At 70.2% G+C, this 57312-nt stretch carries 50 protein-coding genes (1 of these 50 running past the window's edge); 27 read left to right on the top strand and 23 right to left on the bottom strand.

What is annotated here, in order from left to right; all coding sequences use genetic code 11:
* The 4 genes from ACFWXQ_RS18790 to ACFWXQ_RS18775 all read right to left on the bottom strand — a co-directional run.
* Positions 1-203 carry the 5' portion of a hypothetical protein gene (locus tag ACFWXQ_RS18790; RefSeq protein ID WP_383953274.1) on the bottom strand. 250 nt of this gene lie to the left of the window's left edge, so the window shows 203 of its 453 coding nt (coding positions 1-203); its start codon is at positions 201-203; its stop codon lies off the left edge, out of view.
* Positions 204-282: 79 nt separating this feature from the next.
* Positions 283-816, bottom strand: a complete 534-nt coding sequence (locus tag ACFWXQ_RS18785) for a GNAT family N-acetyltransferase (RefSeq protein WP_383953259.1) — start codon at positions 814-816, stop codon at positions 283-285.
* Positions 817-823: 7 nt separating this feature from the next.
* Complete coding sequence (locus tag ACFWXQ_RS18780; RefSeq protein WP_383953257.1) at positions 824-1750, bottom strand: SRPBCC family protein; 927 nt, start codon at positions 1748-1750, stop codon at positions 824-826.
* Between the two features lie 115 nt (positions 1751-1865).
* Entirely contained in the window at positions 1866-2825 is a 960-nt protein-coding gene (locus tag ACFWXQ_RS18775) for a LysR family transcriptional regulator (RefSeq protein WP_200400848.1), read from the bottom strand.
* A gap of 216 nt (positions 2826-3041) precedes the next feature.
* On the opposite strand from ACFWXQ_RS18775, the gene ACFWXQ_RS18770 reads away from it, so the two are divergent.
* From ACFWXQ_RS18770 to ACFWXQ_RS18740, 7 genes are all read left to right on the top strand, one after another.
* Positions 3042-3935 (top strand): FAD binding domain-containing protein, encoded by an 894-nt coding sequence (locus ACFWXQ_RS18770; RefSeq protein WP_383953255.1) that lies wholly within the window; start codon positions 3042-3044, stop codon positions 3933-3935.
* 5 nt (positions 3936-3940) lie between these two features.
* Entirely contained in the window at positions 3941-4423 is a 483-nt protein-coding gene (locus tag ACFWXQ_RS18765; protein ID WP_383953253.1) for a (2Fe-2S)-binding protein, read from the top strand.
* Entirely contained in the window at positions 4420-6795 is a 2376-nt protein-coding gene (locus ACFWXQ_RS18760; protein ID WP_386268617.1) for an aerobic carbon-monoxide dehydrogenase large subunit, read from the top strand. Before ACFWXQ_RS18765 ends, ACFWXQ_RS18760 begins: the two co-directional genes overlap by 4 nt.
* Positions 6792-7778, top strand: a complete 987-nt coding sequence (locus tag ACFWXQ_RS18755; protein ID WP_383950472.1) for an XdhC family protein — start codon at positions 6792-6794, stop codon at positions 7776-7778. Before ACFWXQ_RS18760 ends, ACFWXQ_RS18755 begins: the two co-directional genes overlap by 4 nt.
* Positions 7775-8674 (top strand): AAA family ATPase, encoded by a 900-nt coding sequence (locus ACFWXQ_RS18750; protein WP_383950470.1) that lies wholly within the window; start codon positions 7775-7777, stop codon positions 8672-8674. Before ACFWXQ_RS18755 ends, ACFWXQ_RS18750 begins: the two co-directional genes overlap by 4 nt.
* Positions 8671-9909 carry a VWA domain-containing protein gene (locus ACFWXQ_RS18745; protein WP_386268615.1) on the top strand — a complete coding sequence of 413 codons (1239 nt, stop codon included), beginning with the start codon at positions 8671-8673 and terminating at the stop codon, positions 9907-9909. Before ACFWXQ_RS18750 ends, ACFWXQ_RS18745 begins: the two co-directional genes overlap by 4 nt.
* A 103-nt stretch (positions 9910-10012) precedes the next feature.
* Complete coding sequence (locus ACFWXQ_RS18740) at positions 10013-10828, top strand: DUF427 domain-containing protein (protein ID WP_383950464.1); 816 nt, start codon at positions 10013-10015, stop codon at positions 10826-10828.
* Between the two features lie 45 nt (positions 10829-10873).
* On the opposite strand, the gene ACFWXQ_RS18735 is transcribed toward ACFWXQ_RS18740, so the two are convergent.
* Positions 10874-11566 carry a response regulator gene (locus ACFWXQ_RS18735; RefSeq protein ID WP_373466865.1) on the bottom strand — a complete coding sequence of 231 codons (693 nt, stop codon included), beginning with the start codon at positions 11564-11566 and terminating at the stop codon, positions 10874-10876.
* Complete coding sequence (locus ACFWXQ_RS18730; protein ID WP_383950459.1) at positions 11563-12942, bottom strand: sensor histidine kinase; 1380 nt, start codon at positions 12940-12942, stop codon at positions 11563-11565. The genes ACFWXQ_RS18735 and ACFWXQ_RS18730 overlap by 4 nt, the downstream gene beginning before the upstream one ends.
* Before the next feature lie 227 nt (positions 12943-13169).
* Here ACFWXQ_RS18730 and ACFWXQ_RS18725 point away from each other — a divergent pair, with 227 nt between their 5' ends.
* Together ACFWXQ_RS18725 and ACFWXQ_RS18720 are read left to right on the top strand one after the other, a co-directional pair.
* Positions 13170-13862, top strand: a complete 693-nt coding sequence (locus ACFWXQ_RS18725) for an ABC transporter ATP-binding protein (RefSeq protein ID WP_383950457.1) — start codon at positions 13170-13172, stop codon at positions 13860-13862.
* Positions 13859-16240 (top strand): FtsX-like permease family protein, encoded by a 2382-nt coding sequence (locus ACFWXQ_RS18720; protein ID WP_383950454.1) that lies wholly within the window; start codon positions 13859-13861, stop codon positions 16238-16240. The genes ACFWXQ_RS18725 and ACFWXQ_RS18720 overlap by 4 nt, the downstream gene beginning before the upstream one ends.
* A 70-nt stretch (positions 16241-16310) precedes the next feature.
* Here ACFWXQ_RS18720 and ACFWXQ_RS18715 read toward each other — a convergent pair whose 3' ends face one another.
* The 3 genes from ACFWXQ_RS18715 to ACFWXQ_RS18705 form a co-directional block, all read right to left on the bottom strand.
* Entirely contained in the window at positions 16311-16499 is a 189-nt protein-coding gene (locus ACFWXQ_RS18715; RefSeq protein ID WP_055610320.1) for a YbdD/YjiX family protein, read from the bottom strand.
* Positions 16496-18664, bottom strand: a complete 2169-nt coding sequence (locus tag ACFWXQ_RS18710; protein ID WP_383950450.1) for a carbon starvation CstA family protein — start codon at positions 18662-18664, stop codon at positions 16496-16498. Before ACFWXQ_RS18710 ends, ACFWXQ_RS18715 begins: the two co-directional genes overlap by 4 nt.
* A gap of 81 nt (positions 18665-18745) precedes the next feature.
* The gene (locus tag ACFWXQ_RS18705; protein WP_383950447.1) at positions 18746-18967 is read right to left on the bottom strand and encodes a DUF3311 domain-containing protein; all 222 of its coding nucleotides are present in this window, start codon (positions 18965-18967) and stop codon (positions 18746-18748) included.
* A gap of 168 nt (positions 18968-19135) precedes the next feature.
* Here ACFWXQ_RS18705 and ACFWXQ_RS18700 point away from each other — a divergent pair, with 168 nt between their 5' ends.
* The 6 genes from ACFWXQ_RS18700 (at position 19136) to ACFWXQ_RS18675 (ending at position 25335) form a co-directional block, all read left to right on the top strand.
* Positions 19136-20698: a sodium:solute symporter gene (locus ACFWXQ_RS18700; protein ID WP_383950444.1), complete on the top strand. Its 1563-nt coding sequence runs from the start codon at positions 19136-19138 to the stop codon at positions 20696-20698.
* On the top strand, positions 20695-21387 hold the full coding sequence (locus tag ACFWXQ_RS18695) for a sigma-70 family RNA polymerase sigma factor (protein WP_383950440.1): 693 nt from the start codon (positions 20695-20697) through the stop codon (positions 21385-21387). The genes ACFWXQ_RS18700 and ACFWXQ_RS18695 overlap by 4 nt, the downstream gene beginning before the upstream one ends.
* A complete protein-coding gene (locus tag ACFWXQ_RS18690) occupies positions 21384-21695 on the top strand; it encodes a hypothetical protein (protein ID WP_383950437.1) in 312 nt (103 codons plus the stop codon). The genes ACFWXQ_RS18695 and ACFWXQ_RS18690 overlap by 4 nt, the downstream gene beginning before the upstream one ends.
* A gap of 70 nt (positions 21696-21765) precedes the next feature.
* Complete coding sequence (locus ACFWXQ_RS18685; protein ID WP_383950434.1) at positions 21766-22806, top strand: alpha/beta hydrolase family protein; 1041 nt, start codon at positions 21766-21768, stop codon at positions 22804-22806.
* 134 nt (positions 22807-22940) lie between these two features.
* A complete protein-coding gene (locus tag ACFWXQ_RS18680) occupies positions 22941-23672 on the top strand; it encodes an SDR family oxidoreductase (RefSeq protein ID WP_383950431.1) in 732 nt (243 codons plus the stop codon).
* Positions 23673-23844: 172 nt separating this feature from the next.
* Entirely contained in the window at positions 23845-25335 is a 1491-nt protein-coding gene (locus ACFWXQ_RS18675; protein ID WP_383950429.1) for a hypothetical protein, read from the top strand.
* Positions 25336-25450: 115 nt separating this feature from the next.
* Here the strand turns inward: ACFWXQ_RS18675 and ACFWXQ_RS18670 are convergent, their stop codons facing one another.
* Positions 25451-26293: a hypothetical protein gene (locus tag ACFWXQ_RS18670; protein WP_384087171.1), complete on the bottom strand. Its 843-nt coding sequence runs from the start codon at positions 26291-26293 to the stop codon at positions 25451-25453.
* 561 nt (positions 26294-26854) lie between these two features.
* On the opposite strand from ACFWXQ_RS18670, the gene ACFWXQ_RS18665 reads away from it, so the two are divergent.
* Positions 26855-27946, top strand: coding sequence for a non-reducing end alpha-L-arabinofuranosidase family hydrolase (locus ACFWXQ_RS18665; RefSeq protein ID WP_383956208.1), 1092 nt, complete (start codon positions 26855-26857; stop codon positions 27944-27946).
* A 60-nt stretch (positions 27947-28006) separates the two neighbouring features.
* Here ACFWXQ_RS18665 and ACFWXQ_RS18660 read toward each other — a convergent pair whose 3' ends face one another.
* Both ACFWXQ_RS18660 and ACFWXQ_RS18655 read right to left on the bottom strand, forming a co-directional pair.
* A complete protein-coding gene (locus ACFWXQ_RS18660; protein WP_383956205.1) occupies positions 28007-30259 on the bottom strand; it encodes an MMPL family transporter in 2253 nt (750 codons plus the stop codon).
* Between the two features lie 110 nt (positions 30260-30369).
* Positions 30370-30942, bottom strand: coding sequence for an HAD domain-containing protein (locus ACFWXQ_RS18655; RefSeq protein WP_383956203.1), 573 nt, complete (start codon positions 30940-30942; stop codon positions 30370-30372).
* 93 nt (positions 30943-31035) lie between these two features.
* Here ACFWXQ_RS18655 and ACFWXQ_RS18650 point away from each other — a divergent pair, with 93 nt between their 5' ends.
* Positions 31036-31527 carry a carboxymuconolactone decarboxylase family protein gene (locus ACFWXQ_RS18650; RefSeq protein WP_386268605.1) on the top strand — a complete coding sequence of 164 codons (492 nt, stop codon included), beginning with the start codon at positions 31036-31038 and terminating at the stop codon, positions 31525-31527.
* A 113-nt stretch (positions 31528-31640) separates the two neighbouring features.
* Here ACFWXQ_RS18650 and ACFWXQ_RS18645 read toward each other — a convergent pair whose 3' ends face one another.
* The 6 genes from ACFWXQ_RS18645 to ACFWXQ_RS18620 all read right to left on the bottom strand — a co-directional run bounded on the left by ACFWXQ_RS18645 (position 31641) and on the right by ACFWXQ_RS18620 (position 39684).
* Positions 31641-32435, bottom strand: coding sequence for an aminotransferase class IV (locus ACFWXQ_RS18645; protein WP_383956560.1), 795 nt, complete (start codon positions 32433-32435; stop codon positions 31641-31643).
* A 92-nt stretch (positions 32436-32527) separates the two neighbouring features.
* Positions 32528-33706: an FAD-dependent monooxygenase gene (locus ACFWXQ_RS18640; RefSeq protein ID WP_383956563.1), complete on the bottom strand. Its 1179-nt coding sequence runs from the start codon at positions 33704-33706 to the stop codon at positions 32528-32530.
* 1 nt (position 33707) lies between these two features.
* Complete coding sequence (locus tag ACFWXQ_RS18635; RefSeq protein ID WP_383956565.1) at positions 33708-35306, bottom strand: class I adenylate-forming enzyme family protein; 1599 nt, start codon at positions 35304-35306, stop codon at positions 33708-33710.
* 41 nt (positions 35307-35347) lie between these two features.
* A complete protein-coding gene (locus ACFWXQ_RS18630; RefSeq protein ID WP_384087152.1) occupies positions 35348-36919 on the bottom strand; it encodes an AMP-binding protein in 1572 nt (523 codons plus the stop codon).
* Positions 36916-39063: an aminodeoxychorismate synthase component I gene (pabB, locus tag ACFWXQ_RS18625; protein WP_383950580.1), complete on the bottom strand. Its 2148-nt coding sequence runs from the start codon at positions 39061-39063 to the stop codon at positions 36916-36918. Before pabB ends, ACFWXQ_RS18630 begins: the two co-directional genes overlap by 4 nt.
* 24 nt (positions 39064-39087) lie before the next feature.
* Entirely contained in the window at positions 39088-39684 is a 597-nt protein-coding gene (locus tag ACFWXQ_RS18620) for an antibiotic biosynthesis monooxygenase (protein ID WP_383950577.1), read from the bottom strand.
* Between the two features lie 281 nt (positions 39685-39965).
* Here ACFWXQ_RS18620 and ACFWXQ_RS18615 point away from each other — a divergent pair, with 281 nt between their 5' ends.
* A complete protein-coding gene (locus ACFWXQ_RS18615) occupies positions 39966-40757 on the top strand; it encodes a DUF3050 domain-containing protein (protein ID WP_383950574.1) in 792 nt (263 codons plus the stop codon).
* 105 nt (positions 40758-40862) lie between these two features.
* Here ACFWXQ_RS18615 and ACFWXQ_RS18610 read toward each other — a convergent pair whose 3' ends face one another.
* Positions 40863-41936 (bottom strand): LacI family DNA-binding transcriptional regulator, encoded by a 1074-nt coding sequence (locus ACFWXQ_RS18610; RefSeq protein ID WP_383950571.1) that lies wholly within the window; start codon positions 41934-41936, stop codon positions 40863-40865.
* 193 nt (positions 41937-42129) lie between these two features.
* On the opposite strand from ACFWXQ_RS18610, the gene ACFWXQ_RS18605 reads away from it, so the two are divergent.
* The 8 genes from ACFWXQ_RS18605 (at position 42130) to ACFWXQ_RS18570 (ending at position 53892) form a co-directional block, all read left to right on the top strand.
* Positions 42130-43056 (top strand): carbohydrate ABC transporter permease, encoded by a 927-nt coding sequence (locus ACFWXQ_RS18605; protein ID WP_383950568.1) that lies wholly within the window; start codon positions 42130-42132, stop codon positions 43054-43056.
* 2 nt (positions 43057-43058) lie between these two features.
* Positions 43059-44006 carry a carbohydrate ABC transporter permease gene (locus ACFWXQ_RS18600; protein WP_383950565.1) on the top strand — a complete coding sequence of 316 codons (948 nt, stop codon included), beginning with the start codon at positions 43059-43061 and terminating at the stop codon, positions 44004-44006.
* A 91-nt stretch (positions 44007-44097) separates the two neighbouring features.
* Positions 44098-45435 (top strand): ABC transporter substrate-binding protein, encoded by a 1338-nt coding sequence (locus ACFWXQ_RS18595; protein WP_383950562.1) that lies wholly within the window; start codon positions 44098-44100, stop codon positions 45433-45435.
* A 53-nt stretch (positions 45436-45488) separates the two neighbouring features.
* Positions 45489-47531 carry a beta-galactosidase gene (locus tag ACFWXQ_RS18590; protein WP_383950559.1) on the top strand — a complete coding sequence of 681 codons (2043 nt, stop codon included), beginning with the start codon at positions 45489-45491 and terminating at the stop codon, positions 47529-47531.
* A 119-nt stretch (positions 47532-47650) separates the two neighbouring features.
* The gene (locus tag ACFWXQ_RS18585; RefSeq protein WP_383950556.1) at positions 47651-49696 is read left to right on the top strand and encodes a glycoside hydrolase; all 2046 of its coding nucleotides are present in this window, start codon (positions 47651-47653) and stop codon (positions 49694-49696) included.
* A gap of 198 nt (positions 49697-49894) precedes the next feature.
* Complete coding sequence (locus tag ACFWXQ_RS18580) at positions 49895-50758, top strand: LysR family transcriptional regulator (RefSeq protein ID WP_383950553.1); 864 nt, start codon at positions 49895-49897, stop codon at positions 50756-50758.
* A 210-nt stretch (positions 50759-50968) separates the two neighbouring features.
* On the top strand, positions 50969-52141 hold the full coding sequence (locus ACFWXQ_RS18575) for an MFS transporter (RefSeq protein WP_383950588.1): 1173 nt from the start codon (positions 50969-50971) through the stop codon (positions 52139-52141).
* Between the two features lie 29 nt (positions 52142-52170).
* On the top strand, positions 52171-53892 hold the full coding sequence (locus tag ACFWXQ_RS18570; RefSeq protein WP_383950550.1) for a dolichyl-phosphate-mannose--protein mannosyltransferase: 1722 nt from the start codon (positions 52171-52173) through the stop codon (positions 53890-53892).
* Positions 53893-53917: 25 nt separating this feature from the next.
* Here ACFWXQ_RS18570 and ACFWXQ_RS18565 read toward each other — a convergent pair whose 3' ends face one another.
* Complete coding sequence (locus tag ACFWXQ_RS18565; protein WP_383950547.1) at positions 53918-54094, bottom strand: hypothetical protein; 177 nt, start codon at positions 54092-54094, stop codon at positions 53918-53920.
* Positions 54095-54363: 269 nt separating this feature from the next.
* Between ACFWXQ_RS18565 and ACFWXQ_RS18560 the strand changes: the two genes are divergently transcribed.
* Entirely contained in the window at positions 54364-54798 is a 435-nt protein-coding gene (locus ACFWXQ_RS18560) for an ATP-binding protein (RefSeq protein ID WP_383950544.1), read from the top strand.
* A gap of 54 nt (positions 54799-54852) precedes the next feature.
* Here the strand turns inward: ACFWXQ_RS18560 and ACFWXQ_RS18555 are convergent, their stop codons facing one another.
* From ACFWXQ_RS18555 to ACFWXQ_RS18545, 3 genes are all read right to left on the bottom strand, one after another.
* Complete coding sequence (locus ACFWXQ_RS18555) at positions 54853-55314, bottom strand: ATP-binding protein (RefSeq protein WP_383950541.1); 462 nt, start codon at positions 55312-55314, stop codon at positions 54853-54855.
* A 119-nt stretch (positions 55315-55433) separates the two neighbouring features.
* On the bottom strand, positions 55434-55805 hold the full coding sequence (locus ACFWXQ_RS18550; RefSeq protein WP_383950538.1) for a PRC-barrel domain containing protein: 372 nt from the start codon (positions 55803-55805) through the stop codon (positions 55434-55436).
* A 205-nt stretch (positions 55806-56010) separates the two neighbouring features.
* Complete coding sequence (locus ACFWXQ_RS18545) at positions 56011-56946, bottom strand: anti-sigma factor RsbA family regulatory protein (protein ID WP_383950585.1); 936 nt, start codon at positions 56944-56946, stop codon at positions 56011-56013.
* Between the last annotated feature and the right edge of the window lie 366 nt (positions 56947-57312).

The following is a 57312-nucleotide window of genomic DNA, read 5'->3' as shown; positions in this document are numbered from 1 at the left end:
CCGGGAAACGTCGAGCCCTCGGCAAGCGGCCGCGGACCCGACGCCGTGCGGTCCGCGCATCCGACCAGCCGCGCGTAGCCGCTCGCACCGGAACGTGAGAAGGACCGGTCCAGTGTGTCGCCCAGACTGCGCCACACGTCATCGGCTCCCGCCGCGACGACGGTGGTGTGCTCATCGCGATACGGCAACGAAGGGATCTGCATCATGGCCTCCATGGCGGTCCGGTCATGGTCGGCCGCCCGGTCGGTCGCCAGGTCGGTCGGGGCACCACCGAGGGGCCGGTCAGCCCTCGAACTCCGTCAGGTCGATCCCGTACAGCCGCACGTCGTGCCCGTAGGCCGGGTCCACTGTCGCGCCTTCCGCCTGCATGCCGAGCTTGTCCAGCACGTTCGACGACGCGGTGTCGGCCGTTCGGCACACGGCGACGATCCGGTCGAGACCGCGGTCCTGCAGAGCGAATTCGAGTGTGGCGTGGGCCGCCTCCGAGGCATAGCCCTGACCCCAGAAGACGCGCGCCATCCGCCAGGTAATGGCCACCTGCCCCTCGACCTCGGGCGGGGAACCAGGAACGAAGAGTCCGACCGCCCCGGCCAGCTCCCCCGATCCGAGGAGTTCGACGGCGAAGACCCCGAAGCCCTCCTCGTCCCACTCCTCCTCCCAGGCCTCGATGTCCTCGGCGGTCTGTTCCAGGGAGCGGAGTGTGCCGTCGCCGATCCATCGCATCACCGTCGGGTCGGCGTGGATCTCGGAGAGGGGCACGAGGTCGTCGTCCTGCCAGCGGCGCAGCAGAAGACGGGGGGTACGGATATCGGTCATGCCCCCATCATCGCGTGAGCCAGACGACAAGAACGACCACGACCACGGCCAGGACGATCACCGCCGGAAGAGCGCGCTTGAGCACGGCACCGCGAGCGACGCTCATCAGGTCCAGGGGCTCCGGTGCGGCCGCGGCCGGCGTACGGGAAACGGCGGGCGTCTCCACGGGCCGGACGCCGTTCGAGGCTGGAGCGGCTGGAGCGGCTGGAGCGGCTGGAGCAGTCTTACTCGGGGTTTCGGCTATGGGGGCGCTGTCCACGGTGGCCCCTCCCGTGGAGGCGGATTCCGGCGTGCCGCTCGGTACGACCCCGGCGCCGGCGCCGCCCTCGGGCCCGGCTCCGGCTCCGGCTCCGGCTCCGGCTCCGGCTCCGGCTCCGGCTCCGGCCAAAGTCTCAGCCCCCGCTCCCGCTCCCGCCCCGGCCGCGGCCTCCGCGCCGGGCTCTGGCGTCGGTGCGACCGGTTCCTGGGCCTGCTCCCGCGCCTGCGCCTTCTCCGTCGCGAGTTGCCGCTCCAGGTTGTCGACGAACTGGGCCAGCAGTTTCCCGCTGACCTCCTCGATCACGCCTCGGCCGAACTGCGCGATCCTGCCGGTGATGGTGAGGTGGGTGTCCACCGTCACCCGCGTCCCGTCGCCGTCCGGGACGAGCCGGGCGGTGACGCGGGCGTCGGCGTTTCCCTGGCCGCGGGTGTCGCGGCCACGCGCGTGGAGTACCGCCGTACGCGCTTCGTCGTCCTTCTCCTCGAAGGAGACGACACCCTTGTACTGGACGGTCATGGGGCCGACCTTCACCTTGACGACCCCGTTGTAGGTGTCGCCGTCCACGCCGGTGAGCTGGGCCCCGGGCATGCAGGGAGCGATCCGCTCCACGTCGGTCAGCAGGGACCAGGCCTGGTCGGGCGGCAGGTTCACTCGGAACTCGTTCGTGAAGTCCATGACGGACACACGATGCGCGCGGGCCGCCGGGCCGTCAATGAGCTCTTCAGGGTTTACTTAAGACGCCGCGCCCAGGAGCCCGGAACCCGTGATCCGCCGGCTCCCCCGAGTCCCGTCAGCTCCAGATCGTGACATGGACCGGTGGTCGGAACTCGTTCATCGGAACGCCCTTGGACCGGGTCAGCACGGCCTGCGTGGCGGCCGGTGTCGTCACGAACCGGCACAGCGCGGCGGCGGTCGTCGAGCGCCTTTCGCCGGTGAGCGCGCTCGCGTACAGCATGCCGCCGAGCCGGGCGCCTGAGACGTCGAGCACGGCCAGTGACCCGCGGCGCAGTTCGTCGCGTACGACGTGGAGGAAGGCGATGGACAGCCCGGCCCCACCGGCCACCGCGTTGAGAGAGGCCGTGACGCTGGGGAACGCCTTGGCCTTGGCGGCTTCGACTCCTATGTGGGAGAGGAAGGTGCCGGACACGGTGTCCGGGTCCAGTCCCGCCGGGCCCAACAGCCATGATTCATGGGCCAGTTGTGCGGGCGCGAGCCGCTTCCGGTGCCTGAGCGGATGGTCCGGCGCCGCGACGACGACCAGTTGGAAGCGCAGGAAGGGGATCGACTCGATACCCGGTTCCGGGCGCGGCGACGGGCCGATCGTGACATCGGCGCGCCGGTCGCGAAGCAGGTCGCCGAAGACCGCCACCGGCACGGCGAGGGTGTCGACGTCCAGGTCGGGCTGTCGCCGCCCGAAGGCCGCGAGCAGCGCGGGGAGGACCTGTTCGGCGCCGGCTTCCGTGGACGCCACCCGCAGTTGGGCGGTGCCCGAGCCGGCCTGGCGGACCCGGTGGCGGGTCTCCTCGGCGAGGCCGACGATCTCGGCGGCTCCCGCGGCGAGACGTCTGCCGCCCGGCGTGAGACTGATCCCGCCGGCGGCCCGGATGAAGAGCAGGTCGCCGAGTTCGCGGCGGAGCGCGGCGACCGCGCCGGAGACCGCGGCCTCGGTGACGCCGAGCGACTCCGCGGCGCCCTTGACCGAGCCCAGACGGGCCACCGTGACGAATGCGCGGAGCTGAGTCAACGTCATGTCCGCCATTACAACGGCTGTTCGACCGGTAGGACCCCCTCCGTTGCCCAGGTCTCTTAAGCATTCGCTTGAGTCGCCGTTGACCGCCCCATCCCTTCGCGCAATTGTTCCCCCGGACCGCCGGAAACCGGCCAGGTCCTCAATCGACGGACGGCTCCCGCGCGCGCTGCCTCGCCCGGGCGTGCCGGGCGGGCCCGGTCCGGGAGGGAGCGTGCCGTGCAGGTACCCGCTTCGTTCGACTACCAGCGCGCCGAGAGCGTGGACGAGGCGCTGGAACTGCTGCGGCGCTATGGCGAGGAGGCCCGGGTCGTGGCCGGCGGACACAGTCTGCTGCCGATGATGAAACTGCGGCTCGCCGCCCCCGAGGTCCTCGTCGACATCAACGACCTGCACGAACTCGACCACATCGTCCTGGTCGGCGACGAGTTGCGCGTCGGCGCCCTCACCCGGCACCGCACACTGCTGGAGTCGGAGCTGGTCGGCCGGTACTTTCCCATCGTCCACGACGCGGAGAAGGTGATCGCCGACCCGCCGGTCCGCAACCGCGGCACGATCGGCGGCTCCCTCTGCCAGGCCGACCCGTCGGAGGACCTCTCGGCGGTGTGCGGAGCGCTGCACGCCCATGCCGTCATCCGCGGGGCGGGCGGCGAACGGATCGTCTCCATGGCCGACTTCCACCAGGGCCCGTACGAAACAGCCGTGGGCGTCGGCGAGATGCTGACCGAGGTGCGGCTGCCGGTCCTGCCGGGTGCGGGCAGCGCGTACGAGAAGGTCGAGCGCAAGGCCGGGGACTGGGCCGTCGCCGCGGCCGGGGTCGCCCTGACGCTGCGCGACGGTCGGATCGCCGACGCGGGCGTGGGTCTGGCGGCTGTCGGCGCCGGGGCGCTGAACCTCCACGCGGTCCAGGCACTGCTGAACGGCAGCGAACCGTCCGAGGCGCTGTACGAGGAGGCGGGCCGGGTGGCGTCGGACAGCTGTTCGCCGGTCACCGACGGGCGGGGCAGCGCCGAGTACAAGCGGCATCTGGCCGGCGAGCTCACCCGGCGGGCGCTGCGGCGGGCGGTCGCCCGGGCCGGGCGGCCCATCGGGTCCACGGCAAGGGAGGCGTGAGGCGCATGCGGATCACCGTCAACGTCAACGGCGACGACCACACCCGGGAGGTCGAGCCCCGGCATCTGCTCGTGCGCTTCCTCCGCGACGACCTGGAACTGACCGGCACCCACTGGGGCTGCGACACCAGCAACTGCGGCACGTGCGTGGTGCTGATGGACGGGGAGCCCGTCAAGAGCTGTACGGTCCTCGCGGTCATGGCTGCCGGTCACGAGATCCGTACGGTCGAGGACCTGGCGGAGGGCGACCAACTCGACCCCGTTCAGCAGGGGTTCATCGAGCAGCACGGTCTGCAGTGCGGGTTCTGCACCCCGGGAATGATGCTCACCGGCCGGGCGCTCCTGGACCGCAACCCGGATCCGTCCGAGCAGGAGATCCGGGAGGCCATCTCCGGCCAGCTGTGCCGGTGCACCGGCTATCTGAACATCGTCAAGTCCATCCAGTGGGCGGCGAGGAACGGCCACGAGGCAGCGGGGAGTCAGACATGACCACCGTCGAGGAACCGGCCGCAACGTCTCAGGAACGGCCCATCGGCTTCGGCCGGATGAAGCGCAAGGAGGACCCCCGCTTCGTACGCGGCAAGGGCCGCTACGTCGACGACATCCACCTGCCCGGCATGCTGCACGGAGCCGTGCTGCGCAGCCCGTTCGCGCACGCCCGCATCGTGTCCATCGACACCTCGGCCGCCGAGGCCCACCCCAAGGTCAAGGCCGTGATCACCGGCGAGACCCTGGCTGGCCTCGGCCTCGCCTGGATGCCGACGCTGTCGATGGACACGCAGGCCGTCCTCGCCACCGACAAGGTGCGCTTCCAGGGGCAGGAGGTCGCATTCGTCGTCGCCGAGGACCACTACGCGGCCCGCGACGCGATCGAGTTGATCGACGTCGAGTACGAGCCGCTGGACCCGGTGGTCAATGCCCGCCGCGCCCTCGACGCGGACGCGCCCGTCATCCGGGACGACCTGGAAGGCCGTACGGACAACCACATCTTCGACTGGGAGGCAGGCGACAGCGCGGCCACCGACGAGGTGTTCGCGCGGGCCGACGTGGTGGTCGAGCAGACCATGCTCTACCCGCGAGTCCACCCGGCCCCGCTGGAGACCTGCGGGGCGGTCGCCGCCATGGACCCGGTCGACGGCAAGCTCACCCTCTACTGCACCACCCAGGCCCCGCACGCGCACCGCACGCTCTACGCGATGGTGGCCGGCATCCCCGAACACAAGATCCGGGTCGTCTCCCCCGACATCGGCGGCGGTTTCGGCAACAAGGTCGGCATCTATCCGGGTTACGTGTGCGCGGTCGTCGGCTCGATCGTCACTGGGCGGCCCGTGAAATGGATGGAGGACCGCTCCGAGAACCTGATGAGCACCTCCTTCGCCCGCGACTACCACATGACCGGCGAGATCGCGGCGACCCGGGACGGGAAGATCCTGGGCGTACGGGTCAAGGTCCTCGCCGACCACGGCGCCTTCAACTCCACGGCGCAGCCCACGAAATACCCGGCCGGCTTCTTCCACATCTTCACCGGCTCGTACGACATCGAGGCCGCCCACTGCTCGGTGACCGGCGTCTACACCAACAAGGCGCCGGGCGGGGTCGCGTACGCCTGCTCCTTCCGGGTCACCGAGGCGGTGTATCTGATCGAGCGGATGGTCGACTGCCTTGCGGCCGAACTCCACGCCGATCCGGCCGAGTTGAGGATGCGCAACCTGCTGCGGCCGGAGCAGTTCCCGTACGAGAACAAGACCGGCTGGACGTATGACTCCGGCGACTATCCGGCCTGTCTGCGCAAGGCACTGGACGTGGCCGGGTACGAGGAGCTGCGCAAGGAGCAGAGCGAGAAGCGGGCCCGGGGCGAACTCATGGGCATCGGCCTGTCGTTCTTCACCGAGACGGTCGGCGCCGGGCCGCGCAAGCACATGGACATCCTCGGTCTCGGCATGGCCGACGGCTGCGAGCTGCGCGTCCACCCCACCGGCAAGGCGGTGGTGCGGCTGAGCGTGCAGACACAGGGACAGGGCCACGAGACGACGTTCGCGCAGATCGTCGCCGAGGAACTGGGCATCCCGCCCGAGGACATCGACGTCGTGCACGGCGACACCGACCAGACGCCGTTCGGGCTGGGTACGTACGGAAGCCGGTCGACTCCCGTGTCAGGAGCGGCCGCTGCCGTGGTCGCGCGCAAGGTGCGGGACAAGGCGCGGATCATCGCCGGGGCCATGCTGGAGGTCTCTCCCGACGACCTCGAATGGACCAAGGGCCGCTGGTCGGTCGCGGGCGACCCGGCGATGACGAAGACGATCCAGGAGATCGCGCTCGCCGCGCACGGCTCGCTGGAACTGCCGGAGGGGGTGGAGGGTCACCTGGAGGCGACGACCGTCTACAACCCGCCCAATCTCACATACCCGTTCGGCGCGTACGTCTGCGTGGTCGACGTCGATTCCGGCACGGGCACGGTGAAGGTGCGGCGCTTCATCGCGGTGGACGACTGCGGGACCCGTATCAACCCGATGATCATCGAGGGGCAGGTGCACGGCGGGCTGGCCGACGGTGTCGGCATGGCACTGATGGAGTTGATCAGCTTCGACGAGGACGGCAACTGCCTGTCCGGCTCCTTCATGGACTATCTGCTGCCGACCGCGCTGGAGGTCCCCGCCTGGGAGCTGGACCACACCGTCACGCCCTCCCCGCACCATCCGATCGGCGCGAAGGGCATCGGCGAGTCGGCGACGGTCGGTTCGCCGCCGGCCGTCGTCAACGCGGTGCTCGACGCGATCGGCGTACGCCACGCCGACATGCCGCTGACCCCGAGCCGGGTGTGGCAGGCACTGCACCAGGGCGAGGTGGAGGCACCGCAATGAGCCCCGCCGCACCCCCACTTGAGGCACGCATGGCCGAACTGACGGGACGCCACGTGCCGTTCGTGAAGGCCACCGTCGTGCGCGCCCGCCGTCCCGCGAGCGCGCGGCCGGGCGACACCGCGCTGGTCCTCGCGGACGGCCGCGTCGAGGGCTTCGTCGGAGGTGCCTGCGCGGAGGCCACCGTACGAGTGCAGGCGCTGCGGACGCTCCGCAGCGGGGAGTCGCTGCTCCTGAGAATCTCGCCGGAGGAGACGGCGGACGGCACCGGGGAACCCGCCGTCGAGGAGGGCGCGGTGAGCGTCGCCAATCCGTGCCTGTCCGGCGGCGAGCTGGAGATCTTCCTGGAGCCACTGCGGCCCGTGCCGCGCGTGGTGGTCCTGGGCGAGTCCCCCATCGCCCGCGCGTTGCTGGCCTTCGGGCCCACGCTCGGCTACGAGATCACGGAGGCGTCCGGCGCCGACGGGATCACGCCGGAGGACCTGGCCGGCACTCAGGCTCTCGTCATCGCCTCCCACGGCCGGGACGAGGAACCGGTGCTCGTCGCGGCCGAGCGCGCCGGGGTGCCGTACATCGGGCTCGTGGCCAGCCCCAGGCGCGGGGCGGCCGTACTGGACGGGTTGACGCTCGATGCCGGGCAGCGGGCGCGGATCCACACACCGGCGGGGCTGTGGATCGGCGCCCGCACGCCCGGGGAAATCGCGGTGTCGATCCTCGCGGAGGTGATTCAGGCGGTGCGCGGTCGATCCGTGGAGGTGGAAGCGGCTCCGGAGACCGGCCCGGTGACCGCCGTCGACCCGGTGTGCGGGATGACGGTCTCCGTCGGGGACAGCACCCCGTACTCCGACGAGGGCGGCGCGTACTCCGACGAGGGCGGCGCGTACTCCGACGAGGGCGGCGACGAGCGCCACTGGTTCTGCTGTGCCGGCTGTCGTGCCGCGTACGAGAAGGATCCCGCCCGCTACGCGAAGGCCGACGCCTCGTGAGCGAGTACGTCGAGCGCTGTCTGCCGGGCGTGGAGAGTCTGCGCGCCGCGCTGGACTCGCTGGGCTATCTCGCCGACGACGGTCTGGCCACCGCGCTCTTCCTCGCCCTGCGCCTGCCCCAGCCGCTGCTCCTGGAGGGCGAGGCGGGCGTCGGCAAGACCGAGGCGGCCAAGGCGGTGGCCGCGATCCTGGGCAGCCCGCTGATCCGGCTGCAGTGCTACGACGGCCTGGACGCGGCCGAGGCACTGTACGAGTGGAACTATCCGCGCCAGCTGCTCGGCATCCGGCTGGCCGAGTCCCGGCACGAGCAACTCGGTGAGGCGGATCTGTTCAGCGAGGAATACCTGCTACGGAGGCCCGTGCTGGCGGCGCTCACGCACCCCGGCCCGGCCCCCGCCGTACTGCTCATCGACGAGATCGACCGCGCCGACGACGACTTCGAGGCGTTCCTGCTCGAAGTGCTGGCGGAGGCGGCGGTGACCATCCCGGAGATCGGCACCATCAGGGCCGCCGTGCCACCCGTCGTGCTGCTCACCTCCAACCGCACCCGTGACCTCCATGACGCGCTCAAACGCCGGTGCCTCTACCACTGGATCGACTATCCGGACACGGAACGGATCGTCGAGATCGTGCGCCGCCGGGTCCCCGGGACGTCGAGGGAGTTGGCGGTCGCGGTGTCGGCGGCCGTACGGCGGCTGCGGGCCCTGGACGTGCAGAAGGCACCGGGCGTCGCCGAGACCATCGACTGGATCTCCGCGCTGAACCTGCTCGGCGTGCCCCGTCTCGACGCCGGGATCGCCGGGCGCACGCTCGGCTCCCTGCTGAAGTACCGGGAGGACCAGGAGCTGGTGCGTGAGCGCGGCCTGGACTGGCTGGTCGCGGGCCGACAGCCGTGACCGCGGCGGCGGTTCCGCTCTTCGACCGGGCCGAGTTCGCGGGCCGGCTCGGCGCGGAACTGCGGCGAGCCGGGGTGGCGGTGACTCCGGAGCGGTCGATGCGTTTCCTTCAGGCGCTGGTGCTGCTGCCGCCGGTGGACCGTACGGCGCTGTACTGGGCGGCACGGCTGGCGTTCGTGACGGATCGCGAGCAGATCGAACCGTTCGAGAGGGTCTTCGATGCGGTCTTCGCGGGTGGGCCGCGTTCGATGGCAGTCCGCAGAGCCGAATCCGAGCCTGCGCCAGGCACCGCCTCCGAACCCGGTCGGCCCCCGCCGCTCTCCGGCATCGGCCCGGATCCCACCCGCGCTCCCCTGCCGGGCGGCGCCTTCGGCGAGGCATCGGACCGCGACCGTACACAGGTCCCGGACAAGGACAGCGACCGGCGGACCTTTCAACTGCCGACGGCGGGCAGCGCGGCCGAAGTCCTCTCCCACAAGGACTTCGCCGCCCTCGACCCCGGCGAACTGGCCGAACTCAACCGGCTCCTCGCCCTGTTGACGCTCAAGGCACCGCTGCGCCGCGGCCGCCGCCAGGAGATCGACCGTCGGGGCCGCCGCATCGACCTGCGCCGTACCCTGCGCACCGGCCAGCGCACCGGCGGCGAGGCGGTAGTGCTGGCCCGCAGCCGCCACCGTCTGCGGCGACGACGGCTCGTGCTGCTGTGCGACATCTCCCGCTCCATGGAGCCGTACACCCGCGCCTACCTCCGCCTCTTCCCACGAGCGGCGGCCGGTGCGGCGGCCGAGGCGTTCGTCTTCGCCACCCGCCTCACCCGGCTGACGCCTGTGCTGCGGCACACCGGCCCGTCCGGCGTGGACGCGGCGCTGCGCCGGGCGGGTGCCGCCGCGCCCGACTGGTCGGGCGGCACCCGCATCGGCCACGCGCTGGCCGAGTTCAACAACCGCTTCGGCCGCCGGGGAATGGCACGCGGCGCTGTCGTGGTGATCTTCTCCGACGGCTGGGAGGGCGAGGACCCCACCGCCGTAGGCCGCGAAATGGCCCGCCTCGCCCGCCTCACCCACCGCATCATCTGGGTCAACCCCCGCAAAGCGGCACCCGGCTACACCCCACGCACCGCCGGCATGACCGCCGCGCTCCCCCACTGCGACGCATTCGTGAGCGGCCACAGCCTGGCGGCCCTCATGGAGGTGGTGGAGGCGATCGCGGGCGAGGAGACAGTTCCCGGTGTGTAGGGCGGGCCGGTCTTCGGGGTGGGACCTACGCTGGCGTTTCAAGGTGTCAGATGTCAGATGTCAGGTGTCAGGCCCGAGTCGCGCGTTCGACGAGGAGGTACTCATGGAGTCACCCGGCGAAAGCCCACGATCCGTTCCGGTTCTGCGTCGTCCGTCCGACAGCATCGACGGACTCTTCTGGGAGCCCAGCGAGCGTTGGGTGCGCGGGACGAAGGGTGATGTCACCGTCGTCGACAGCCGGCGGCCGGTCCTCGTCTGGGAGCCCGGTCGGCCCGTTCCGTTGTACGCGTTTCCGCGTGAGGACGTGCGTACGGATCTGTTGCGGGAGACGGAGAAGTCCGCCGGGCGGCCGCACGCCGGGACGACGCTCTTCTACGATCTCGACATCGGCGGTGAGACCATCGCCGGCGCGGCCTGGACGTACCCCGGCGAGGAGTTGGGCTCGTACATCTCGTTCGAGTGGTTCGGGCGGGAGGTGCTCGACCACTGGTACGAGGAGGACGAGGAGATCTTCGTCCATCCGCGCGACCCGCACAAACGGGTGGACGCGCTGCCCAGTTCTCGGCATGTCCGGGTCGAGATCGACGGCACGGTGGTCGCGGACACCCGCGCGCCGGTCCTCCTCTTCGAGACCGGTCTGCCCGTTAGGTACTACATCCCGCGCGAGGACGTACGCCTCGATCTGTTCACGCCCAGCGACCTCTCGACCCGCTGCCCCTACAAGGGCGTGGCGACCGAGTACTGGTCGTGGCCCGGCGAGGACGTCCCGCCGAACATCGCGTGGAGCTATCCCGACCCGCTCTCGGCGGTGAGTGTGGTCAAGGACCGGGTGGCCTTCTTCAACGAGGCCGTCGACATCACGGTCGACGGGGAGCGGCTCGAACGCCCGGTCACCGAATTCATCAAGCCTCGGGAGTGATCGAACCTCGGGAGCGACGAGGACGGCTTGAGGGCCGAGTCGTTGTCAGCCCGTGTCGGGTGTCGGGTCTCCTGGAGCGATCAGGCCGGTCTCGTAGGCGAGCACGACCGCCTGGACGCGGTCTCGGAGGTCCAGCTTCGACAGGATGCGGCCGATGTGTGTCTTGACCGTGGTGGGACTCAGGAACAGGCGGTCCGCGAGTTCGGCGTTGCTGAGGCCGGTCGCGAGCAGCCGGAGCACCTCCAGTTCGCGTGGGGTGAGGCCGGACAGGTCGCGGTGGAGGGTCGGCGGCCGGGGCTCCTCGCGGTGGGCGAAGCGTTCGATCAGCCGGCGGGTGATGGTGGGCGCGAGGAGCGCGTCGCCGGACCGCACCAGCCGGACGGCGGCCACCAGGTGCTCGGGGGTGACGTCCTTGAGCAGGAAGCCGCTGGCGCCGGCGGTGAGGGCCGCGTAGACGTAGTGGTCGAGGTCGTACGTGGTGAGGATGATGACCCGGGTGTCGCCCGGGCCTTCGTCTCCGAGGATCCGCCTGGTCGCCTCGATGCCGTCCATCCGCGGCATCCGGATGTCCATGAGCACGACGTCGGGCCGGGTACGCCGGACGGCGGCGACCGCCTCGGCCCCGTCCGCCGCCTCCGCCGTCACCTCGATGCCGTCGGCGGCGAGGATCATCCCGAACCCCGTACGGACCAGAGCCTGGTCGTCGGCGATGACGGCGCGCAGGGAGGGCCCGTTCACGCGGTCCGCCACGGGACTCGGGCTCTGATCCGGTATCCGCCGGCGAGGGTCGGCCCGGCCGTCAGCTCGCCGCCGTAGACCGTCAGCCGCTCGCGCAGGCCGATCAGCCCGCGGCCGTTGCCAGTACCCGCGGCTGTGCCTGTGCCGTTGGCTCCCGTCGACGGGGCGTCGTGGGCGGCTCCGGTGTCGGTGACCTCGATCTCCAGACAGTCGTCGGTGTGGCCGATCGTGACGGAGGCGTCGGCGCCGGGCGCGTGTTTGATCGTGTTGGTCAGTGCCTCCTGCACGACGCGGTACGCCGCGAGGTCAACCCCGGGCGGGAGCGGCTCCGGCGGCAGGGACAGCGCGACGGCGACCGGTGTCCCTGCGGCGCGTACGCGTTCGGTCAACGCGTCGAGGTGCCCGAGACCGGGCTGCGGTTCGAGTCCGTCGGCGGGGCTGTCGGGGCGGCCGGTGTCCGGGGCGGCGAGCAGCCCCATCACATGCCGGAGTTCGGACATGGCGGCCCGGCCCCCGGCCTCGACCGCCAGCAGTGCCTCTTTCGACCGCTCGGGCGCCGTGTCCATCACCTTGCGGGCCGCGCCCGCCTGGATCACCATCACGCTGACATTGTGGGTCACGACGTCGTGCAACTCCGCCGCTATGCGGGCCCGTTCCTCCTCGACGGCCCGGCGCATGGCCTCCTCCTGGGCCCGCTGCAGCCGGGTGAACCGGTCCCGGCTGGCGGTCAGCCGCCGGCCACCGACGCGGACCAGCCCGGCCAGCACCCCGGCGACCAGCAGGACGACCGCGGGGCTCGACCAGCCGGGGAGCACGGGATCCGTCTCCCGGAAGGCGAACCCGGCGAGCACGGCCGCCACCACCATTCCCGCCAACGCCCGCACCTGATAACGGCTGTACATGACGGCGCTGTAGGCACCGATGACGCAGGTCAGCACGTTGATCCAGGAGGCGTCGTCGCCGATGGGCAGCGCCGCGCCCATCACGACACCGAACGCGACCAGTGGATATCGCCGCCTGGCCGCCAGCGGCAGCGCCGACAGGACGACCAGGGGCCACGGCACGGTGGCGGGCTCCGGCTCCACAACTCCCACGCCAGGCACGGGCGGTAGTGGCGGGACCGGCGGTGGCACCGGCATCCGCACCTCGGGCAGGCGGTCGGTCCGCTGCTCGGTCCGCTGCTCCGACTTGGCCGAGACGCGGGCCGGCCCGTCGCCGGGAAATTGCGCCGCCACGATCAACGCGACGACGGTCAGCACGATCGCCAGCACCACGTCGGCCCATATCGCCCGCCGCGACAGCGGGGCGCGTTTCTCCTCCGGCCGTAGCGCGTCGCGCAGTTGCCGGAGCCTGTCGCGGCGGTCCTCCGTCTCCATCGGCTCATTGTGTGGCTCCCCGCCCCGGTCCGCGTCCGTCTGGGCGACCAGGGTCCCGTCCCGCAGGTGTACGTCGCAGGGATGACCTCGCGGCCGGGTCCTTCGCGGGGAGGTCCCGATGTCGGTGCCGCGGCCGACGCGCCCCGACACCCCGCGCTCCTAGGTTCGCTGAGCCCGACCAACCCAACCGAAGCCGAACGACGCCATCCGAAGGACGGTCGACTCCCATGACTCAGGTGATCCAACTGGAGGGCGTGGCCAAGCGCTACGACAGCGTCGGCACGCCCGCGCTGGGACCTCTCACGCTCTCCGTCGAGAAGGGCGAGGCCCTGGCCGTGACGGGCCCGTCCGGCAGCGGCAAGTCCACGCTGCTGAACCTCGTCGCGGGCCTGGACAAGCCGACCGATGGCACCGTGACCGTGGGCGGCCGGCAGCTGAACGCCCTCAGCGAGCACGCGCTGGCCCGGTTCCGCCGCGAGCAGATCGGCATGGTGTTCCAGTTCTTCAATCTGCTGGACGACCTCACCGTCGCCGACAACATCCAGCTGCCCGCCCAACTGACGGGCACCGCACGGCGCAAGACTGCGGCCCGCGCCGAGGAGCTCATGGAGGTGCTCGGCATCCAGAAGCACGCCCGCGCCTACCCGGGCCGGCTCTCCGGCGGCGAACGCCAACGCGTCGCGGTCGCCCGGGCGTTGGTCAACCGGCCCGCGCTGCTGCTCGCCGACGAACCGACCGGCGCCCTCGACACCGCCTCGGGCCAGGACGTACGGGAACTCCTGGTGGAGCTGCACCGCGGCGGCCAGACCATCGTGCTGGTCACGCACGACCTCGCGCTCGCCGAGGCGTGTGCGAGCCGGACGATCCATCTGGTCGACGGTCATCTCGCCCTCGACACGCGGGCGGGGGCCGTCCGATGACCCGCTTCGGCGGCGGTGCGCTCGGCCGGGTCATACGTTCCGGTGTGGGGCGGCGCCGGGTGCAGACCGTGGTGATCGCCGTGGCCACGATGATGGCCGTGGCCTCGGCGGTGGTCGCCGGGTCGCTCATCGTCGCCGCGAACGCGCCCTTCGACCACGCCTTCGCGAAGCAGCAAGGCGCCCATCTTGCCGCCCAGTTCGATCCGGCCAAGGTGACCGCGGCGCAGCTCAAGGCGACCCGAGAACAGACGGGCGTCACCGCGAGCGCGGGACCGTACCCCTCCACGACGATCCAGCCGGAGGACTCGGCGGGCCTGCCCATGCCGGCGCTGACGCTCGTCGGACGGTCCGGTCCGAAGGCCGACGTGGACGATCTGGACCTCAAGTCCGGCCGGTGGCCGACGAAAGCGGGCGAGATCGTGCTCAGCACGTCGTTCGCGGGCCCGGCCTTCAAGCTCGGCTCCACTCTCAAGACCTCGGACAAGGAGGGCGGTTCGACCCTGGCCGTCGTCGGTCTCGCGCTGTCGGTCAGCAAGACCGCCGGCGCCTGGGCGACCCCCGCCCAGACAAGGGCTCTTGCGTCGGCGGACAACCCGCTCACGAGTCAGATGCTGTACCGCTTCGACTCGGCCGGGACGGAAAAACAGATCACGGACGGCCGGAAGAAGCTCGCCGCGGCCGTGCCGTCCGGTGCGCTGCTGGGCAGCCAGTCCTATCTGGAGACCAAGCGCGCCGCCGACCAGGGCGCCGCCCCGACCATCCCCTTCCTCATCGCCTTCGGCGTCCTCGGCATCGTCATGTCGGTGATCATCGTCGGCAGTGTGACCAGCGGCGCGGTCGGCTCCAGTCTGCGCAGGATCGGCATCCTCAAGGCCATCGGCTTCACGCCGCGTGAGGTCGTACGGGCCTATGTGGCCCAGGCGCTGATCCCGGCAGCCGTCGGTATCGCGCTGGGCGTCGTGCTGGGGAACCTGCTGGCCGTGCCGCTCCTCGACGACACCGAGCAGGTGTACGGCACCGCCTCGCTGACGGTGGCGTGGTGGGTGGACGTCGTGGTGCCGGTTGCCGCGCTGGTGGTCGTCGGGGTCGCCGCGCTGGTTCCGGCGCTGCGGGCCGGGCGGCTGCGTACGGTCGAGGCCATCGCGGTGGGCCGGGCCCCGCGCACCGGTCGCGGCCAGTGGGCGCACCGGATGGCGGGGCGGCTGCCGCTGCCGAGGGCGGTGACGTACGGCCTCGCGAGCCCCTTCGCGCATCCGGTCCGCACGGTCGCAATGCTGCTCGCGGTGGCCTTCGGCACGGTTGCGGCGACCTTCGCGGTGGGCCTCACCGCGTCCCTCACCGCAGTCGGTGAGGCGCAGGATCCCGAGGACCGCGCCGCGGTCACGGTGTTCGCCGACGGACCCGGACCCCAGCCGATCGAGGTCAGGCCCGAAGCGTCGGCCGGGGGCGAGTCCGAGGCCCCGCCCGCCGATCCGGCACGGATACGCGCGGCCGTCGAGGCCCAGGAAGGCACTGCTTCGTACTACGGCACGACCCAGGAGGACGCCACCGTGGCCGGGGGCACCGGCGCGGTCACGATCAGCCTCTACGAGGGTGATTCCCGCTCGGGCGGCTACGAGATGATCTCCGGGAACTGGATCGACGGTGCGGGTCAGGTCGTGGTGGCCACGGCCTTCCTGGAACGGACGGGCTCCAAGGTCGGTGACACCGTCCGCGTGACCCACGAGGGAGACACCCGGACCCTGCGGATCGTCGGCGAGGCCTTCGACACGGAGGACGACGGCATGCGACTCCACGCCGGTATGGCCGACTTCCCCAAGGCAGAACCCCGGACGTTCGTCGTCGAGGTGGATCCGGGTGTCTCTCCCGCCGAGTACGCCGAGAAGCTCGCCGAGGTGGTGCGGCCGCTGGGCGGCGACGCCATGGCCAACTCCCCTTCGGAACAGGACAACTTCGTCCTCATCCTGAAGTCGATGGCGGCCCTGCTCACCCTCATGCTGGTCTCCGTGGCCGGCCTCGGTGTGCTCAACTCCGTTGTCATCGACACCCGGGAGCGCGTCCACGACCTCGGCGTCTGCAAGGCGCTCGGCATGTCGCCGCGGCAGACCGTGGGCCTCGTACTCTCCTCGGTGGCCGGGATCGGTGTGCTCGGCGGTCTGGTCGGCGTGCCGGCCGGGTTCGCGCTGCACGGCATCGTGCTGCCGGTGATGGGGCGGGCGGCCGGCACCAACCTCCCGCCCTCGGTCCTCGATGTGTACGTGCCCTGGCAGTTGGTGCTGCTGGGCCTGGCCGGTATCGCGATCGCGATGCTGGGTGCCATGCTCCCGGCGGGCTGGGCGGCCAAGGCCCGTACGGCTGTGGCTCTGCGCACGGAGTAGCGGCCCTCGGAGGCCCGGCGCCCTTGCCACGCCGGGCCTCCGCAGCCCCCTCCGCACTCCGCACTCCGAGTCAGCAGCAGCGGCTCTGCGGATGGTCCTCCCGGTGCCGGGCTCGCAGTGCCTGGTACTCACGTGGTGTCGGCACCGGGGCGAGCGGGTGGTGACGCAGATGACGCTCGCAGTAGCGGTCGTACTCCGCCTCCCCGGTCAGCTCGCGCAGGTACCAGCGCACGGCCCGTGCCCATCGCCGGACGCTCATGTCCGGGCTCCCGCCAGCGGTTCGGCGGACTGCTCCGGGAGGTCGATGCGGGACTCGACGTACGGGGTCTCGGTCGTCGGCAGCGGGACGGGGGAACGTACGGCGCGTACGCACACGACGGCCGCGTTGACGATCACCACGGCGACCAGGAGCAGGAACAGGGCGATCAGCACGCCGTCAACCGTGGAGTTGGTGACCACCGTGTGCATGTCGTCGAGGGTCTTGGCGGGTGGCAGGACCTGGCCGGCGTCGATGCCGTCGGCGTACCGCTCGCGCTGGGCGAAGAAGCCGACGCGCGGGTCGGCGGAGAAGATCTTCTGCCAGCCGGCGGTGAAGGTGATCGCGACCACCCAGGCCAGCGGCACCCCGGTGACCCAGGCCCAGCGCAGCCGCCCGGACTTGACGAGGACGGTCGTGCAGACGGTGAGGGCGATGGCGGCGAGGAGCTGGTTGGCGATGCCGAAGAGCGGGAAGAGCTGGTTGATTCCGCCCAGGGGGTCGGTGGCGCCGGAGTGGAGGAAGTAGCCCCAGGCCGCCACGACGAGCGCGCTGCACAGCCAGATGCCCGGCTTCCAGTTGACCCGGCCGATCGGCTTCCAGACGTTGCCGAGCATGTCCTGGAGCATGAAGCGACCGACACGGGTGCCGGCGTCGACCGTGGTCAGGATGAACAGCGCCTCGAACATGATCGCGAAGTGGTACCAGAAGGCCTTCATCGAGCTGCCGCCGAAGACTCCGGAGAAGATCTCCGACATGCCGACCGCGAGGGTCGGTGCGCCGCCCGAGCGGGCGATGAGCGTCTGCTCCTCCACCGCCTTGGCCGCCTGCGTCAGTTGGTCGGGGGTGATGGTGAAGCCGAGGCCCGCCACCGCCTGGGAGGCGGACTCGGCCGTCGTGCCGAGCAGCCCGGCGGGCGCGTTCATCGCGTAGTAAAGGCCCGGTTCCAAGGTGGCGGCCGCGATCAGCGCCATGATCGCGACGAACGACTCCATCAGCATGGCGCCGTAGCCGATCATGCGGACCTGGGACTCCTTCTGGATCAGCTTCGGCGTGGTCCCGGAGGCGACCAGCGCGTGGAAGCCGGAGAGCGCGCCGCACGCGATGGTGATGAAGAGGAACGGGAAGAGGGATCCGGCGAAGACCGGGCCCGTGCCCGAGGAGGCGAAGTCGCTGACCGCGTCGGTTCGCAGCACGGGCGCGGCCACGATCACACCGACCGCGAGCAGCGCGATGGTGCCGATCTTCATGAAGGTGGAGAGATAGTCGCGCGGCGCGAGCAGCATCCACACGGGCAGCACGGACGCGACGAAGCCGTAGCCGACGAGACAGAGGACGAGGGTCGTCGGGCTGAGGGTGAAGGTGTCGGCGAGCGAGGACTCCTGGACCCAGCTGCCGCCGACGATGGCGAGAAGCAGCAGCGCCACACCGATCAGGCTGGTCTCGACGACCCGGCCCGGCCGGATGCGGTGCAGCCAGAAGCCCATGAACAGGGCGATGGGGACGGTCATGGCGACCGAGAAGGTGCCCCACGGGGAGTGGGCGAGCGCGTTGACCACGACCAGGGCCAGCACCCCGAGCAGGATGATCATGATGGCGAAGACGGCGATCAGGGCCGCGGCCCCGCCCGCCCTGCCGATCTCCTCACGGGCCATCTGCCCGAGCGATTTGCCGTCCCGCCGCATCGACAGGAACAGCACCACCATGTCCTGCACCGCCCCGGCGAAGATCACTCCGGCGACGATCCACAGGGTGCCCGGCAGATACCCCATCTGGGCCGCGAGCACCGGCCCGACCAGCGGCCCGGCCCCGGCGATCGCCGCGAAGTGATGGCCGAGCAGCACCCGGCGGTCGGTCGGCTGGAAGTCGACACCGTCCTCCAGGCGTTCGGCGGGGGTGGCCCGCCGGTCGTCGGGCTTCAGCACGCGCCGTGCGACGAAGCGGGAGTAGAAGCGGTAGGCGATGGCGTACGAGCCGAGGGCGGCCACCACCAGCCAGACCGCGGAGATCTCCTCGCCGCGGGCCAGCGCGAGGACACCCCAGCCGATCGCGCCGAGCAGGGCGACCGCGGCCCACAGCAGCATCGACCGCGGTGTCATCCGGGAACGTGCGGGCGGCGGCTCTTCCGGCGCCGGGCGACCGGATTCGGGCATGACTGACGTGGGCATGGCGGCTCCTCACCTCTACGGTGATGTGTGGTGGTACGGATGCGTACGGGTCGGCGGTGCGGGATACGGAACGCGTACGAGCTAGGGGTCGTGGCGGTCGTGCCTGGTCAGCGCGTACGCGGCCAGGAGGCACAGGGCGCAGCCCGGCACCCAGGCGAGCTGGTACCAGTAGAAGAACGGCGTCCCGGCGAGCCGGGGGCTCTCGCCGGCGTACCAGGGCACCCAGAGCAGACCCGCGGCGGGCGCGAGGAGCAGTACGGCGATCGCGACGCGCCGTAGCCGGTGATGACCCGTGGGTGCCATGACCTGCGCTCCTCTCCCCGTGCTTGTCGGTCTGTGCAAGAGTTGCCCACCGGCCGGAACTGGTTGACAGCGAATTTCCAGAAGATTTCCCGCCGGTTCCCTGTCATCCGAATGGGGTGCCCGCGCAACTCTCCGGCAAGGGCACAGGCACACCAAGGACGGTGACCCATGGCGGATGTCGCCATGACCGCGACGTTTCTCGCCGTGATCGGCGGAGCGTCGCTGCTCGCCGTCACGGCGCGGCGGCTGCGCCCCACCGACCGGCTGCCGTCCCTGGAGGGCTGGGCGCTGGCCGACCGGAGCCTGGGCCCGGTGTGGACCTGGCTGCTGCTGGGCGGCACGATCTTCACCGCGTACACCTTCACGGCCGTCCCCGGCCTGGCGTACGGCAACGGGGCGCCCGCCTTCTTCGCCGTCCCGTACACGGTGATCGTCTGTCCGCTCGCCTTCGTCCTGCTGACGCGGCTCTGGGCGGTGGCCCGCCGCCACGGCTATGTGACCGTCGGCGACTTCGTCCGTGGACGGTACGGTTCGCCGCCGCTGGCCCTGGTCGTCGCGCTCACCGGGATCCTCGCGACGATGCCGTATCTGGCCTTGCAGTTGCTGGGCATCCGCGCGGTGCTCACGGCCGGGGGCATCTATCCGCGCGGCGCGGCCGGCGACCTGGTGATGGTGGCGCTCTTCGCGGGTCTCGCGGTGGCCACGTACCGGCACGGGCTGCGCGCACCGGCGGTCATCTCCGCTCTCAAGGCGGTGGCGGTCTTCGTCTCGCTCACCGCGGTCTGCTGGCTGGTCCTCGACCGGCTCGGCGGCCCCGGCCCGCTCTTCGACCGGGCCGCGCAACGGCTCGGCGGTACGGACACGGCCCACTCCGCCCTGCTCCTCTCCCCCGAGCAGCAGCCCGCCTACGCCACCCTCGCCCTGGGCTCGGCGCTGGCCCTGCTGATGTACCCGCACGTGCTCACCGCCGGATTCGCCGCCGACAGCCCGCGCACCCTGCGCAAGGTCGCCGTGGCACTGCCCGCCTGGACGGGCCTGCTCGCGCTCTTCGGCTTCCTCGGCGTCGCGGCCCTCGCGGCGGGCGTGGACGCCCCGGAGGGAGGCGCCGAGGCGGCCGTGCCGATGCTGGTCGACCGGTTGATGCCGGGACCGCTCGCCGGGCTGGTGTTCGGCGCGATCGTCGTGGGGGCGCTCGTCCCGGCCGCCGTGATGTCGATCGCCGCCGCGACCTGCTTCGTACGCAATGTGTACGTCGAGTACGTGCAGCCGACCGCCACGCCCAAACGGCAGGTGCGCATCGCCAAGGCGGTGTCGCTCACCGCGAAGGTGGGGGCGGTGGCCTTCGTGTTCGGGCTGCGCGACCAGGACGCCATCAATCTCCAACTGCTCGGCGGCGTATGGATTCTGCAGATCTTCCCCGCCGTGGCCGTCGGGCTGTTCACCGGCCGGCTGCATCCGCGGGCGCTGCTCGCCGGGTGGGCCGTGGGCATGACGGCCGGCACGTTCCTGGTGGTGCGCGAGGGGTTCTCCTCCATCGTGGCCTTCGGTTCCGCGGAGCAGCCGCTGGAGATCTACGCCGGGCTCGCGGCCCTGGTGCTCAACCTGGCCGTCGCCCTGGTCGGCACCGCGGCCCTCGAACGGCTCGGCGTCCCGCGCGGCGCCGATGTCACCGACCTACCGTCACGCCTGACCGTCAGGCGCCGGCCCGAGACGGGAGCCACCAACCCGTGAGACGCAGACACCACACCCATGCGACGGTGGCGCAGGCCGCATCGGCAGCCCTCCCCGAGCCACGCGTTCCCCGCGCGGCGAGGGCCCGGCCACCGGTCGCGGACCGCCCCGGCCTCGACGAGGAGTCCCGCCCCGGCGGCGTACGCGAAGGGGCGGCGGAGGATGTGTCCCTCTCCCCGGCGGTCGGCGATCCCGTCGACCTGGAGCGGGAAGCCGCTCTGGCCCGGCTCTTCGAGGTGCACTACTCGTCGATGCTGCGCCTGGCCGTGCTGCTCGGCGCCGACGATCCGGAGAACGTCGTGGCCGAGGCGTACTACCAGATCTACCGGAAGTGGCGCCGGCTGCGGGACGCCGAGGCCGCGGAGGCCTATCTGCGGTCCACGGTCTGCAATCTGACCCGGATGCGGATACGCCACCTCCAGGTCGCGCGCAAGCACGTCGAGAACCCGCCGAGCGATGTCGTGGCCTCCGCGGAGAGCACCGCGCTGCTCCACGACGACCAGCGCGTACTCATCGACGCGCTGCAGCAACTGCCCGCGCGGCAGCGCGAAGCGCTCGTGCTGCGCCACTGGCTCGGCCTGAAGGAGAGCGAGATAGCCGCCGCGATGGGCATCTCCTGCGGCTCGGTCAAGACACACACCGCACGCGGCATCGCCGCCCTGACCCAGGCGATGGAGGCCCGGCGATGAACGACACCTCTCCGGACCGTACGGAACACGAGCCGGACCGTACGGAACAAGAGCTGCGCGAGGCCCTGGAGGCGCTGGCAGGCGGGGTGCACCCGGCCCCGGACGCCTACCGCACGGCCCGCGGCGACTGGGTGCGCCGCGAGCGGCGCCGCCGGCTGGTGCTCGCGGTCCTGATCGCGGTCGTCTTCACGCTCGCCACCCTGATCGGCCTGTGGGTCCTCAACCAGGCGCCCTCCGAACCCGGGGTCATCTTCTCCGGCGCGGGGAACGAGGTGACGTCCAGCGGTGCGGCCGCGGTCCCGGGCTGATGGACGGGCTCGGGGTCGTGGATCTCGTACGGCACCCCTCCTGGCGGCGGATCCGGGGGATACTGGCCCCATGCGGTTTCGGAGCATGGCCTGTGGTGCCGCGGGGCTGGTACTGGTGGCCGCTGTCGGCTGCACCGGGGACGGCGACGGGGACGGCGAGCCCACGAGTCCGCCGGCCTCGGCCCGGGCTTCCGCCAAGACCCCCAGCGCGACGCCCACCCCCACGCCCACCCCGGCTCCGGCCAACCCCGTGTCGATCCCGGGGCTGATCGAGCGTGAGCACCGCGGCTCCGACCTCAAGCTCGGGAACGTACGCGTGCGGACCGACGCCTACACCCAGTACGCGGTCACGTACGAGGCCAACGGGCTGACGATCTCGGGAATCATGAACATTCCCAGGGGCAAGGGGCCCTTCCCGGCCCTGGTCCTGGCGCACGGGTACATCGACCCGGCCGTCTACACCAGCGGCCGCGGACTGGCCCGGGAGCAGGAGCTGCTGGCCCGCAACGGCTATGTCGTCCTGCACACCGACTACCGCAACCACGCGGGCTCCGACGACGACCCGGACAATGACGTCAATCTGCGCCTCGGCTACACCGAGGACACCATCGGTGCCGTCATGGCACTGCGCTCGTCGGGGCGTCCGGAGATCGACGGCGAGCGGATCGGTCTGCTGGGGCGGTCGATGGGCGGCGGCGTCGTGTACAACACGCTGGTGGTCGCGCCCGGTCTGGTCGACGCCGCCGTGGTGTTCGCCCCGGTGAGCTCGCGTCCGGACGAGAACATCGACCACTTCCAGCGCGGTGACGGCGACCCGGTCGTCGCCGAGATCGACAAGACGCACGGCACCCCCGAGGAGAACCCGAAGTTCTGGAGGGAAGCCGCTCCGATCACCTACGTCGACCGGGTGACCGAACCGCTGCTCATCCATCACGGCACCGCCGACGAAAGCTGCCCCATCGTCTGGTCGGAGCGGACCACCGCCGCGTTCGAGAAGGCGGGCAAGGACGTCGAGCTGGTGAAGTACAAGGGCGAGCACCACACGTTCGCCCCGCAGTGGCCGGCCTCGATGGAGACGACGATGGACTTCTTCGAGAAGCATCTGCGCTGACCCGACGCGTCGGTTGCCGGCACTCACCGGATGCCGAGCGGCCGCGCGCACCTTCCTCTACCGTTTGTACGGTCCCTCCCGAATCGGGAGCGATTGGTATGCCAAGCGACGGACCTAGACGGAAAGGCCGTGTCATGAAGTTCGCAGTGATCGGCGGTACCGGACTGATCGGTTCGCAGGTCGTCACGAAACTGAACGACGCCGGGCACGACGCGGTGCCCCACTCCCAGACCACCGGAGTCGACGTCATCACGGGCAAGGGCCTGGAGCAGGCCGTGGAGGGCGTCGACACCGTCATCAACCTGACGAACTCCCCGACCTTCGACGAGGCCTCCCCGGCGTTCTTCCAGACCTCGATGGACAACCTCCTCGCGGCCGCCGGGAAGGGTGGCGTCCAGCACTTCGTCATCCTCTCGATCGTCGGCGTGGACCAGGTGCCCGAGCTGGACTACTACCGGGCCAAGGCCCTCCAGGAGGACATCCTCAGGGCCGGGCCGGTCCCCTACTCGATCGTCCGGGCGACCCAGTTCATGGAGTTCGTCGACGCGGTCCTGTCCTGGACCACCGACGGCGACACCGTCCGCCTGCCCGCCACACCGATCCAGCCGATCGCGGCCAAGGACGTCGCCGCCGCGGTCGCCGAGGTCGCCGCGGGTTCACCCCTGCGGGGCATCCACAACGTCGGCGGCCCCGACGTCTTCCACCTCGACGAGCTCGGCCGGATCACGCTGGCCGCCCACCCGGACGGCCGCACGGTCACGACCGACGACAGCGCGGGCATGTTCGCCGCCGTCAAGGGTGACGTCCTCGTCGCCCCGAAGGACGCGCACATCGCGCCCACCCGCTACACCGACTGGCTCTCCTGAACCCGTTGGGCGGCCCCGACCGCGGGTGAGCCACGACGGCCCGGCTTGCCCGCGGTCACCGCCGAATGAACACTATGAACGCAAATGATCAAGCCATGGGTTTTCAGCCTGCCTCTCCTTAGCATCGGCCGCGTCGCGCAACGGTGCGCCGATGAGGAGAAGGAGTACGCCCATGGACCGGCCGAGACTCGGAACGTCGGGTACCCGTGACATCCGCTATGGGGCCAAAGGACTTCGACGCCGCCGTGCCGCGATGGCCGCGGGCCTTGCGGGAATTCTCGTCGGCACACTCGCCGGAACGACATCGGCCTCCTCCGCCCCCTCCTCAACCGCGGGCGGACCTGCTTCCGTGGAGTGCCCAACCACTCTGACCGGAAAGGCCACTTGTTACACGGGGCGGGATTCCAACGGCGCCTATTACGCGATCGCCGTCCCGAAGGATTGGAACGGCTCGCTCGTGATGCACGCGCACGGAGGGCCCGACCTCGGCGCGGACTCCGACCCGGACCGCAGCATCGGCGATCTGGAACGCTGGTCGGTGATGGTCGACGAAGGCTATGCGTGGGCCGGTTCGTCGTATCGCCGGGGCGGTTACGGAACGCGGATGGCCGCCGCCGACACGGAGAATCTGCGCCGCCTGTTCGTCGAGGAGTTCGACAGGCCGAGGCGGACGTACGTGCACGGTCAGTCCTGGGGCGGCAACGTCGCCGCGAAGGTCGTGGAGACGTACGGCGCGAAGAAGTACGGCCCCTACGACGGCGCCCTGCTCACCAACGGCGTGCTCGGCGGCGGCTCACGCGGCTACGACTACCGCGTGGACCTGCGGGTGGTCTACCAGTACTACTGCCAGAACCACCCTCGCCCCACCGAGCCCCAGTACCCGCTGTGGGAGGGGCTGCGGGCGACCTCGACCATGACGAGCGCGGGACTGCGCGCCCGCCTGGAGGAGTGCACGGGATTCGCCTCCCCCGCCGAGCAGCGGACCGCTCTGCAGCAGCGCAATCTGGACGACATCCTCGCGGTCACGGGCATTCCGGAGCGCACCCTGGAATCGCATCTGCGCTTCGCGACGTTCACGTTCCGCGACATCGTGCACAACCGGCTCGGCGGGCGTAATCCCTTCAGCAACAAGGGAGTTCGCTATTCCGGGTCCCATGACGACAAGGCGCTCAACGCGGGTGTCGAACGGTTCGCCGCGGATCCGACCGCCGTTCGCGACCTGTCGTACGACAGTGACCTCACGGGCAAGGTCTCGATTCCCGTGCTCACGCTCCACGCCATCGACGATCCGACGGCTTTCGTCGAGCACGAGGCGGCCTATCGCGACAGCCTTCGGGGCGCGCACCGGGAGAAGAGGCTCGTGCAGTCCTTCACCCGGGAAAGCGAGCACAGCGGGCTGAGCAATTCCGAGTACGCCAACTCGATCTCGGCTCTGGCCACTTGGGTACGCACCGGAGAGAAGCCGACTCCGAAGTCGCTCGCGGCGTCCTGCGGCGCGTTCGACAAGAGGTACGGCAGCGGCTGTTTCTACGACCCGGGTTTCTACCCCCGTTCGTACGCCACGCGGGTCAACCCCCGTCCGGGCGGGCTGCGTTGGCCTGCCATGAGCGCCGCCCAGGAGAAGTCCTGGAGCCGGATCAACGGCGTGGGCATCGCTCCCTGAACGTGCAAGTCGCCCTCGGGCAAAAGCTCCGCCTCCCGGCGGCACGGAGGGTGCCGGCCGGGAAGCGGAGCCGCAGGTGTGCGCTACGGCACGAGGACGATTCCGCGCGCGTCCGTCAGGAGCGACGCGAGCGGGCCGCGAACACCGCACCGGCGCCCAGGGCGATCACCACGGCAGCTCCACCGGCGATCAGGCCGACCGGCGCGCCGGCGCCCGTCTCCGCCAGCGGCGGCGTGCTGTCGCTGGGCGACGGCTCCGGGGTGGTGGGCGGCTTCGACGACAGCGGCGGCACGTCCGGTGTCGTGGGAGGCGTCGCGGAGGGCTTGGGGGTGGTCGGCGGAGTCGTCTCCTCCGCGGGCGGGGTGCTGCCCGCGGGGGTCGACGGGGTGGGCTCCGACGGGGTCGGTGTCGGGCTGGGCGAGTCGGACGGGGCATCGGCACACGCCTTCTCGCCGCCGTTCCACGCCGCTATGAGGTGGTAGGGAGTGTTGACACCGTCGGGCTGGTAGGGGGCGGGGCCATGACCCTCCCCGGTCTTGCCGTCGTAGGCGATGTCGTCGCCGTACAGGTCGATCTGGCCGTAGCAGTCGGGCAGCTTCACGGCCAGCTTCTGCCAGGTCCGCTTCGCGTCGTCGTCGCCGGCCACGTCCGCGGCGGTGAGGTAGACGGTTGCCTTGTCCACCATGGTCTGGCGACCGGAAGTCGCCCAGTTCGGTCCCTCGGTGGTGTATTCGGCAAGGGAGACGGGGTACTTGCAGCCGTCCGCGACCTTCTGGCCGGGGGCCAGCCGGACCTCGACGGGCCCGGGGACGGTGTCCCAGGAACGGAATCCGCCCTGCGAGGTCCAGTCCGCGCCCACGACACCTCCGTCGGCGCCGACGATGCGGTACTGGACGGTCGCCGACTGGCACGTCCCGCCGGGCGTGGCGCTTGCGACGCCTGCCCCGAACACGGGCACGGCGGCGACTGCGAGGAATGCGGACGCTGCGAGGGCAGCCGGAATCCTGGGTTGTTGCGAACGCGACAAGATGGGCCTCTGTGGATCGAAATGTGTGGGAGGTGGCTGAGCGCACGTGACCGACGCGGGCGGACGCAACGAAGGCGTGCGCGACCGAGTCACTCGCGCCACTTCACTCGCTTCAGACACAGCGGAGTGGAGTGATCCGAATTCTTGTCACCTTTCACAACTCTCGTCAATCCTTCACGAGTTCACCATGTTTCGACTTGATCACGACCCGCGTTCTCCGGCCGGAAGGGACGTGACACGGAGGCGGCCAGCGAGGCGGGAGCGGGCTCCGGGGGCCCCACGGGACCGAGCCGAAAGATGCGGCCGTGGAACCGAATGATGCGGGAGGTATTGACGCTCCTGACGGGGCCTCTAACATCCAAGGCCCACGCACCAGGCACGACAGCACCCGCATCACCCGTACCGGCAAGGCTCTCCCCACACGCCACAGTTCCGGACGAAGAGCGCACCTGGTGTTCGTGCGGCGAGCCCCGACCTCCCCTGGGAGCCCGCATGTCCGCACTCGTTCATGGCTTACGCCCGCACCATCGGCACACCCACCGCGGCCGCCGCGCGGCCCTGGTCCTCCTGCTGGGTCTGGCGATGTCGCTGCTCGCCGTTCCCACGCGGTCGTACTCCGCTCCGCCTCCGAAGGAATCGGGGGTCGCGGCGCAACTTCCGAGCAGCTTCCGGTGGTCGTCCAGCAGCCTGCTGATCTCACCCAGGCCCGACGCGAGTCACCCCGTCGTCTCCGTCAAGGACCCGACGGTGGTCCAGGCGAACGGCAAGTGGCACGTCTTCATGACGACGGCGAACACGGCCGGGTCCTGGAGCCTCGCCTACACGAGCTTCACCGACTGGTCGGGGGCTTCGGCGGCCCCGCTCACCTACCTGGACACCAACCCCAACATCGGCACCGGCTACCGGGCCGCCCCGCAGGTGTTCTACTTCGCGCCCAAGAACCTGTGGTACCTCGTCTACCAGACCGGCCCGCCCTCGTACTCCACGAGCACGGACCCCGGCAACCCGCAGAGCTGGTCGGCGCCCAGGACGTTCCAGAACGCCGCCCCGTCGGGCACGCTCGACTACTGGACCATCTGCGACAGCGCCATGTGCTACCTGTTCTCGGCGGACGACAACGGCCACGTGTACCGCTCCGAGACCACCGTCGGCGAGTTCCCGGGCGGCTTCCGCAACACCCAACTCGTGCTCCAGGACGCCAAGTTCGCCCTGTTCGAGGGCGGCGCCGTCTACCGCGTACAGGGCACGAACACCTATCTGCTGCTGTGGGAGGCCATCGGCAGCGACGGCAGGCGGTACTACCGCTCCTTCACGGCCCAGGGACTCACCGGTCAGTGGCAGCCGCTGGCGGCCACCGAGGCCAATCCGTTCGCCCGCTCCACCAACGTGACGTTCCCCTCCGGCGCGTGGACCAAGGACATCAGCCACGGCGAACTCATCCGCGCCGGCAACGACCAGACCATGACGATCAACCCCTGCCGCCTGCAGTTCCTCTACCAGGGCCTGAACCCCTCGGCCGGCGGCACCTACTCCCAACTCCCCTATCGCCTCGGCCTGTTGACCCAGACCAACTCGGCCTGCTGACCGGCCGCGGGCCTTCGCGCAGGCGGAGGCCCGCACGGCTCGCGGCTGCGCCCCGCCCGTTCAGTGGTCCCCTTCCGGATCGACGTGCGGCAGGATCCGGTCGAGCCAGCCCGGCGTCCACCAGGCGTGCCGCCCGAGCAGGGTCATGACGGCCGGAACGAGCAGCAGGCGTACGACAGTTGCGTCGATCAGCACACTCACGGCGAGGCCGAGTCCAAGCATCTTGACGACGATGTTGTCGCTCACGATGAACGCGGCGAAGACGCTCACCATGATCAGGGCGGCGCAGGTGATGACACGCGCGGTGATCTCCAGGGCGTGCGCCACGCTGGCCTTCGCGTCCCCGGTGCGCAGCCAGGCCTCGTGGACACGCGACAGCAGGAAGATCTCGTAGTCCATGCTGAGGCCGAAGATGATGGCGAACATCATCATGGGTACGTAGCTCTCGATGGGCACCTTGCCCGACACGCCCAACGCCGGTCCGCCCCAGCCCCATTGGAAGACGGCGACGACCACGCCGTACGAGGCGGCGATGGAGAGGACGTTGAGGACAGCGGCCTTGAGGGCAACCAGCAGTCCGCGGAAGACGGTCAGGATGATGATGAAGGCCAGGGCGACGACCACCGCGATGATCAGCGGGAGGCGCTCGGCGACGATGTCGCGGAAGTCGACCTGGGCGGCCGTGGTGCCCGTGACATAGCCCTTGGCGTCGGTGCCCTTGACTGCCTGGGGCAGGGTCTGGTCGACCAGGCGGTTCGTCAGGTCGGTGGTGTCCGCGCTCTGCGGGGCCTCCTTGGAGTAGACCGTGCCCACCAGCACGTCACCGTCCTGGGTGGGCGTGAGCTGTGTGCTCGTGGCCGCGCCCTGCACATCGGTGAGGGACTTCTGCGCCTGTGTCGCCAGCGACGAACGCTGGTCGGACGGTACGGAGGTCTGGTCGATGACGACGGTCAACGGACCGTTGGAACCGGGTCCGAAGGCGTCCGACATGAGGTCGTAGGCGCGTCGGTCCGTGAACGACTTGGGGTCCGCGCCGTCGCCGATGTGGCCGAGCTGGATCGAGAACACCGGGATCGCCAGGACCAGGACCGTTGCGGCTCCGCCGGCCAGGAACCACCAGGGGCGGCGCTCCACGCGCTGGGCGTAGCGGTGCCAGGTGCCCTGGACGGGTTCGCCCGGGGCGGCGTTCGTCTCCGCGACGGGGCGGCGCACCCGGTAGCGGTCGATGCGGTGGCCGATGAGCCCGAGCAGAGCGGGGACGAGGGTCAGCGCGCCGGCGACGGCCGAGACGACCGTCACGGCCGCGGCCACGCCCAGCAGGCCGATGAAGCTGACTCCGGAGACCGAGAGACCGGCCAGGGCGATGATCACCGTGCAGCCGGAGACGAGTACGGCCCGGCCGCTGGTGGCGGTGGCCCGGCCCGCCGCGCGGACCGGGTCGTCGCCGTTCATGAGGTTCTGCCGGTGGCGGGTGATGAGGAACAGCGCGTAGTCGATGCCCACGCCGAGGCCGATCATGGTGGCCAGCGTCGGGGACACCGTGGCGAAGGTGAAGGCCGAGGCGAGCAGCCCCAGGCAGGCCAGCCCTCCCACGGCGCTGATCAGGGCGGTCAGCAGCGGGATGCCCGCCGCGAGGACGCTCCCGAAGCCGACGAGCAGGACGACGATCGCCACCGCGAATCCGATCAGCTCGCTGACCCGGTCGTCGGGGGCGGGTCTGGCGAGTTCACCGAGGGGGCCGCCGTACTCGACGTCCACGCCCGCCGACCTCAGGGACTTGACCGAGCTGTCCACCCCGTCGAGGTACGAGTCGCCGAGGGTCGACGGCTGTACGTCGAAGCGGATGGTGATGTATCCGGTCTTCCCGTCGCTGGACAGCGGGCCCACGTTCGGCTGCTGGGACTGCCCCGAGGACTGCTGCGACGACTGCTGGGAGGAGGCGGCCGTCAGCGGGTTCTGCGCCGAGAGGACGTGAGGAAGTTTCTGCAGGTCGGTGATCGTCTGACTCATCTGCGAGCTCACCGACGTCAACGACTGCTTGTCGTCGTGCAGCACGATCTGGCTGCTGTAGCCGCCCGCCGCCGGGTCGTGCTCCTTCAGCACGTCCAGGCCCTTTTCCGACTGGACCCCGGGAAGCTGGAAGTTGTCCGAGTAGTCTCCGCCGAACGAGCGTTCCAGCACCTGCAGGGCGGCCAGCACGACCAGCCAGGCCACGATGACGATCACGCAGTGCCGGGCGCACCACTCCCCCAGCCTGCGCAGCAGCCCGGGTGCACCCTGCCCATCCCCTGTACTGGACCCCGTTGGTGACATGGGCTGCTCCCGGAGTGAATGATCACGATTTTCCCCATTAAACGACGCTTTGATCGCAGCGTCATATGGAGCGTCAGGTGGAGGCAGGGGCCCGTCGAGTGGTCCAGGAGTCAGGGACCCCTGGCGGCTTCGGCGGCCAGCCACTCGCCGAGGGCGTCGAAGTCCGCGTCGGTGAGGCCCCGGCGCGGGTCGACCCGGTACAGCAGGGCGCGCCCGCGATGATGTGCGCGGACCCAGGCCCGATCGGTGTCGGTGATCTCGTCGTCGACCCAGACGAACGCACGGCCGGCCGCCCGGTCGACCAGGGCGCGGGTCTTCCAGTGCAGTCCGCGCCGCGCGTCCCGTTCGGCCTCCTCGTCGTCCGGCTCGGGCCAGTTCACGACGGCCAGTTCGGGGAGACCGAGCCGCGGGGCGACGGTCTCGTTCGCCTCGGCCATCCAGGTGGTGGCCCAGACCAGCTCGCACGGCAGAGCCGTCAATCGGGGACCGTGCTCGGGGTTGATCCTGGCCAGGAGCGGATTCTCGTCGGACCCTGCCGAGTCCGCCCTTGCCTGGTCCGTCCCTGTCGGGTCGGTCCCATACGTCGGATACCCGCCCGGGTACTGCCCCGATGCCGCCCCGAAGGGGATGAGCGGACCGTCGACATCGAGGAAGAGCAGTGGACGCTCGATGGGTCCGGTCATGGCCGCACAATAGCCGCCCTTCCGGGAAATCGTCACACGACTATTCGCACAGTTCCCGTTTCACGGAGTCCATGAGGCGGATAAGCTCGTCCCATGCCCAAGATTGAATCCACACCCCGCGTTGCCCTCAAGAAAATAACCCCCGACGTGTCCGGAGCAATGGGCGCGCTGCACGGCGCGGCCGTTCTGGCGGCGCAGGACGCCAAGATAGAGCCGGAACTCCTCGAACTCATCCGGATTCGCGCCTCACAGATCAACGGCTGCGCGTTCTGCATCGACATGCACACCAAGGACGCCCGTGCGCAGGGCGAGACCGAGCAGCGCGTGTACGCGCTGAACGCCTGGCGGGAGACGCCCTTCTTCAGCGAACGGGAGCGCGCCGCGCTGGCGTTGACCGAGTCGGTGACGCTGGTGCACGACGGGCACGTCCCGGACGAGGTCTACGCGGAGGCGGCCGAGGTCTTCGACGAGGCGCAGATCGGGGCACTGATCTGGGCGGCCACCGTCATCAACGCGTACAACCGCATCGCCATCGCGACACGGATGGTTCCGGGCGCTTATCAGCCTGCCCAGAAAAAGGCCTGAGTGATCCCAGAGATCACCGAGAAGCGATCTCCGAAATTTACTGAATACGGATATGGATAATCGCGCCGGGCCGAATGTATTCGGTCCGGCGCAACCTTTCTCTCTCTATCGAATCAAACGGCGGGCAGGGGCTCCATCAGCCCGTCCAGCCATTCCCGCCATTCCTTGGCGAAGATGTCCTGGCCCGCTTCCATCGGCCGGCCCTCCCAGCCGGTCACCGGCCGGATTCCGTGCAGGGCGTTCACCAGCCACACCTCCCGCCCGGCGAGTTGTTCAAGGGTCCGCTCGCGGTGGGCCATCCGGATCCCGCTCTGCACGGCCCGCTCCTGGATGAGACCGGTGGTGACACCGGCCAGGATCGGCAGTTGCTGCGGGGGCAGGCACAGGGTGTCGTCCTCCCACCACAGGACGCTGGAGGTCGCCCCCTCCAGCACCAGTCCCGAGGGCGCGATCAGCACCGCCTCCTCCGCGCCTTGTCCTCTCGCCCGCTGCCGGACCCGGGCCAGCACGTCCAGATCAGGTCCCTTGCGGCGCGGCACGGTTCTCGGATCGGGCTGGCCGGCCGCCCACACGCGCACTTCCGGAGCGATCGGCGGCGCGTACCGCAGGAGCAGCCTCAACTGGAGGGATCCGGCCACGAGTTCGACACGCGGGAACCACGATCCCGTACGGGGCAGCGCGGCCGTCATGTCCCTCCAGAACTCGTCGAGTTGGTCGGGGGACGGTCCTCCGCAGTCGCCGCAGGACCGTAGGAACCGCTCTCGGTGCCGGTCCAGTCCGCGCACCTGCCCGTCCCGGACGAGCCAGGAGTCCGCGACCAGGAGCTGGGTGTCGGCCGCCAGGCCGGCGATCAGACCACGGCCGGGCATCCATGCCAACAGCCCCTCTGCGGTTGCCGGTTGTGTCATCAAAGGAACTTTCTCCTCTCGGTACGTCCGTGAGTACGTCCGTCAGTACGTCCGGTGCTCAGATACTCCGGTCAGTACTTCCGGTACTCCGGTCAGTACTTCCGGCCGGCGCTCGCCGGTGATCCGTGCCTGGGACCGTACGGTGCGTGTTCCAACCAGGCTCCGCACCAGGGCAGTACGGGTGCCAGGGCGGCCGCTGCCCACTGCTTCGCCCGTACGGTCCGGCGGCTGGGCCGCAGATGGTCCAGGGCGGCACCGGCCGCCGCGCTGTTGAAATGGGCCGCCGTCCGCCGGGCCGCCGCGAACTCCGCGACCGCCTCCCTGGTGCCGGCGGCCACGGCCGCCGCCGCTGCCGCCGCGTCCGCGATGCCGCTGTTCATGCCGCGGGCGCCGAAGGGCGGGAACAGGTGGGCCGCCTCGCCGACGAGCAGCACCCGGTGCTCCTCGTCGGTGAAGGCCGCCGCGACCTTGCGGAGGAAGTGGTACGTCGACACCCACAGGATCCGGTCGGCGTACCCCTCCCCCACGACCGCGGGCAGCCATCGCCGTACCGCCTCCTCGGTGCCGTAGGACTCCTGCGCGTCGTCGTCGCGGCACTGCAGATCGACCTGGAAGCCGCCGGTGAACGGCACGCGCATGACGCTGCGGCCGCCGACGCCGGGATGCTCGTAGTGGAAGACCCGCTCCAGCGGCAGGTCGGCGCCGGGGATGTCGGACACGTCCACCACGACGTGGAAGCCCTCCGAACGGGTGCCTTCCATGGGGATGTCCAGCTCCCGACGGACCGCGGAGCGGGCGCCGTCGGCGGCGATGACGTGGGTGCCCGTCCAGCCGCGTCCGTCCTCGCTGCTCACTTCGACCGAGGAGTCGGTGACCTTGACTCCCGTGACGCGCGCGCCCCAGGCGAAGTCCACGCCGGCTGCCTCGCAGGCGGCGAGCAGGAACCGCTCGGTGTCCACCTGGCGCAGGCTGGTGAACGGGGGCGGGAAGGAGGGCGGCGGGAACGTCTTGGCGTACACCTCGCGGCCCCGGTACAGGGTGCGTCTGGTCTGCCAGGTCCGCCCGTAGGACGTGATGCGGGCGGCAAGTCCCGGACGCATCCCTTCGAGCAGTTGCAGGGTCTCCTTGTGGACGAACAGGGCGCGGCTGCCCGGCCGTTCGCGTCCCTGCGGGTCCGCTTCCACGAGGGTGACCGGGAGTCCGTGGGCGCGCAGGCCGAGTGCGGCCGACATGCCCACGGGTCCGGCGCCCACGACGATGACAGGGCTCACGTCAGGCGCCGCCGGGATGCTTGGCGGTGGCGGTGGCGGTCGGGCTCTCGGTGAGCATGCGGGTGATCTCCACCCGCTTGACCTTCCAGGTGGAGGTCATCGGCAGCTCGTCGAACCGCCACTGCCGCGGGTAGGTCATCTTGGGGAGGTCGGCGGTCGCCTCGTGCCAGCGTTGCAGGTCGAGGGGCTGTTCGCCCCGGACGACCACAACCGGGACCGGCTCGCGGTCGACGCCGGGCACGATGACGACCTCGCGCAGTTCGTCGAGGCGGGACATCAGCGTGTCCTCGATCTCCAGGTTGCTGTGCACGGAGTCGATCTGGTCGATCTCGCGGTCGATCAGATAGAGGGCGCCCCAGCGGTTCCGGTAGCCCATGTCGCCCATCTGCCACCAGCCGTCGCCCAGTTGACGGTCGTACTGGTCCTGGGCGCCGAGGTAGGTGAGGATCCGGCCCCTGGTGCGTGCCTCGATGCGGCCCGCCGTCCCGGGCTGGTTGCGCCGTCCGTCGCTGTCGGCGATCCGGACCCGGGTGAATCCGGGGATGCCGATACCGACACGCCGGCCGTCCGCCCTGGCCGCGCTGCGGCGCGTGTACCACTGGAAGGCGACCGGGCCGGTCTCGCTCTGCCCGTACAGCTGCATCAGCCAGGGCGAGCGCCGGTTCGACGCACCGAGCAGCCGCTGCACGGTGCGCGGGTGGATCGCGTCGAAGGTGCTGCCGTACGAGCGGACGCGGGCCAGCGGTGCGCCGGGGGCGTCGGCCAACTCCTCCCAGAGCACGAAGGTGTTGGGGTGGGTCTCGACGATGCCGGGGCGGTGCCGGGCGAGCAGTGGACCCGCGGCGGCGGGCTCGGGGTCCGTGATGAACAGCAGCGGGCTGCCGAAGTGCAGTAGCACGCCAAGCAGATGGTAGAAGCGCGAGTGCACGAAGGACATGTGCAGCGCGGCCGTCTCGCCGCGGGTGGGCCAGCCCATGGCCTTCTGCGGTACGAGCCGGTTCCACATGGTGTTCGGGCAGTGCACGGCGAGCTTGGGGGTGCCGGTCGTGCCCGAGCTGTGGGTGATGAGCGCGGGTTCGCGCGGGTGCAGCCGGACCGGCCCGTGGGGCGGGGCGCCGGCGTACTTGTCCAGCGGGACCGCTCCGGGCGCGTCGTCCACACTGAGGGTCTGCCGGACGAGCCGGGCGACCTCGATGTCCTTGAGCGGTCCGGTGAGCTTCGCCCGGTCGGTGACCAGCCAGGGCTCACGGAGCCGCTGCAGGAGCTGGCCGACGACGGGGCCCTGCAGGCCCGGTGAGAGCAGGACGGGGACGGCGCCGATCCGGGAGACCGCACAGGTCAGCAGGACGATGTCGACGTTGTCCGTCTTGTGGACGACGACCTGCTCGGAGGGCCGGACACCGGCCTCCCACAGCCGCCCGGACAGGTCCTCGACCAGGGCGGCAAGGACCGGATAGCTGAGGTCGAGACCGAGGTCGGGGTTGACGTCCAGCGGCCGGTCCAGGGTGACCGGGACGGCTCCGTGCCGGGCGGCGGCCTGCTGGAACATCGGGCCGAGATAGAACCCGCGATCGGAGAGCAGGGACTGCGGCTGTGGCATGTGCCCTTTCCTTTCTGGGGTGTTCGCGGTCATGGCCACGGTCACCACGCTCCCTGGCGTACGAGGTGGCGGCGGAGCTTGCCGGTCGGGGTGCGGGGCAGTGACGGCACGACGTGGACGGTTCTGGGGGCCTTGAAGGGGGCGAGGTGTTCGCGGGCCAGGGCGATGAGTTCGGCCTCCAGACCGGACCGGCTCGCCGCGAAGGTGGGAGCCGTCGAGGGCGACACGCCGATGACGACGTAGGCCCGCAGAGCGGTCGCGCCGCGGTCGTCGGTGACGGCCGCCACGGCGACCTCGCGTACCGCCGGATGCTTGCGCAGCACGGCCTCCACCTCCAGCGGGGAGACGGTGATGCCGCCGACCAGCTCCATGTCGTCGGTGCGGCCCAAGTGCCGGTAGGTGCCGTCCGGTTCGCGCCGTGCGCGGTCCCGGGTGTTGAGCCAGCCGTCGACGAGGACACGGTCCGTCTCCCCGGGCAGGTTCAGGTATCCGGGTGTCAACGTCGGCCCCTTGACCCAGAGTTCGCCCTCCGAGCCGTCCGGCACCGGGTGTCCGGCGCGGTCGCGCAGCTCCACGTCGAAGCCGGGGACCGGGCGGCCGACCGTGCCGGGGGTGTTGGCGTCGAAGCTGTTGGCGCAGAAGGCGTGCCCGGCCTCCGTCGAGCCGATCTGCTCCAGGACGGGTGCGCCGAGCAGTTCGGTGACGCGCTCGCCGAGTCCGGCGGGCATGCCCTCGCCGGCCGACACCGCCGCGCGTACGGAGGCGAAGCAGGCGGCGTGTCCGTCGGCCCGGTCGGCGACCAGGGCCGCGTACGCGGAGGGGACGGAGTAGAGCAGGGTAACCCGGTGGCGGGCGACGAGTTCGTCCACGGCGGCGGGCGAGGGGCGCCGGTCGACCAGTACGGCGGAGGATCCCGAGAAGAGCGGGAAGACGAAGGCATTGCCGAAGCCGTAGGCGAAGAACAGCTTCGACACCGAGAGGGTGACATCGTCCGGGGTGATGCGCAGCAGCGGGTCGCCGATGAGCTCGTGGTACGTCCCGGGGTCGCCGTGGCAGTGCACAACTCCCTTGGGGGTGCCGGTCGTTCCGGAGGTGTACTGGATGTAGAGCGGGGTGCGCGGTCCCGCCGGGTGGGCGCCGGTGGTCGGCGGTGTGCTGCGGGTGAGCGCGACGAGCTGGTCGGCGCCCAGGCGGGTCCGCCCGGCGAACCGCTCCTCCAGTCCCGGCCCGGTCACGCACAGGGCGGCTCCGGCGTCCTCGGCCATGAACTCGAGGTCGGCCGCCGGCAGTTCGGGATTGACGAGAACCGCGACCGCGCCGAGCCGGGCGGTGGCCAGGAAGGCCGTGACCCAGGCGAGGGAGTCGGGCAGCGCGAGCAGCACCCGGTCGCCGGGGCAGACACCGTGGTCGGCGAGAACGCTGGCCGCGCGGGCGGCGAGGTCGTGGACCTCGCCGTGGGTCCAGGCCCGGTGGCCCTGGTGGAAGGCAGGCCGGTCGGTCCAGCCCTGGCCCTCTGCCAGTGCGGCCAGTCCGGAGGCGAGGTTCCCGGCCTCGGTCTCGGGAACACCGGCCGTGTCGGTGGGGCTCGGGGCGGAGGTGGTCGTGGGCGTCATCGGATCTGCTCCTGCAGGGAGACCGGCTCGGCGGTCGTGGACTCGCGGAGGGCGCGTAACTGTGCGGCGGTCTTCAGCAGCATCTCGTCGTACTCCGCTTCGGGTTCGGAGCCGAGGACGATGGCGCCGCCCGCTCCCAGGTGCATCCGGCCGCCGGTGAAGACGGCGGTGCGGATGACGATGTTGAGGTCGGCTCCACCACTGCAGCCGAGATAGCCGATGGCTCCGGAGTAGACCCCGCGGGCGGCGGTCTCCAGCGAGTCGATGATCTCCATCGTGCGCAGCTTGGGCGCCCCGGTCATCGAGCCGCCGGGGAAGCAGGCGCGTACGCAGTCCACGGCTTCGGTGCCTGCGCGTAGGCGGCCTTCGACGGTGGAGACGAGCTGGTGCACGGTGGCGTAGGTCTCGGTGGCCATGAGGCGCGGCACCCGGACCGTTCCGGTCTCGCAGACCCGGCCCAGGTCGTTGCGGAGCAGGTCGACGATCATCAGGTTCTCGGCGCGGGTCTTGGCGTCCGCGGCGAGCGAGTCCCTGAGCCTGGCATCCTCCTCCGGCCGGTCGCCGCGGGGCGCGGTGCCCTTGATGGGCTTGGCCTCGGCGACGCCGTCCCGGGTGATCCGCAGGAAGCGCTCGGGGGACGCGCCGGCCACGGTCAGGTCACCGAACTGCAGGAAGGCCGCGTAGGGCGCCGGGTTGATGCGCCGGAGCACCCGGTAGTAGGCCAACGGGTCGGGCGGCGCGGGTAGTTCGGCGGCGTTGGTCAGGCAGATCTCGTAGCTCGTGCCGGCGTTCAGCTCGCGCTTGCAGGCCTCGATGTCGGCGAGGTAGGTCGCGCGGTCGCGCACCAGCCAGGGTTCGGCGGCGTGCAAGTCCGGCTCGGACGCGGGCGGCGGGGTCGCGGCGGGCCCGGCCGCCGACACGAAGCTCAGCTGCGCCACCGCGCTGTCGAGCCAGTCGGCGGCGTCCCGTGCGCCCTGCGGGGTGTTCTCCGCCAGGCAGACGGCGTAGGTGAAGCCGTCCTGGTGGTCGACCGCGATCAGCCGGTCGGCGAAGAGCCAGGAGGCGTCCGGGGTGTCGGCCCGGTGACGGTTCGGCGAGCCGCAGTCGGCCTTGAGCTCGTAGCCGAAGTAGCCGACGTATCCGCCGGTGAAGTCGAAGGGCAGCTCGCCGGCGTCCACCCGGCGGGTCGCCAACTGCCGCTTCAGATAGTCGAAGACGCTGGCCCGCACCTTGCGCGGGGGCCGCCCGGGCCGCTCGACCTCACAGACACCGGACTCGACGTCGTACCGTACGAACTCGGCCAGCGGACCGGTGCCGTCGCCGAAGAACGAGAAGCGGGACTGCCCCTCCTCGACCCGCGAGCTGTCCAGCCAGAACGCCCTGGGCGCGTCGGCGCACATCCGGGTGAAAGCCATCTCGGTGTCCACGGCGGTCGCGATCCGGCGGGTGTGCAGCCGGTACCCGACGGGCGCGGAGCGCCGGGGGCGGGGTACGAACGCCGTGGCGGCGGCGCCTTCGGTACGGGACTCCCGTGTACGGGACTTGGTCAGGCGGACCCCGCGACTGCGCGCCGCCGTGAGGCCCCGGAAGTTCAGGAACAGCCGGTGGCCGTACTCGGTGAGGATCGACTCGGGGTGGAACTGCACACCCCACAGCGGCCGGGTGCGGTGCCGCAGCCCCATCAGGACGCCGTCCTCGGCCCAGGCGGTGCCCTTGAGGCTCGCCGGCAGCGGTTCCCGTACGGACAGCGAGTGGTAGCGGACCGCGGTGAAGTCCTGCGGGAGTCCGCTGAACAGGCCCTCGCCCGTGTGCCGGATTCTGGAGAGATGGCCGTGCCGGGGCTCCGGTGCGGCCGTCACCCGGGCGTCCTCGCCCGCCGCGATGCCCTGGTGTCCGAGGCAGACGCCGAGGACGGGGATCGTGGCCTCGGCGATCACTGTGGCACTGATGCCGAAGTCGCGGGGGCGAGCGGGGTGTCCGGGTCCCGGGGACACCACGACGTTGTCGAATCCCAGGAGGTCCGGAAGAGCGCCGGCCGGGGCGTCATTGAGGATCACCACCGGCTCCTCGCCGTTGACCTCGGCAATCAGCTGGAACAAGTTGTATGTGTACGAGTCATAATTGTCGATGAGCAGGGTCTTCACCCGCCCACCCCCCTTTGGTCGTTCTCAGCCTTGTGCAGCCCGTCGTTTGTGCCGTCCACGGATCGCCTGCAGCGGCGGGTACAGCCATTTCTTGAAGAAACGCTGAAGCCGCGGCATGAGAATCCACGTGACAATGGCCGTCACGGCCAGGCAGAGGAACAAGGTGCGGATGAGAGGGTTGAAGTCACCGAGGTAAGGAAGCACCAGCAAATTGAATATGAGCACAGGAGGGAAGACCGCACTCATATTCACGAACCATAACTTCCACTTCGGTGGCGGACGTGGTGCCGCCGCGGTCGCGGAAGGAGTTTCGGTCAGGGACTCGAACCAGGCTTTCGATCCCCGCACGGTCCGTCGGCCCGTCTCACGGGCCAGCGTCTCCCCACGGGCCTGCCACTCCGCCCGCTCGACCGAGTTGTCCCAGGCCAGGGCGGAACCTTCACTGGTGAAGCGGTAGACCACATGCCACTCCGCCTCTCCGTCGACAAGTACGCCACCGCCGAGGAAGCCCGGTTCCTGCGCGGTCGCACGCAGCACGCCCCACCCCCATGAGTGGAACTCGGCCTCGCGGCCCGGTACCACTCGATACGCGACGGTGACGGTAACGGGATTCCTGGTCACGCCTCTGAATACGGAAAGGGAAGACCTGATGTTCAACTCTCAACGGAGTTTTTGCGCCCGGCCGGGAAAGCTGCCGTTTGTCACCGTTCTGCCCGCCTTGGCAGCTTTTGTCACGCGGTACTCCGGGTAACATTCGTGAATTCCCGAAACCGCTTGCCGGGTTCTCGAACAAAGCGGCACCATCGGTCTCGGGGGAACCGTTCGCAGTCGACGTGAAGAGCCGAACGTCGAGCCGAATGAGCCGGATCTGAGCCGGATCCGAAAGAGCAAGAAGGAGACCCATGTCCAGGTACGACTGGAGCATGACCCACGAGGGAATCGACCGGGTGCGCGCCGAGATCGAACCGGCCAGAAAAGAAGTGACCGCCCATCCGATTTACCAGCGGATAAGCACCCGGGAGGACATGGCGACCTTCATGGAGCACCATGTCTTCGCGGTGTGGGACTTCATGTCGCTGCTGAAGTCCCTCCAGCGGGAGCTGACGTGTGTGGACGTCCCCTGGGTGCCGCGCGGCTCACAGGTGAGCCGACGCCTCATCAACGACATCGTGCTGGTGGAGGAGAGCGACGAGCTGGACGGCGGCTTCACCAGCCACTTCGAGCTCTACCGGGGCGGCATGGCCGAGGCGGGGGCGGACACCTCACGCCTGGACACGTTCCTCGCGCTGCTCGGGGAGGGCCATGACGTGCAGGCGGCGCTGCGGGCTGCCCAAGTACCGGGCCCCGCCGCCGAGTTCGTCACCACGACGTTCGGGATCATCCTGGACCGGCCCCTCCACTGCCAGGCGGCGGCCTTCGCCTTCTCCCGGGAGGACCTCATCCCGGACATGTTCGACCAGGTCATCAAGAAGGAGGGTTCCGACCGGTTCCCGGTCTTCTGCGACTACCTGGCCCGGCACATCGAGGTGGACGGCGAGGAGCACACACCCATGGCCATGGCCATGGTGGCGGACCTCTGCGGCGACGACGACACCCGCTGGCAGGAGGCCGCGGAAACCGCGGCCCTCGCACTGGAGGCCAGGTCCCACTTCTGGGACGCGATCGTAGAGGCCATGGAGAGCGTGGCCGACTGAGTCCAAGCGGTTCCGCTGCGGTCCGGCGCGCCCCAGAGGGGCGCGGGGAACTGCGCGCCCAGCCACAACGCACCCGCAGACAACCAACCGGCCCCCACCAAACCGCTAGCGCGGCGCCCCCGTACTGTCCCGCACCACAAGCCGCGTAGGCACAAGCGTCGTCCCGTGCTCCGCCGCATCGTGCCGCATCTGCCGCAGCACTCCTTCGACACACCGGCGACCCACCTCGGCGAAGTCCTGGTGGACGGTGGTCAGCGGCGGCAGGAAGGAACCCGCCTCGGGGATGTCGTCGAAGCCGATGACACTGACGTCCTCGGGCACGTACCGGCCCTGTTCGTGCAGGGCCCGCAGCAGGCCCAGCGCCATCTGGTCGTTGGCCGCGAACACCGCCGTGCACTCCGGCTGTGCGGCGAGTTCGAGGCCGGCCCGGTAGCCGGACTCGGCCGACCAGTCGCCGCGTACCAGCGGCGGCGCCGTGCAGCCCGCCTCGGTGAGTTCGGCACGCCAGGCGTCGGCGCGGCGCTGGGCCGCGAAGGACTCCTCGGGCCCGGCCAGGTGCCAGACGGTCTCGTGGCCGAGGTCGAGCAGGTACCGCACCGCGGTACGGGTCCCGCCGGCCTGGTCGGTGTCGACCACGGTGTAGCGGTCGCCGGCGTCCGAGTCGGCCACGACGACCTGGATGTGGGGCGGCAGGGTGAGGGCCACCGCGTCGAGCAGGTGCACTTCCAGGATGACGATGACGGCGTCGACGGCCAGCTCCCCCAGCCGGGAGAACGCACCGCGCACCTCGTCCTGCGTGGGAACGGCGACGGGCAGCAGGGTGACCGCGTACCCCTCGTGCGCCGCCGAGGTGGCGATCGCCTCCAGCGTGCGCACGTTGCCCGTGGTGGAGAGGCCGAAGGTGATGACGCCGATGGTGCGGAACTCGCCGCGCTTGAGCGCCCGGGCGGCGCTGTTGGGCCGGTAGCCCAGTTCCTGCATGGCCGCCAGCACCTGCTGCCGGGTCTCCTCGTTCACACCCGCGTAACCGTTCGACACTCGCGAGACGGTCTGCGAGGAGACGCCCGCCAGCCGGGCGACATCCGCCATGGACGCGCTCTGCGTCCGGCGGGAAGCCCGTTTTCCGGCCCGTGCCGACGCCTTCGGCCTGCTCACCGAGGCGCTGTCCGCTGTGTCCACCCGTCTCCCTCGCTGTCCGAGCCGCAGTTTCCTCAAATGACCCTTGACCACCGTCAACGGGGCAGTGTAGACATGCCGCCATCAGATGTTTACGTAAACATAACAGGCCCAGACCTGCTTCGGGACTGGATGTTTACGCAAACATCAGCGGCGCACGACGCCGGGTTCGCGAGAGGGACGAGCGAGGAACGACATGACGACGCTACAACCGCCGGCGGCAGCCAAGCGGCGCCCGGACCGGCCTCCGGCGAAACGGGACCGTCGCTCCTGGACGGGGTGGGGTTTCATCGGTCCCTTCGTGGCCGTGTTCGCCCTCGTCTTCCTGGCCCCGATCGTGTACTCGATCTATCTCAGCCTGTTCCGGGACCAGTTGATCGGCGGCACCACCTTCGTCGGCCTGGACAACTACACACAGGCCCTCAAGGACGAGCAGTTCTGGGACTCGCTCGCACGGGTCTCGCTCTTCCTGGCCGTACAGGTTCCGATCATGCTCGGCATCGCCCTGCTGATCGCCCTCGCGCTGGACAGCGGGCGGCTGTACGGCAAGGACTTCTTCCGCATCGTGATCTTCCTGCCGTACGCCGTGCCCGCCGTGGTCGCCACCCTGATGTGGGGCTTCATGTACGGCACCAAGTACGGACTGGTCGGCGACATCAACTCGGCCTTCGGTGTCACGCTGCCCGACCCGCTCTCGTCCGACCTGGTCCTGGCGTCGATCGGCAACATCGTCACCTGGGAGTTCATCGGCTACAACATGCTGATCTTCTACTCCGCGCTACGGGTCATCCCCAACTCGCTCTACGAGGCCGCGGAGATCGACGGTGCCGGGCAGTTCCGGATCATCAGCGCCATCAAGCTCCCCGCGATCCGCGGTGCCCTCGTCATCGCGACGATCTTCTCGATCATCGGCAGCTTCCAGCTCTTCAACGAGCCGGCCATCCTGCGGCCGCTGGCGCGCAACGCGATCACGACGGACTTCACCCCGAACTTCTACACGTACTCGCTGTCCTTCAACGGCCAGCAGCACAACTACTCCGCGGCGGTCGCCATCATCATGGGCCTGATCACCATGGTCATCGCCTATGTCGTGCAGCTCCGCGGCATGCGCAAGGGAGCGTGAACATGAGCAGCTCCGTCACCACCGCCTCCCCGACCGCACCCGCTCCGAACTCCGGCGGCTCCAAGGGCGCGCCGCGGCTGCGCACACGCAAGGGGCACGTTCCCGGGCGTCCCAAGCGCAGTGTGCTGCTGACCGTCCTCACCGGCCTGATCCTGCTCTACACCGTGGTGCCCCTGGTGTGGCTGGTCATCAGCGCCACCAAGACCCAGGAAGGGCTCGGGGACTCGTCCGGGCTGTGGTTCAGCAGCGACTTCGCCCTCTGGGACAACATCAGCGAGACGTTCTCGTACCACGACGGCATCTTCGTCCGCTGGCTCCTGAACACCCTGTTGTACGTGGTGCTCGGTGCCGGTGGCGCCACCCTCCTGGCGATCCTGGGCGGCTACGCGCTGGCGAAGTTCACCTTTCCCGGCAAGCGCGCCGTGTTCGCCGTGGTCATCGGTGCCGTCGCCGTCCCGGGCACCGCGCTGGCGGTGCCCACCTTCCTGATGTTCAGCAAGATGGGGCTCACCGACACCCCGTGGGCGGTGATCATCCCCTCGCTCGTCTCGCCCTTCGGCCTGTATCTGATGTGGGTCTTCGCCACCGAGGCGATCCCCAACGAACTGATGGAGGCCGCCCGGATCGACGGAGCGGGCGAGATCCGCACCTTCTTCCAGGTGGCCCTGCCGCTGCTCGCCCCCGGCACCGTGACCGTGCTGCTGTTCACCACGGTCGCCACCTGGAACAACTACTTCCTGCCGCTGATCATGCTCAAGGACCCGGACTGGTACCCCCTGACCCTGGGTCTGGACGCCTGGAACAACCAGGCCCAGACGATCGGCGGTGACGTGATCTTCAACCTGGTGATCACCGGCTCGCTGCTCACCATCATCCCGCTGATCGCCGCGTTCCTGCTGCTGCAGAGGTTCTGGCAGTCCGGGCTCGCCGCCGGAAGCGTCAAGGAATAACCCGCCCTCAAGGCCCCCTCGGTCCCGCCTCTTTCACCTTCATCTCCTCACCCTCACCCTGTCCCACCCACGAAGAAGTGGAAGCACCTCCATGCGCAGAACCACACGCCGCCTGATGCGCGGCCTCGCCGTCCTCTCCGTCCTCGCCCTGGGCGCGACCGCCTGCGGCGGCTCCGACGACGACAGCTCCGGCCAGAAGCCGGTCTCCGCCGACGACATCCAGGCGGCCCTCAAGAAGGGCGGCTCGGTCACTGTCTGGGCCTGGGAGCCCACGCTCAAGTCGGTCGCCGCCGACTTCCAGAAGAAGTACCCCAAGGTCAAGATCAACCTGGTCGGCGAGCGCTCCGGCGACAAGCACTACACCGCTCTGTCGAACGCCATCTCGGCCAAGAAGGGCGTCCCCGACGTCGCGCAGGTCGAGTACTTCGCGCTGAGCCAGTACGCCCTCACCAAGGGCCTCAGCGACCTGGCCCCCTTCGGTGCCGACAAGCTCAAGTCCAAGTACACCCCCGGCCCGTGGAACGCCGTGAGCGAGGGTGACAAGGTCTACGGCCTGCCGATGGACTCCGGCCCGATGGCGATGTTCTACAACAAGAAGGTCTTCGACAAGCACAAGATCGCCGTCCCCACCACCTGGGACGAGTACGTCGAGGCGGCGCGCAAGCTGCACAAGGCCGACCCCAAGGTCTACATCGCCAACGACGCCGGCGACGCCGGTTTCACCACCAGCATGCTGTGGCAGGCCGGTTCGCGTCCCTACAAGGTCGACGGCACCAAGGTGTCGATCAACTTCGACGACGCGGGCGCCAAGAAGTACACGGACACCTGGCAGAAGCTGATCGACGAGAAGCTCGTCTCGCCGATCAACGGCTGGACCGACGACTGGTACAAGGGCCTGGGCGACGGCACCATCGCCACCCTGACCACCGGTGCCTGGATGCCCGCCAACTTCGTGACCGGTGTGCCGAACGCCGCCGGTGACTGGCGCGCGGCGCCGATGCCGGCCTGGACCAAGGGCGACAAGGCGACGGCGGAGAACGGCGGCAGCTCGCTGGCCCTGCCCGAGCTGGGCAAGAACAAGGAACTCGCCTACGCCTTCGTCGAGTACGCGAACTCCGGTGACGGCGTCGCGACCCGCATCAAGGAGGGCGCCTTCCCGGCGACCACCGCGGAGCTCCAGGACAGCGCGTTCCAGAACAAGGAGTTCGAGTACTTCGGCGGCCAGAAGGCCAACGAGATCTTCGCCGAGTCGGCGGCCAACGTCGCCTCCGACTGGTCGTACCTGCCCTTCCAGCAGTACGCCAACTCGATCTTCAACGACACCGTCGGCAAGGCCTACGTGGGCAGCACCAAGCTCTCCGCCGGCCTGAAGTCCTGGCAGGACGCCTCCATCAAGTACGGCAAGGAACAGGGCTTCACCGTCGACTAGTCCGACACACGCCCCCACGCCGCCCACCCCTGTGCCACCCCGGAAGGACCACGATGATCTCCACCCTCCTGTCCCAGCTGAACGGGCCGGACGGTGACTCCACCCCACGTCTCGCGTACGGCGCCGACTACAACCCCGAGCAGTGGCCTCGCGAGGTGTGGGAGGAGGACGTACGGCTGATGCGTGAGGCCGGCGTCAACCTGGTGTCCGTGGGGATCTTCTCCTGGGCCCGCATCCAGCCGGCCCGGGACGAGTGGGACTTCGGCTGGCTCGACGAGATCATGGGCCTGCTGCACGCGGGCGGCATAGGGGTCGACCTGGCCACCGCCACCGCGTCCCCGCCGCCCTGGCTCACCACGGCGCACCCGGAGATCCTTCCGGTGACCGCCTCCGGTGAGACGGTGTGGCCGGGGGCGCGGCAGCACTGGCGGCCCACCTCGCCCGTCTTCCGCGACCACGCGCTGCGCCTGGTGCGGACGATGGCCAAACGGTACGCGGACCATCCCGCGCTGGTGGCCTGGCACATCTCCAACGAGCTGGGCTGCCACAACATCTACGACTACTCGGACGACGCGGCCCGTGCCTTCCGCGACTGGCTGCGCGACCGGTACACCACCCTCGACGCCCTCAACCACGCCTGGGGCACGGCCTTCTGGTCGCAGCGCTACAGCGACTGGGAGCAGATCCTGCCGCCCCGGCTGGCCGCCTCCCACCCGAACCCCACGCAGCAGCTGGACTTCAAGCGCTTCTCCTCCGACGCGCTGAAGGAGTACCTGCGCGCGGAGCGGGACGTGCTGCGGGAGATCACCCCGGACGTGCCGGTCACCACCAACTTCATGGTGATGGGCAACACGAAGGGCATGAACTACCCGGACTGGGCGGGCGAGATCGACTTCGTCTCCAACGACCACTACGTCCACCCGGGCCCGCAGGACCGCGACGAGCTGTCCTTCTCCGCGAACCTCACCAGCGGGATAGCGAGCGGCCGCCCGTGGTTCCTGATGGAGCACTCCACGAGCGCCGTCAACTGGCAGCCCGTGAACGTGGCCAAGCGGCCGGGCGACCTGGCCCGCGACTCGCTGCTGCACGTCGCGCACGGCGCCGACGCCGTGTGCTACTTCCAGTGGCGCCAGTCCGCGGCCGGCGCCGAGAAGTACCACTCCGCGATGGTGCCGCACGCCGGCGCCGACAGCGAGGTCTTCCGCGCGGTCACCGCCCTCGGCCAAACCCTCAAGGCCCTCGCCCCGGTCGCGGGCACCGAGCGCGAGCCCTCCCGCGTCGGGATCGTCTACGACTGGGAGTCGTGGTGGGCGAGCGAGCAGGACTCCCACCCGACCGCCCTGCTCGACTACCGCCAGGAGGCGCTGGACTGGTACTCCGCCCTCCTCGCCCTCGGGGTCCGGGCGGACGTCGTCACCACCACGGCCGATCTCGACCGCTACGACGTGCTGATCGCGCCCGTGCTGCACGTGATCCCGGCGCCGCTGGCCAAGGAGCTCACCCGGTACGCCGAGACCGGCGGCCACCTGGTCACCACGTACTTCTCCGGTGTCGTCGACGAGAACGACCACATCTGGCTCGGCGGTCACCCGGGAGCGCTGCGCGACCTCCTCGGCATCCGTATCGAGGAGTTCGGGCCGCTGCTCGACGGTGACAGCGTCGATCTGGACGGCGCCGGCCCGGGCACCCTGTGGACCGACCGGATCACCGTCACCGATCCGACGGTGGAGGTGCTGGCCCACTACCGCACGGGTACGTACGCGGGCATGCCCGCCGTCACCCGCCGTGCGGCTGGGCAGGGTTCGGCCTCGTACGTCTCCACCCGGCTCGGTGTCGACGGGCTGGCCGGTCTGCTGCCGAAGCTGCTCGGTCCGGCCGGCGTCCGGAGTGAACTGCCCGCCGGCGCACGGGGATCGGTCGAGCAGACCGTACGCAGCGGACCCGACGGCCGCTTCCTGTTCCTGGTCAACCGGACCGACGCAGCCGTGCCGCTGGCCGGTCTCGCCGGAGAGGTCCTGGTCGGCGACACGGATACCGAGGGCGGTCTCGTCCTCGGGCCCAGGGACGTCGCCGTGGTGCGGCAACCCGCCGGCTGACCCACTCCCCAGCACACCGCCGACTCCTCGAACGGCACCGCACTGGTTCGAGGGCCATCCCTCCTGCCCGACGGGCGGGAGGTACACCGCAGCGCCAACACCGTAGTTGGGAGCACACGATGGCACGCCGCACCCGCAACAGACGGCTCCTCGGAGCCGCCGGTCTCACCGCACTGGCCACCGGGGCCGCCCTCATCTCCGCCCCGTCGTCCACCGCACAGGTGACGGCGGCGGACACCGCCGCCGTGACCGTGCGGCCCGACCCGTCGTACGAGCAGGAGAAGTTCGAGGGCTGGGGCACGAGTCTGGTCTGGTTCGCCAACGCCACCGGGGACTATCCCAAGGAGATACGCGAGAAGCTCGCCAGGCTCCTCTTCGGGGACGACGGCCTGGCGCTGAACATCGCCCGCTACAACATCGGGGGTGGCAACGCCCCGGACGTCGAGGACTATCTGCGCGCCGGAGGTGCCGTCGAGGGCTGGTGGAAGGCCCCGGCGGGCACCACCCGCGAGGACACCGACTGGTGGAGCGCCGACGACCCGGCGGACTGGAACAAGGACGCCGACGCGACCCAGCGCTGGTGGGTCGACCGCATCAAGAACGACATCGACCACTGGGAGACGTTCAGCAACTCCCCGCCGTGGTTCATGACGAAGAGCGGCTATGTCTCCGGCGGGTTCAACGCCACCGAGGACCAGCTCAAGACCGAGTCGGTCGACGACTTCGCCGCCTACATGGCGGGCGCGACCAAGCGTCTGGAGAAGGCCGAGGGCATCAAGGTCGACACGATCGACCCGTTCAACGAGCCCAACACCGGCTACTGGAGCACCCGTCTGGGCGCCGACGGCAAGCCGGTCGGCGGCCGTCAGGAGGGGGCGCACATCGGCCCCGAGCTCCAGCAGAAGGTCATCAAGGCCCTGGCTCCCGCGCTGAAGAAGGCGAAGACCAAGGCGGAGATATCCGCGATGGACGAGACCAACCCGTCCATCTTCTCGACGAACTGGAACACCTACCCGCAGGAAGTGCGGGACCTCGTCGGCCAGATGAACGTCCACACCTACGGCACCGGCCAGCGGACCACCGTACGGGACCTCGCCAAGGCGGCCGACAAGCCGCTGTGGCAGAGCGAGGTCGAGGGCGACTGGGGTGACGGCCAGAGCTTCACGGACATGCGGCCGGGCCTCGGTCTCGCCCAGCGCATCGTCGACGACCTGCGTGAACTGGAGCCCAAGGCCTGGGTGTTCTGGCAGCCCGTCGAGGACTACGACAACATGAAGCCGGGCGGCGAGTCGGCCAAGGGCGGCAACTGGGGCAGCATCCAGCTCCCGTTCAGCTGCACCTCGACGGACACCCTGGAGTCGTGCCCGATCTACACGAACACGAAGTTCGACACGGCCCGTAACTTCACGCACTACATCAAGCCCGGTGACCGGCTGATCAAGACCGACGACACCTCCAGCGCCGCCGCCGTCTCCAAGAAGGGCAACGGCGCGACCGTCGTCCACGTCAACAGCACCACCGAAGCCCGCGCGGTCACCGTCGACCTGTCGAAGTTCGGCAAGGTCAGCCGCAGTGCCACCGTCACCCCGGTCGTGACCAGCGCCGACGGCAAGCTCGAACGCCACAGGGCCGTCAAGGTCAGTGACCGCAAGGCCACCTTCACGGTGCCCGCGCAGTCGGTGACCTCCTTCGTCGTCAAGGGCGTCTCGGGTGTCGCGAAGGACGCCGCCGAGCTGCGCAAGGGCCACACGTACGAGCTGACCGGTGTCCAGAGCGGCAAGGCGCTCACCGTCGCCGACAACGGCACGGGCCTCGTCATCAGGACGTCGGCGGGAGACGCGGCCGGCCAGGAGTGGAAGCTGCGGCAGATCTCCGGTGACACCGGCAACCGGCAGCGGTACGTCTTCACCAACCCGGTGGAGGGCAAGCGCCTGGCGGTCCGTGACGGCGCCCCGGTCCTTGAGGCCGACTCCGGCCCGCGCGACAAGGCCACCCAGTGGATCATGTCGACGACCGGCGACGGCACCTGGACCCTCGTCAACGCCGCCACCGGACGCCTGCTGGAGGTCGGCGGCCAGGCCACCAACGACGGTGCCGCCGTCACGCTGTGGACGCCCAACTCCGGCGCCAACCAGCGCTGGAAGGTCACGGACGTGACCGACTAGGACCGGCGGCCGCCCCGAGCGGGTGCCCGGACGTACCCTCTGTCGCACAGCTCTGTGTCCGCCGTCGCGAACGGCGGGCACAGAGGTGCGTCCGCGGACGTTCCTCCATTGACCACTCCTTCGAGGGCGACCTCATGGTGTGATGACCGATGAAGAGACCCGTCTCTGAAGAAGATGAGCCACGCCCCGGGAGAGCCAGTGGATCTGCGGCAGATGGAGGTCGTCATCGCGGTGGCCGAGGAGGGCGGCTTCACCGCGGCGGCACAGCGGCTGCACGTCGTCCAGTCCGCCGTGTCGAGCACGGTGCGCGCGCTGGAACGCGAGCTGGGCACCCCGCTGTTCGACCGCACCACGCACCGGGTCTCCCTGACCCCGGCCGGTGAGGCGTTCGTACCGGCCGCTCGGACGGCGTTACGGGCCGCGGACCAGGCGCGGGCCGCCGTCGACGTCGTACAGGGACACCTGCGGGGGCGAGTCACGGTGGGCACGATGCAGGGGGTCTGGGCCGACCTGCACCGCCCGCTGGCCGCCCTGCGGGCCGAGCATCCGGGTGTGGTGGTGCGGCTGCGGCAGGCGGCCGTCGTCGACATCCGCCAGGCGCTGCGCGAGGGGACGGTGGATCTGGCCGTGGTCGCCCTCGACCGCCAGCAGCAACGGGGCCTGGTCACCCGGCTGCTGTCCCGTGAGGAGATGGTGCTGGTGAGCGCTCCGGAGCGGACGTTCCCCGTGACGGACGGGAAGGTCGCACTCGCCGACGCCGCCCGGCTGCCGCTGGTGGACTTCACTCCCGGCTGGGCGATCCGGCTCGCCGTGGACAAGGCGTTCCGGGCGGCCGCCGTCGACCGCGAGCCGACCTTCGAGGTCAACGACATCGTCGCGGCCTCCGAACTCGTCCGCAACGACCTGGGTGTCTGCGTCATGCCCGTCTCGATCGCCGACCGGTTCCCCGACCTGACGACCCACCACTTCGGACGTCACGCGCCGAACTGGAAGGTCATGGTCGTCCGGCCCCGGGGCGAGGCACCTCCGGCGGTCGCCGCGCTGCTGCGGCACATGACCTGACGGGGTCCGGCCGCTCCATGACGTGACGGGTCGCGGTCCGTTCACCGCTCCCGGGCTTCATCTCTTTCAGAGATGACTGACATCTCGAACCATCGCCACAGTGAGGGAAGCATCGGGGCGCCCCCGAACGCTGACCGAACCATGAACGTCCTCCAGAGTTCGCGCGACGACCACACCCCGGGCCGGTCCACCGGCACGGCCGCACTCGGTGTGCCGGGATGGCTGGTCGTGCTCCTGGCCGCCGCCTCCGGCATGACGGTCGCCAACCTGTACTACGCCCAGCCCCTGTTGTCCTCGCTGCGTGACGTCTTCCACGTCGGCGAGACGGCCGCAGGGGGCCTGATCACCCTCACCCAGGTCGGCTACGTCCTGGGCATGCTCCTGCTCGTCCCGCTCGGCGACCGGCTGGAGAAGCGCCGGCTGATCACCGTGCTGCTGGCTGTCACCACGTTGGCCCTCCTCGCCGCCGGTCTCGCGACGAGCTTCCCCATGCTGCTGATCGCCTCCCTGATCAGCGGAGGCACGTCGGTCGTCGCGCAGATCCTCGTGCCCTTCGCCGCGAGTCTCGCCCCGGACCACACCCGCGGCCGGATCGTGGGCCGGGTGATGAGCGGTCTGCTCACCGGCATCCTGCTGTCCCGCACCCTCAGCAGCCTGGTCTCGGACGTGGCCGGCTGGCGCGTCGTCTATCTGGGCTCCGCCGTCCTGATGGCGCTGCTGGCGGTGGCCCTGCACGCCGCACTGCCCCGCCAGGCCGCCACCACGGCGATCCCGTACACCGAGGTGCTGCGTTCCACGGTCCGACTGGTGCGCGTCCACCCGGCGTTGCTCCGCCGCGGGCTCTACCAGGCGGCGATGTTCGGTGCGTTCAGCGCGTTCTGGACCACCGTCTCGTACGTCCTCACGGGCCCGCGTTTCCACTACTCCCCCGTCGGCGTCGGTGTGTTCGCCCTCGTCGGAGCGGCCGGGGCGGCCGTGGCTCCCTTCGCGGGCCGCTGGGCCGACCGCAAGCTGGTGCGCCCGATGACCGGCGCCGGACTCGCCGTCGCGGCCGTCGCCTTCGCGGTCGCCGGGCTCGGCCGGCAACACATCCTGCTGCTGGCGCTTGCCGCCGTACTGCTCGACATGGCCGTACAGACCACGCTGATCCTCGGTCAGCACACCGTCTACCAGCTCGACGCGAACGCGCGGGCACGGCTGAACAGTGCCTTCATCGCCCTCTTCTTCGTCGGCGGCGCCCTCGGTTCACAGTTCGGCTCGCTCGCCTTCCACGCCGGCGGCTGGACAGCGGTGGCCCTCCTCGGCACCGCACTCCCCGTCCTCGCCCTCCTCTACTGGGCCACGGAGTTCCGCGACCGGACAGGCGTGGCCGAAAACGCATGAGCTGAACATCCGTTCCCTACGATGACCCGGTGACCAGTGACATCGCGGCGCAGGTGGGCGCCGACGCCGACGCCCACCCGAAGACGGATCCCCCTCCCTGGGCGAGGCGGCTGCGCCGGTTCGGCTACACGGGGCGCCCACGGACCGACACCCGCGACCTTCTGGTCCCGCCCTTCCCGGAGCCCGGCACGCGCGTCGGCAAGGCCCTGGGCCTCAGCCCGGCACTGACCCGCCGCGTCACGAAGGCGATGGGCTGGATCGGTCCGGTCCTCGTCGCCGTCCTCGCCGGAGCGATCCGCTTCTGGCACCTCGGCCGGCCACGGTCCGTCGCCTTCGACGAGACGTTCTACGCCAAGGACGCCTGGGCGTTGCTGAAGCTCGGCCACGAGGGGACATGGCCGGACAGCAAGATCGCCGACGCGCAGATCCTGGCGGACCCTCAGGTGATCCCGCTGTCCGACACCGGGACCTTCGTGGCGCACCCGCCGATGGGCAAGTGGGTGATCGCCCTCGGTGAGTGGATGTTCGGTCTGAACCCCTTCGGCTGGCGTTTCATGGCGGCGGTGCTCGGCACGCTGTCGGTGCTGATGCTGTGCCGAATAGGCCGCCGTCTCTTCCGTTCGACGGCACTGGGCTGTCTGGCCGGGCTGCTGCTGGCGGTGGACGGTCTGCACTTCGTGATGAGCCGCTTCGCTCTGCTCGACCTCGTCGTCATGTTCTTCGTCCTGGCCGCGTTCGGGTGCCTGCTGGTCGACCGGGACCGGGCGCGGGCCCGTCTCGCGGAAGCCCTGCCGGTGGACGCGGGCGGCTTCGCGGGTCCGCATCAACACACCGGCGAGCATGCGGGGATGGGCGTACGGCCGTGGCGGATCGCGGCCGGCGCGCTTCTGGGCCTGGCGGCCTCCAGCAAGTGGAACGGCCTCTACGTCCTGGCGTTCTTCATGGTCATGACCGTGCTGTGGGATGTCGGCTCCCGCCGCGTCGCCGGGGCACGCCGCCCGTATCTGGCGGTCCTGCGCAAGGACCTCGGCTGGTCCGCGCTGTCCCTCGCGCCGGTCGCCCTGGTCACGTATCTGATGACCTGGACCGGCTGGTTCCTGTCCGACAAGGGCTACGGACGGCACTGGGCGGACGGCCGGGGCGGCCCGTGGTCGTGGATCCCCGCCCCGCTGCGCAGCCTGTGGCACTACGAGCACGGGGTCTACGAGTTCAACGTGGGGCTGGACTCCTGGCACCGCTACGAGTCCAACCCGTGGAGCTGGCTGGTCCTCGGACGACCGGTGGCGTTCTCGTACGAGTCGGACTCCGCACAGGACGGCTGCCGCACCACGTCCGGCTGCTCCGAGGCGGTCGTCGCACTGGGCACACCGCTGCTGTGGTGGTCGGCGTGCTTCGCACTGCTCTATCTGCTGTACCGGTGGGCGCTGCGCCGCGACTGGCGCGCGGGCGCCGTCCTGTGCGCGGTGGGGGCCGGCTATCTGCCCTGGTTCCTGTACCAGGACCGTACGACCTTCTCCTTCTACGCGGTCGTCTTCGTGCCGTATCTGTGCCTGGCCGTCGCGATGTTGGTGGGTGCGATGCTCGGGCCGCCGGGGTCGAGTGAGAGACGCCAGGCCGTGGGAGCGATGAGCGCGGGTGTCCTCGTGCTGCTCATCCTCTGGAACTTCATCTACTTCTTCCCGATCTACACGGGTGCGACGATCCCGTATCCCGACTGGTATTCGAGGATGTGGCTCGACACCTGGATCTGAGGGATACGGGACCGCGCTCCGTATGTCACCTTCGGCGGCCCCTGGTCGCCAGGCCGCTGCCGACCCCGGCGAGGTGCAGGGCCAGCACGGTCAGCCCTATCAGCATCACATTGGTCGAGGTGAAGACATCGTTGGTCGAGATATCCGCGGCATTGATCAGGAACGCGATGAGGAACAGGACGGCCGCTGCCATGCCGAGCATGGATTCCCCTCTCTGCGGTTTCCGGAATGGGTTCAGATCCCACTCCCACTCGACGAGTGCCCCGGCCCGGCCGGATCAGACACCCATGACACGGCCTGATCGTGGTACTCGCCGACCACGGCGGAATCCCCCGCAGAACCGCCGTATTCCGGAGTCCCTGCCATCGTCTCCGGTACCGGACGAGTAAGCCCTTTGCCGTCGGGAAGCAGCAACGGTGGAAGCAAAGCAAGCGCCACAGCCCCACAGGGAGTGGGCTGGGGGAAGCCGTGATGGCGACCGAGCCGCGTTGGGACGACAAACTGACTTCTGAGGAGACTTACACCCAGACCACCGAATTCGCCGGCGACCCGTCCGATGTGACGGGCTCACGACTCGCCGCGGAGGCGTTCGTTCTCGCGCTCTCGCGTGCCTCGCCGCCGGCGGAGCCCGAGCGCTGGGACGACATCCTGCTGGTCGTCACGGAGCTGGCCGCCAACGCGGTGCAGTATGCGCCGGGCCCGTTCACGCTGCACCTTCGGCGCACGTTCGACGGCGTGCACGTGACGATGCACGACACCAGCACCACGCCGCCGGCGCCGCGTCCCTTCCGCCCCGGCCGGAACGACGGGGGCGTGGGATGGCATCTGATCCATACGCTGTGCGACCAGGTGAGTGTGGTGACGACCGAGAAGGGCAAGGACATCCACGTGTTCATGCCGTGGTGAGATTCCCAGGCGTTCCCCGCTGTTTCCCCACGGCGTGGTCCGGAGCGGCACTCCCTACGGCATGCTCTGGAGCGGCACCAGGACGCGGATGGTCTTGCCGCCTTCCGGACGCCTTTCGATGGTGATGTCCCGCGCCAGCCGGATGATCAGCGGCCAGCCGTAGCCGTTGCCGAGATGCACCGGGGGGAGGCCGCCCGAGCCGAAGGCGGCGGCGGGGACGACGTCACTGTTGTCGTGCACGGCCAGCCGCACGCCCTCGGGCGTGGGCGTCGCCTCGACCCCGACCAGCCCACCCCCGTGCCGGACGGCGTTCGCGGCCAGCTCCGAGACGACCAGCAGGAGATCGATGACAGCGGTCTCCGTCGCCCTGCGGGACGGGGAGTTCCACTGTTCCAGCACCACGGCGCGGACGTGGGCACGGGCCATCGCCGCGGTGGTGATCGGGACCGCCGTCATCGACGTGCCACCGGACATGCGGTCGGGCGACGCGAAGGCAGTCGTGTCGATTCGGTCCATATCCGTCGTGCCCCTGAGATCTGCTTGCTCGATGCCTGGTCCCAGAACGGGTCCGTCCACGTCCGTCTTCCCACTGAGCGCACGACCATGGGTACGAATCCCCCGACCGTCGTGCCGGGTCAGGGCGCGGTCGCCCGTCGTGGAGGCAGACTCCGGTAGTAGTCGCCGACACCGGCGAGGTACTCGGGGTCCAGCGTCTCGCGATCGGTCTTGAAGCGAGGCGCGGCCTTTATCTCCTCCTCGGTGCACGCCACCCTGACCTCCTGGGCCTCGGCGTCGACGGCGGTGACGACGCCCACGGGTATCAGCACGCTGCTGCCGAACAGCCAGACTCCGGTGTCGACGATCAGATGGCGCTGGCCCGAGTCGTCGGCCTGCCGGTCCACACGCCCGATCGTGCCGTCGGACGCCACCACCGTGAACCCCGTGAGCCGCTGCCCCTCCGTGTGCCCGCTGTCCCCTGCGTACGACCAGATTCTGTCGGTGACCACGCCGCTCCTTCCGTCCCGTGTGCGTTCCGTCCCGGGTGAGCCCGGGTGGAGCACCGCGGCCGGACATCCGCCGCCCGTCATGCTCCACGGGCAGCAAATACCCTGCCGACGGACTGGCATTCGCAACGATTTCACCGAAAGGGTCTTCCCGCGTGCTTTCGGCGCGCCCCACGTAGGCGCGCTCCAGGCGTGCTCTACGCGTGCTCTAGGCGCGCGACACGTAGCTGCGGATCGTCGTGCCGTGCTCATCGGTGTGCATGCGGACCAGATCCGACAGGTGGTGAACGAGGAGCAGGCCCCGGCCGCCGAGTTGGTCGGGGGGCGCCGGGCGGCGGCCGACGAGGGGGTCGGTCAGGCGGCCGGTGTCCTGGACCTCACAGACGATCTGCTCACTCTCCGCCCACAGCCGCAGCGTGCCCCTGCCACCGGCGTGCACCACGCTGTTCGTGGTCAACTCCGCCACGACCAGAGCCAGATCCTGCAGGCGGACGGCTCCCATCCCCCGCTCCCGTGCCTCCTGGAGCGCGAAGTCCCGGGTGACCGGCAGGGCTTCGGCGTCGAACCGGAACGTCGCCGCCCCGGGCGGACACCGCAGCGGTTCGTTGTAGCGGTCGAGGACCTTCACCGGGTCGTAGGCGCCGCTGGCCGACTGACGGCCCGCGGTGATGAGCAGAGGGTGCGTGGCGTGGGCGTCGGCGAGGACGTCGTCCGGCAGCGACCGTGCGTCGTACGGACAGAGGATGGTCACGTCCCGCCCGTGGAACGCCGCGTTGATCAGGGCCTCGTGCTGGACGCAGGCGGGATACTCCGTGGCGGTGCGGCCGGACCAGATCGGTTCGCCGATGATGCGCACACGGCCGCCGCGCCGGGCGTCGGCGAAGGCCCGCAGGACCGACGGGATGATGCGGCCGGGGTTCCGGCCTGCCTTGGTCATGTCGACGAGGTGCACGGCCCCGGCCGCTGCTCCCAGCGCCGCCGCGATCAGTTCCAGCCGCGGGACGGGGGCGGCCACCGCGACGGGCTCCGACGCCTCCAGTCCCTCCAGGAGGAAGGGCACCGTCCCGGCCACGTACTCCTGGTCACCGCGGTAGAAGAGCGCGGGATGGACGAAGGGGGCGCCCTCTGTCGCCGTCGTCGTCATACCGCCCCACCAGTCTTCTGGGGTAGGGGCCGGGAGGTCTGAGCTGTCCGCCACCGCCCGGCCCGGGTCTCGTGGGCCACGGGCGCGAAGCCGGCCGTCGGCCGACTCGGCCGGGGCGGCCCGCCGCTGCAGGACCTCGACACGGACAACGATGTGTCCGTGCTGCCCATCAGGTCCACCGGTGCCACCCCGGGGGCCACAATACGCCGTCGCACTGGCGTTCCATGAATGTGTTCGAGTCGTCGTCGCTCACCCCGCGGGGCGGGGGGGGGGGGGGGGGGGGGGGGCCCCGGGGGGGGGGGTATACAAATATGAGGTGCCGCGGGAGGGGGGGGGGGTGGTTGTGGTGGGGGGGGGGGGGTGGAA

The organism is Streptomyces sp. NPDC058697 (genome assembly GCF_042715345.1).
GTDB classification, from domain to species: domain Bacteria; phylum Actinomycetota; class Actinomycetes; order Streptomycetales; family Streptomycetaceae; genus Streptomyces; species Streptomyces liliifuscus.
The sequence above is the reverse complement of the archived record's forward strand: the minus strand, read 5'-3'. Positions and strand labels throughout refer to the sequence as shown.

Coding starts and splice junctions, on each gene's coding strand:
- ACFWXQ_RS18775 (WP_200400848.1), bottom strand. CDS start 2,825: ATGACGTTGACTCAGCTCCGCGCATTCGTCACGGTGGCCCGTCTGGGC.
- ACFWXQ_RS18660 (WP_383956205.1), bottom strand. CDS start 30,259: ATGTCACCAACGGGGTCCAGTACAGGGGATGGGCAGGGTGCACCCGGG.
- ACFWXQ_RS18710 (WP_383950450.1), bottom strand. CDS start 18,664: ATGCCCACGTCAGTCATGCCCGAATCCGGTCGCCCGGCGCCGGAAGAG.
- ACFWXQ_RS18630 (WP_384087152.1), bottom strand. CDS start 36,919: ATGACGCCCACGACCACCTCCGCCCCGAGCCCCACCGACACGGCCGGT.
- ACFWXQ_RS18600 (WP_383950565.1), top strand. CDS start 43,059: ATGAGCAGCTCCGTCACCACCGCCTCCCCGACCGCACCCGCTCCGAAC.
- ACFWXQ_RS18690 (WP_383950437.1), top strand. CDS start 21,384: ATGAACGACACCTCTCCGGACCGTACGGAACACGAGCCGGACCGTACG.
- ACFWXQ_RS18590 (WP_383950559.1), top strand. CDS start 45,489: ATGATCTCCACCCTCCTGTCCCAGCTGAACGGGCCGGACGGTGACTCC.
- ACFWXQ_RS18615 (WP_383950574.1), top strand. CDS start 39,966: ATGTCCAGGTACGACTGGAGCATGACCCACGAGGGAATCGACCGGGTG.
- ACFWXQ_RS18730 (WP_383950459.1), bottom strand. CDS start 12,942: ATGGAGACGGAGGACCGCCGCGACAGGCTCCGGCAACTGCGCGACGCG.
- ACFWXQ_RS18555 (WP_383950541.1), bottom strand. CDS start 55,314: ATGGACCGAATCGACACGACTGCCTTCGCGTCGCCCGACCGCATGTCC.
- ACFWXQ_RS18725 (WP_383950457.1), top strand. CDS start 13,170: ATGACTCAGGTGATCCAACTGGAGGGCGTGGCCAAGCGCTACGACAGC.
- ACFWXQ_RS18545 (WP_383950585.1), bottom strand. CDS start 56,946: ATGACGACGACGGCGACAGAGGGCGCCCCCTTCGTCCATCCCGCGCTC.
- ACFWXQ_RS18700 (WP_383950444.1), top strand. CDS start 19,136: ATGGCGGATGTCGCCATGACCGCGACGTTTCTCGCCGTGATCGGCGGA.
- ACFWXQ_RS18705 (WP_383950447.1), bottom strand. CDS start 18,967: ATGGCACCCACGGGTCATCACCGGCTACGGCGCGTCGCGATCGCCGTA.
- ACFWXQ_RS18765 (WP_383953253.1), top strand. CDS start 3,941: ATGCGGATCACCGTCAACGTCAACGGCGACGACCACACCCGGGAGGTC.
- ACFWXQ_RS18760 (WP_386268617.1), top strand. CDS start 4,420: ATGACCACCGTCGAGGAACCGGCCGCAACGTCTCAGGAACGGCCCATC.
- ACFWXQ_RS18565 (WP_383950547.1), bottom strand. CDS start 54,094: ATGCTCGGCATGGCAGCGGCCGTCCTGTTCCTCATCGCGTTCCTGATC.
- ACFWXQ_RS18595 (WP_383950562.1), top strand. CDS start 44,098: ATGCGCAGAACCACACGCCGCCTGATGCGCGGCCTCGCCGTCCTCTCC.
- ACFWXQ_RS18685 (WP_383950434.1), top strand. CDS start 21,766: ATGCGGTTTCGGAGCATGGCCTGTGGTGCCGCGGGGCTGGTACTGGTG.
- ACFWXQ_RS18755 (WP_383950472.1), top strand. CDS start 6,792: ATGAGCCCCGCCGCACCCCCACTTGAGGCACGCATGGCCGAACTGACG.
- ACFWXQ_RS18560 (WP_383950544.1), top strand. CDS start 54,364: ATGGCGACCGAGCCGCGTTGGGACGACAAACTGACTTCTGAGGAGACT.
- ACFWXQ_RS18645 (WP_383956560.1), bottom strand. CDS start 32,435: ATGACACAACCGGCAACCGCAGAGGGGCTGTTGGCATGGATGCCCGGC.
- ACFWXQ_RS18650 (WP_386268605.1), top strand. CDS start 31,036: ATGCCCAAGATTGAATCCACACCCCGCGTTGCCCTCAAGAAAATAACC.
- ACFWXQ_RS18665 (WP_383956208.1), top strand. CDS start 26,855: ATGTCCGCACTCGTTCATGGCTTACGCCCGCACCATCGGCACACCCAC.
- ACFWXQ_RS18740 (WP_383950464.1), top strand. CDS start 10,013: ATGGAGTCACCCGGCGAAAGCCCACGATCCGTTCCGGTTCTGCGTCGT.
- ACFWXQ_RS18785 (WP_383953259.1), bottom strand. CDS start 816: ATGACCGATATCCGTACCCCCCGTCTTCTGCTGCGCCGCTGGCAGGAC.
- ACFWXQ_RS18780 (WP_383953257.1), bottom strand. CDS start 1,750: ATGGACTTCACGAACGAGTTCCGAGTGAACCTGCCGCCCGACCAGGCC.
- ACFWXQ_RS18675 (WP_383950429.1), top strand. CDS start 23,845: ATGGACCGGCCGAGACTCGGAACGTCGGGTACCCGTGACATCCGCTAT.
- ACFWXQ_RS18605 (WP_383950568.1), top strand. CDS start 42,130: ATGACGACGCTACAACCGCCGGCGGCAGCCAAGCGGCGCCCGGACCGG.
- ACFWXQ_RS18720 (WP_383950454.1), top strand. CDS start 13,859: ATGACCCGCTTCGGCGGCGGTGCGCTCGGCCGGGTCATACGTTCCGGT.
- ACFWXQ_RS18715 (WP_055610320.1), bottom strand. CDS start 16,499: ATGAGCGTCCGGCGATGGGCACGGGCCGTGCGCTGGTACCTGCGCGAG.
- ACFWXQ_RS18680 (WP_383950431.1), top strand. CDS start 22,941: ATGAAGTTCGCAGTGATCGGCGGTACCGGACTGATCGGTTCGCAGGTC.
- ACFWXQ_RS18655 (WP_383956203.1), bottom strand. CDS start 30,942: ATGACCGGACCCATCGAGCGTCCACTGCTCTTCCTCGATGTCGACGGT.
- ACFWXQ_RS18585 (WP_383950556.1), top strand. CDS start 47,651: ATGGCACGCCGCACCCGCAACAGACGGCTCCTCGGAGCCGCCGGTCTC.
- ACFWXQ_RS18635 (WP_383956565.1), bottom strand. CDS start 35,306: ATGCCACAGCCGCAGTCCCTGCTCTCCGATCGCGGGTTCTATCTCGGC.